This window comes from Streptomyces sp. NPDC048734, from assembly GCF_043198675.1.
Lineage (GTDB): Bacteria > Actinomycetota > Actinomycetes > Streptomycetales > Streptomycetaceae > Streptomyces.
The window spans coordinates 56,502-98,597 of record NZ_JBICUZ010000009.1 but is presented as its reverse complement, the minus strand read 5'-3'; the positions used below and the strand labels follow the sequence as shown (position 1 = coordinate 98,597).

The window sequence follows — 42,096 nt, the reverse complement described above, 5'->3', positions numbered from 1 at the left end:
CCTCCCCCCGCAGCACATACGAGTCGGGCAGATCCCACACCAGCCCCCCCCCCCGCCCCCCCCCCCCCCCCCGCCGGCCCCCCCCCCGCCCCGCCCCCCCCCCCCCCCCCCGCCCCCCCCCCCCCCCCCCCCCCCCCCGCCCCGGCACCCCCGCGCACGGCTCGTTCCGGGATGTTTTCGCGCGTTCCGGGTAGGGCTGCCCCAGGCAACCCGGAGGAGTCCATGTCCCCTGCGTCCCCCGCGACACGACGTGCGGCCCGCTGGGCGGCCACCGCCGCCGCACTCGTCCTCACCGGCGCCTGCGGCAGCGGCGGCGGCGAAGGCGACGAAGCGGCACGGACGACGCCGGCCCCGCCGCCCACCGGCTCCACGGCGGCACCGTCCTCCGCCGGCAACTACCCGCCGCCCACCGCCCGGTCCCCCACCCCCACGGGCACCGCCCCGGCGGACCCGGACGGCGCCGAGCGGGACATCCGGGCCGCGTGGGAGACCCTCTTCGCCCCGGGCTCCTCCGTCGACGACCGGAGCGGGGTGGTCGAGGACGGCCCCCAGAACGCCCTGATGATCGAGAACCTCTTCGCCGACCGCCTCGGCAGCCGCCTGCGCGCCACGGTGACCTCCGTGACGTACACGACGTCCCAGGACGCCGCCGTCGGCCACACCCTCACCCGCGACGGCCGGGCGCTGGACCCCGGCGGGCCGGGTGCGGCCGTCCGGCAGGGCGACACCTGGAAGGTCGCGCTGCGCACGGTCTGCGCCCTGACCCGGTACGCCGAGGACGCGCCCAGGGCGCCGAGGTGTGACGGGCTGGAATCGCCGTCGGACGGGCCGGGATCGCCGTCGGCCACTGCGGGGGCACGGCCGTAGCGCCGTCCGTTCAGCCCTTGCGGCTCACCGCCGCGTCGAGCAGCGGGCCGAGTTCGCGGGCCGCGCTCGTCAGCGCACGCACGTCCTGCTCGGCGCGGGCGATGAGGATCGCCCCCTCCAGGGCTCCGATCATGAGCGTGGCCAGCGACGCGGCCCGCCCCGGCGGAACACCCATGCCGGTCAGGGCGTCGGCCACGGCGCCGTTCCAGGCGGCGAACGCGTCGGACGCGGCCTTCCTCGTGCCCTCGACGGACTCGGCGCAGTCCACCGTGGCCGCGGCGACGGGGCAACCGCCCGCGAACCCGGCAGACTCGTACTCGTCGGTCCACTGCCGCACCATCTCGCCGAACAGGGCGCTCGGCGTCGGCTCGGGCAGCGCGGCCAGGAACCGGGTCACCCGGTCGGCCGCATAACGGCCGGCCCAGGCCAGCGCCTCGTTGACCAGTTGCTCCTTGCCTCCGGGGAAGTAGTGCTGGAGCGAGCCCCGGGGCGCCCGCGCGTGGGCGGCCACCTCGCGCATGCCGGTGGCGCCGACGCCGTCGCGCCGGATGAGCTGCGCCGCGCTGAAGACCATCCGCTCACGCGGCCCCCGTTCGGACGGCGCCATGGTCGACCTCCAGGATGTCGCGACTGACCGACGCCCACTCTATGACAGTCGTCATAGGAGCGCCTACCATGACGGCTGTCATAGCGGCCCGCCCAGGGCGACGGCAATGGCTCCGCCTCGGCACGGGCCAGGAAAGGCAGCGCATGACGTACGTCGGTTTCCTCGGCCTCGGGGTCATGGGGCAGCCCATGGCGCTCAACCTCGCCCGCGCCGCGACGCCCCTCCTCGTGTGGAACCGCACCCCCGGCCGCTGCGAGCCCCTGCGCGCCGCCGGGGCCGAGGTCGCGACGAGCCCCGTCGAGGTCTTCGAGCGGGCCGGCACGGTGATCCTCATGCTGGCCGACGAGACGGCCGTCGACGCGGTCCTCGGCCGCGGCACCCCGGACTTCGCCGCCCGCGTCGCCGGACACACCGTCGTGCACATGGGCACGACCGCGCCCGAGTACTCCGGCGGCCTGCGGGACGACGTCCTGGCCGCGGGCGGCCGTTACGTGGAGGCGCCGGTCTCCGGCTCGCGGGTCCCGGCGGAGCGGGGCGAGTTGGTCGCCATGCTGGCCGGGGACGACGACGCCGTGGCGGCCGTACGCCCGCTGCTCGCCCCGCTGTGCCGCGAGACCTTCGCGTGCGGTCCGGTCCCGGGCGCGCTGCTGATGAAGTTCTCGGTGAACCTCTTCCTCATCACCCTGGTCACCGGTCTGGCCGAGGCCTTCCACTTCGCCGACCGGCACGGACTGGACCGGGGCCTGCTGCGGGACGTCCTGGACGCGGGTCCGATGGCCAGCGCGGTCTCCCGGGGGAAGGCGCCCAAACTGCTGGCCCGCGACTTCACCGTCCAGGCGGCGGCCACGGACGTCCTGAAGAACAACCGCCTGATCGCACGGGCCGCCCGCGCGGCGGGCCTCGCCTCCCCGCTCCTCGACGTCTGCCACGCCCTCTACGGCGAGACCGTCGAACAGGGCCACGGCGACGAGGACATGGTGGCCGTCCTGCACGCGCTGGAGGCCCGCACCCGGGGCTGAGGGGACACCCGGTGCCGGACGGTCCTGGCCAGGGAGCCGTTCTCCTACCGTCTCGACGGCCGGCACAAGTTGGGCTACTACGATCCCCAGTCCAAGGTGTTCGTCGCCAGGGCCGTCGACGGGAACGTCAACACCGTGATGACCGTTGTGACGAAGGCCTGCGTCCAACGTCTCCAGGGAGGTTGAGCATGGCGGACATCGACATCACCTACGACGCGGTGGCGAACGCGGCCTACATCCGTCTCACCCGCGCGGGGGAGCACCCGCGGTCGGCGCGCATGCACCCCTGCGACCCGGTCGCGGTGAACGGGATGATCAACCTCGATTTCGATGCGGACGGCGTCCTGATCGGCGTCGAGGTGCTGGACGCCCGTTCCAAGCTGCCGCGGCACGCGCTCGACGCGGCCCGACGGCTGGACACCGGCGACGCGTGAGACGATCTTCGGCACGACGTCAACCGGTCCTCGCGGCGCAGCCGCCGCTGCGCCCCCCAGCGCCTGACCGGCCGCCTGACCGGCCGCGGCCTCCACCACCAGCTCGTAGCTCTCCCCCACCGGCCGGGCGAGGGTCACCAGGTCGGCCCGTGGTGATCGGTGGGATGCTCGCCGCAGTGGGCGATGCGGAGGAGCGGCCCCACCGTTCGTCAGCTGTCCGAGGCAGGCACGGTGCCGTCGAAACCCCGGACATCCCGTCCAGGCCCGGGAGTCTCACACCTTTCCCCTCGTCCGTGACGGCCGTACCGCCCGGACGGTGTCCTCGCCCCCCCCGGAAGCCGGACCGGACGGGCTTCACCGCGGCAGCAGCCGCAAGGTGTGCAGGGCGGTGCCCAGGTCGGCGAGAGCGGCCGGGTCGGATAGTGAGCGTCCCGTCAGCTCCTCGATGCGCCGCAGCCGGTAGCGCACCGTGTTGGGGTGGACGTACAGCCGTTTCGCCGCCTCTGCCGCGACGCCGCCCGCGCTGAACCACTGCCCCAGGGTCTCGAGCAGACGCGCACGCTCCGCGACGGGCACGGCCAGCACCGGACCCAGAACGACCTCCACCAGACGTCTCGCCTCCGCCGGCGCCGCCGCCACCAGCATCGCGAGCGGGCTGTCGTCGAAGCGGGCCACGCCGGGGCCGCCGCCCGGCACACGGTTGAGGGCGAGCCGGGCGAAGCGCAGGGCCTGCGGTGTGTCGCGCAGCGAGTCGAAGAGCGGGCTGACGCCCACCCGCGCGCCGTGACGGCGCAGCAGGCGCAGGCCCACCGCCTCGGCGCCGGAGTGCCCCAGCGAGAGCACTCCGATCTGCGCGTCGGGCAGCAGTCGCCAGGCCGACGGGACATGGGCCTCACGCAGCGTTCCCTCGATCCCCGGCAACGATTCCTGTCCGGGATCCGGTACGGCCGCAGCCACCACCGCATAGGGCCCACGCTCACTCAGGCCGAGCTGGCCGGCCGCCTCCCACAGCGTCGTACGATCTGCCAGAGCCCCGGTGAACAGCGCCTCGACCAGGGCCGAGCGGCGTGCTTCGCGGCGCAGCGCCAGGTCCGCGCTGGTCTCCCGGTAGGAGGCGGCCACGGCCTCGGCGTACCGGCCGGACAGCGCCCACACCTGCGACGAGCCCGCCACCAGTTGGGCGTCCGTGACCCCGGAATGCCGCCGGGCCTCGTCGATCATCGCCGACCAGAGGTACTCGAACCCCACCCGGAAGGCGTGCAGGGTGTCCGGCAGGGGAACGCCCTGCTCGGCACGCAGGTGGCCGGTCTCGTGCGCGGACCGTACGTCCGCCTCCGTGCCGGAGGCGAGGTGCCCGAGCACCATGTCGGCGTTGTCCGTACAGGAATCACGCAGTGAGGCGTAGGGGATCAGCGTCTCGTCGGTGTACGACTCGACGTCGGCGCGGATACGTCGCGCCATGGTCTCGCCCAGTTCCGGCAGGCGCACACGCAAGGCCGCAGCCACCTCCGAAAGTCCCATGAGCGCAGCCTACGGCCCATTTATTGTCCCCGGTGACAAATGAGCGGCACGGCTGCTGTCCCCCGTGCCATGGACCCGTCCGGCCCCGGGCGTGACCATTCCCGCAGCGACGGTGACGGGACCCGCGTGTCGCAAGCGGGATGCAAGGAGGCATCATGACCAACCTGGCGGAATTCCTGGTGGACACGGCACGTCGGCAGCCCGAGCGGCCGGCGCTGCGCCTGAACACGGCGACCACCACCTATGCCGAACTGGACCGGCTGAGCGCCCAGGCCGCGGCGCTGTTGCGCACCGAAGGTCTGCGCGCCGGAGACCGGGTCGCCCTCATGCTGCCGAACGTGCCCGAATTCGTCGTGCTCTACTACGGCATCCTGCGTGCCGGGGGCATCGTGGTGCCGATGAACCCGCTGCTCAAGGCTCGGGAGACCGAGTACCACCTGCGGGACTCCGGCGCCGTACTGCTCTTCGAGTGGTACGCGGCCCCCGGTGAGGGGGCACAGGGCGCGGCCGCCGCCGGGGTGCGGCACATCCCGGTCGAACCCGCCGCCTTCGCGGCGGAGCTGGCGCCGTTGGAGCCGCACCACGACACCGCCACGGTGGCCGGCGACGACATCGCCGTCCTGCTGTACACCTCCGGCACCACCGGGCGTCCCAAGGGAGCCGCGCTCACCCACGCGGGACTGCGCCACAACACGGAGGTCAACGTCACCGACGTGCAGCAGCTCACGCCCGAGGACGTCGTCGTGGGGTGTCTGCCGCTGTTCCACATCTTCGGCCAGACCTGCACGATGAACACGGCGGTCCTCAGCGGCGCCTCGCTCACCCTCATCCCGCGTTTCGACCCGGCCGTCGTGTTCGAAGCCATCGCCCGCGACGGGGCGACCGTGTTCGAGGGGGTGCCCACGATGTACGCGGCTCTCCTGCAGCACCCGGCCGGCGCCGAGGCCGAGGTCTCCTCCTTGCGCATGTGCATCTCGGGCGGCGCTTCCCTGCCGGTGGAACTGCTGCACGAATTCGAGCGCCGCTTCGGCTGCGCCGTGCTGGAGGGCTTCGGCATGTCCGAGACCAGCCCGGTCGTCTCCTTCAACCACGCCGACCGCCCGCGCAAGGCCGGATCCATCGGCACCCCCATCCGTGACGTCGAGGTCCGGCTGCTCGACGACGACGGTCGGGACGTGGCTCCCGGCGAGGTCGGCGAACTGGCCGTACGCGGGCCGAACGTGATGAAGGAGTACTGGAACCGCCCGGAGGAGACCGCGGCCACGGTGCCCGACGGCTGGCTGCGCACCGGCGACCTGGCCCGGCAGGACGAGGACGGCTACCTCTTCGTCGTCGACCGCAAGAAGGACCTCGTCATCCGGGGCGGGTACAACGTCTACCCGCGCGAGATCGAGGAGGTGCTGCACGAGCACCCGGCGGTCGCCCTCGCCGCCGTCGTCGGAGTTCCCGACGAGCGGCTCGGCGAGGAGGTCGCCGCCGCGGTCGTCCCGCGCGCGGGGGCCGAGGTGACGGCCGCGGAACTGCAGGAGTTCGTGCGGGAGCGGGTGGCCGCGTACAAGTACCCGCGCCGGATCTGGCTGACGGACTCGCTGCCGATGGGGCCCAGCGGCAAGATCCTCAAGCGGGAGATCACCGCCCCCCTCTCCTGAGAAGCGCATGGTCCTGCCTGCGGCACCACGGGGGAGGCTGGACCAGCGACACCTTCACGACGTGTTTCCGTCGAGCACGGCATCGGCGTACTGGCGCATCGTCCACGGCCGGCCGGTGTACATCGACGGGTACACGCCCCGCGTGCACGGGTAGGCCCCCGGATCGCCCAGCTTCTCCGCCGGACCTCAGCCCCGAAGGGTCTCCGGCCCGTGGACCGGTTCGACGGGGAGTCCGGACTCGGACTCGCGCGCCATGGTGAACCTTTCGCGGGGCGTCGGGTGGTGGAGGAGATGGGCGGCGCAGGGCGGCGATGGCGCCCGTTGCCGCAGGTCAGCCACGCCTGTGACGTGGCGGCCGTCCTACTCGGCCAGGTAGGTCCGGTAGATCCAGTCATATACGCGCAGGGAACGTCCGTCGACGTTCCGGACCTCGGCGGTTGCCTCGAAATGCTCGTAGCGGTTCTGGACGCCGAGCTTGACCCGATCCGTGAACTCCTCGACCCGGCGCACCCGCAGGTCCTCCGGGATGCCCTTTCCACCCGACAGGAAGATGTTGGGCTCCGCAGGACGGCCGTCGTCACTCCGCGGGATGTTGTCGGGGTGGGCCTGAGCAGTGCTGAGGACGGTGCCGGTCATGTGCGAGTCCTCTCACGCAGGGCGCTGTGAACAGGCGAACCGACAGGGGTGGGAAGGCGCGGCCGTGTGGGCGGCGCGTCGGTGATCGACGGTGCGGAGGTCGCTGCGCGTGGGTGCGCCACAAGACACAACGATCGTGGAAACGCCACAAGGGACCGCCACGACTTCGCTATATCGACTGTTGTCGAATCAAGGATCAGCTTGGCGTCGGCCCGTGGCGCCTGTCAGCCATTTCCCGGAACTCGAGGACGCCCATCCCCCCGGCCGGAGCGGGGCGAGCGGCGCCCGCGGGAACGCGAGGCATGCGGCAGGCGCGGCCGCAGACGGGGGTGCACGCAAAAAAGCACCCGGGAGGCGGAGCCGGCGGGAAGACCGAGGACTCCCACGGACCCGGCGGCGGACCACAGGACGTCCGGGCGCCGCACTCGCCCCCGCAGGGCCCGGTGGGGCTCGGCGGCCGGCGGCGGGGCACGACTCGGGCACACCCGGCACAGCGGGCGCAGTCACTCGCGGCAGGGCTCGGCAGGCGCGCCGGAACGCGGTTCAGTCGCGGGCGGTGAGGAATCCGGACAGGGCGGCGAGGACCGTGGGGGCGAGTCGGTAGTAGACCCAGGTTCCGCGCCGCTCGGACAGCAGCAGGCCTGCCTCGCGGAGCTTCTTCAGGTGATGGCTGACCGTGGGCTGGGAAACGCCGACATCGGCGATGTCGCACACACAGGCCTCACCGTCGGGGTGGGAAGCGACCTTGGAGAACAGGCGCAGCCGCACCGGGTCCCCCAGCGCCTTGAACATGGCGGCCGTGATCTCGGCCTCCTCCTCGGTGAGCTCCCGGTCCGTGAGGGACGGGCAGCACGGCGGAACGGAGGCGGTGGCCGCCAACTGCGCTAGCTTCGACATGCATCTATGTTGACACCGGTTGCACCTCCCGCCAAGATCGCTTGATTAGATGTTCATCTAATCATGAGCTGGGGAAGCATGACCGACGTGCGCACCGCCGATGCGAAAGGGCCTGCGAGGACGGCCGTCGTCTCGGGGGCCGGCAGTGGGATCGGTGCGGCCACCGCACGAGCACTGGCTCGCGACGGCTTCGAGGTCGTCCTGACCGCACGCCGGACCGACCGGCTGGAGGCCGTCGCCGAGGAGATCAGGGCCGAAGGCGGAACCGCCCGGGTGTTCCCACTGGATGTGACCGACCGGGAGGCGGTCCTCGCCTTCGCCGACCGACTGCCGACGTGTGACGTGCTGGTCAACAACGCGGGCGGAGCTTACGGGACGGAACACGTCGAGAACGCCGATCCCGGCGACTGGCGGTCCATGTTCGAGGTGAACGTGGTCGGTGCGCTGCACATGACCCAGGCGCTGCTGCCGAGTCTGAGAGCCTCCGGCGACGGAGTCGTGGTCGTCGTCTCCTCCACCGCCTCGTTCACCTGCCACGAGGGCGGCGGCGGTTACAGCGCCGCCAAGCACGGTGCCCATGTACTGGCCGAAACCCTGCGCCTGGAGGTCTGCGGGGAGCCGCTGCGGGTGGTCGAGACAGCTCCGGGCATGGTCCACACCGAGGAGTTCTCCCTCAACCGCTGCCGCGGGGACCTGAACAAGGCCGACGCCGTCTACGCCGGAGTCCCTGATCCGCTGGTCGCCGAGGACGTCGCCGACGTGGGCGGTGACCCGGCCGCCGCACGTGAACATCGACCTCCTGGTGGTGCGGCCCCGGGCACAGGCGGCGCAGCACAAGGTGCACCGCGCCTCCTGACACCGGGCCGTCGCCCGGTACCGGGCCGAAGCCGAGGTGGTTGCCTCTCCCCGGGCGGGAGGGGCGACCACCTCGGCGCCGTTCAGCAGCCGGGGGCGCCGGGTGCGTCGAACATGTCGGCGGCGTAGGCGGCCAGCTGCAGGGCGGCGGTGTGGTCGATGCCGAGTTCCGTGGCAGCGGTCAGCACGGCGTCCGAGGCGGTGGCCGATGTGCCCAGGTGCTTGGCGGTGGCGTGGAGAAGCTGCTCGTGCCGGTCCTTGGTCAGGCCGAGTCGCAGCGCGAGGGCCTCGCCCCCGGCGGTCGCCGAGCACACCCCGGAAAGCGCCATCTCCCTGGGGCTGACGCGGGTGCAGTACATCCGCTCCGTCGTCGTTCCGTACACCTGGCCGGCGACCGTCACCGGCCTGCTCCTCGGCCTGGCGCGAGCCGCGGGCGAAACCGCCCCGTTGCTTTTCACCGCGACGGTCTTCTTCGGCGCGCCCGCCGTGCCGAGCGGGATCGTGGAATCGCCGGTGCAGGCGTTGCCGACCCGCATCTTCACTCTTTCCCAGGAGTCCGGTGACCCCCAGGCGGTCACCCAGGCGTGGGGAAGCGCCATGGTGCTGGTCCTGATCACCGCAGTACTTCTCAGCGCGGCGGTCGCGCTGCGCAACCGTTTCGAGGGGGAGCGATGGACAACGTGATCGCCGTGCGCCAACTACGCGTGCTCAACCGCGACAAGACCCTGGTCGGCCCGGTCTCCTTCAGCCTCGAGCAGGGGTCCACCACCGGGCTGTGCGGGCCGTCGGGCGCCGGCAGGTCGACCCTCCTGCGCGCCCTGGTGGACCTGCTCCCCAACGGGCTCACCCGGGACGGCGAACTGCGGGTGCTGGACCGGACCATCGCACCCGGCAAGGGGGACGCCGACCTGAGGGCCAAGGTGGTTCTCGTGCCCCAGACGCCGGTCGTCTTCGGGGGCAGCATCCTCGACAACGCCCTTTTCGGTCTCCGCCACGTTCTGCGCGCCTCCCAGGAGGCCCTGAAGGAGCGTGCGGAGCAGGCACTGGAGGAGGCCGGGTTGTGGAAGGAGGTCGCCGACCGGCTCGATTCACCCGCGCAGAACCTCTCCGCCGGACAGCGCCAGCGGCTCTGTCTCGCCCGTGCCCTGGCCCTGGAGCCGGCCGGGTTGCTGCTCGACGAGCCCACCAGCGCACTCGACGAACGCAGCAGGGACAAGGTCGAACAGTCCATCGCGGCACTGCACGGCCGCCGGGCGGTGCTGCTCGTCTCCCACGACCCGGCACAGGTGGAGCGCCTGTGCGACACGACCGTCCACCTGGACCAGCCCGTGACAGCATCTGCCGCCGCCGTGGGCTGATCGCCGGCATCGCACCGAAGGCTTCGCGACGACCGGGGCTTTTCGGCTCGGTCTCCCGGCTGCGTACCGCGGCCCTGTGCTCGCAGCGGTACGCGGCCGGAGTCCGGGTCGGTCTCCAGCGCCCGCCAGACGTTGACCTGGCTGCGCTGACGCAGGATCTGCATCAGCGCGGAGCGCACCCCCGCGCCCAGCCTGTAGCAGACGAGGCGGCCATCACGCCTGCTCTCGATCAGACCGATGCACCGCAGCCGTTTCAGGTGATGGCTGACGGTCGCCGGAGACACTCCGACGTCCGCCAGTTCGTGCACCGCGGCCTCGGCTCCCGACCGTTCGGCCAGCTGCATCAGAAGCTGCAGACGGACCGGATCTCCGAGGGTCTTGAAGACGTTGGACCACCAGACCATGTCGGCCGCGCTCAGCTCCAGGCACGAACCGTCACGGGCGGCGCCGGCCCCTTTCCGACACATGGCATCTCCCTCCCAGCGTCCCTTCCGGGATCCGTCACCGGTGGGCATGTCCCTGCGCTCGGGGTTGCGCCCGGCCGATGCCCGCCTTGCGGACCGCCGGAGCCCACCGGTTCAGGTGGTCTGTGACAGCAGGCCGGCCATGGCCGACAACACCCCGGGCGCGACACGGTAGTAGACCCAGCTGGCACGGCGCTCCGACTCGAGGAGCCCGGCTTCCCGCAGCTTCCGCAAGTGGTGACTGACCGTGGGCTGGGAAACCCCGACGTCCTGGATGTCACAGACACAGGCCTCTCCGGTCGGCCGCGCGGCGATCTTCGAGAACAACCGCAGCCGGACGGGATCGGACAGCGCCTTGAACATGACGGCGATCTTCTCCGAGTCGGCGGCGGACAACTCTTCCTTCCCCAGCGGCTGGCAGCACCAGGTCACGGTGGCGTTCGGACGGGTGGAACCCGGAGCCAGATTAGACATACCTCTATGTTGACAGTCATCAAATCATTTGCCAAGCAGGAAGGGGAAACCCTCTGCGCCCGCCCGGGCACAAATTCGATGAACTTCTATGTTGACGTACATCGATCTCAGGAGCATGCTGGGCGGCATCGACAGACATCGAATCCGAGGAGTCGTCCCACCATGTCCGCTGCCCCTGTTCTGCCGGTAGTCGTCATCGGCGCCGGCCCCGTCGGCCTGGCGGCCGCGGCCCACCTGTCCGACCACGGCCTGCGTGCCCTCGTCCTCGAAGCCGGTCACGCCGCGGGCACCGCCGTGCGCGAATGGGCACACGTACGTCTCTTCTCCACGTGGGGCGAAGTCGTCGATCCCGCGGCCGAGAAGCTCCTCGCCCCCACGGGATGGAGCAAGCCCGACGCCGCCACCTACCCCAGCGGCGGCGACTGGGTCGAGCACTACCTGCAGCCGCTCGCCGACGCCCTCGGCGACCGGGTCCGCTACGGCGCCCGGGTCACCGGTGTCTCCAAGGCCGGCCGTGACCGCATCGTCGACACCGACCGTGCATCGCAGCCCTTCGTCGTCCACGTGCGGCACGCCGACGGCCGCGAAGAGCGGATCCTCGCCGCCGCCGTGATCGACGCCTCCGGCACCTGGACCCTGCCCTCCCCCGCCGGCGGCAGTGGTCTGCCCGCCCTCGGCGAGCGCGCGGCGGCCGACCGCGTCAGCTACCGGGTCCCCGACCTCACGGACCCGGCCGTACGTGCCCGTTACGCGGGCAAGCGGACCGCCGTCATCGGTTCGGGCGCCTCCGCGTTCACCGCGCTCTCCTCCCTGGCCGAGCTGTCGCGGTCGAAGGACGGCACGGGCACGAAGGCGGTGTGGGTGTTGCGCCGCGGCATCTCCGGCTCCACCTTCGGCGGCGGAGCCGCCGACCAGCTGCCCGCGCGCGGCGCTCTCGGTCTGGCGGCCGAGGCCGCCGTCGACGACGGCCACGCCGAGGCGGTCACCGGCTTCCGTACCGAGGCCGTCGAAAGCGACGCCGACGGCGGACTGGTGCTGGTCGCCGAGGACGGGCGGCGGCTGGAGACGGTGGACGAGATCATCGTCCTGACGGGACTCCGCCCGGATCTGTCCTTCCTCTCCGAGGTGCGCCTGCGCCTGGACGAGCGCCTGGAGGCACCGGTGGAACTCGCCCCGCTGATCGACCCCAACCAGCACTCCTGCGGCACCGTCTACCCGCACGGCCACCGGGAGCTGTCCCACCCGGACGCCGGTGTCTACCTCGTCGGCATGAAGAGCTACGGCCGCGCTCCCACCTTCCTGGCCATGACCGGCTACGAGCAGGTCCGTTCCGTGGCGGCCGCCCTGGCGGGCGATGCCGACGCGGCCGACCGCGTGGAACTGGTTCTGCCGGAAACCGGCGTGTGCGGCGGTTCCGGACTGTTCGACACGGCCGACACCTCCCCGGCCGCAGCAGACGGCTGCTGCGCACCCGTCGCTCCACAGCCGATCCGGCTCACCGCCGTCTCCCCCGGTCCGGCCACCGCGTCCGGCAACTGCTGCGGCGCCTGACCACCACCGCCCGGGGCCGTCACGGCCCCGGGCCGCGCACACCGTCGAACCGGCAGGAGAAAGGCCCCATGCCCCCAACGCAACCCGCCCTCAAAGCGGCCGACCTGCCGGCCACCCGGCTCGTCCGGGCAGGGCAGGCCCGCACCGAGGAGACGGACACCGCCTGTCGTCATGCCCGGCAGGACAAGCTCTGGGTGCGTGGCTCCGGCCCGGAACCGCGGGAGGTGTGCGCGGTCGAGGCAGACGCCGACGCGTCGGCCGAGCAGCCCGGTGGCACCCACACCCACCTGCCGCACCCCCGCCGGCGCCGTCCGGCCCGCACAACGGCCCGACACGGCCGGCTGCCACTGACCGGCTCATGAGCGATCTCTCCACGGCCGACGCGGCCGCCGTCGCCGACCGGCCGGCGCGGCCTCGAGCGGCCCTGCCCGCCCTGTGCCTGACCCAGATCACCAGCTGGGGCATCGTCTACTACGCCTTCCCCGTCCTCAACCCGCAGATCACCGCGGCCACCGGCTGGAGCGCGGCCACGACCACGGCCGCGTTCTCGGCCGCCCTGCTCGTCTCCGCCCTGGCCGGCATCCGCATCGGCCGCATCCTGGACGCCCGCGGCCCTCGCACGGTCATGACCGCCGGCTCCGTCATCGGCACGGCAAGCCTGGTCGTCATCGCCACGGCGCCCAACCTGATCATGTTCACCATCGGATGGCTGCTGGCCGGTCTCGCCATGGCCTCCACCTTCTACCAGCCCGCTTTCGCCGCACTCACCCGCTGGTGGTCCCCCCCACCACATCCGCGCCCTGACCACCGTCACTCTCGCCGGTGGTCTGGCCTCCACCTTCTTCGCTCCCCTGACCGCCCAGTTGGCCGAACACTTCACCTGGCGCCACACGTACCTGATCCTGGCCGCCGTCCTGGCCGCCGTGACCGTGCCCGCCCACGCCGTCGCCCTACGGGGCCCCTGGCCCCCCGCCCCGCCCTCGACCACGGCAGGCGCGACCTCCAGCACGGCCGCCATCACCCGCAGTCGTCCCTTCCTCCTCCTGGCCACCGCCCTGACCCTCTCGTCGTTCGCGATGTACGCCGTGGTCGTCACCCTCGTCCCTCTGTTGCTCGACCGCGGCTACACCGTGACCCAGGCAGCCTGGGCCCTGGGGCTGGGCGGGGCCGGGCAGACCCTCGGCCGCACGCTGTACGCGACCCTGGCCCGCCGGAGCTCACCCGCCTTACGTGCCGCTGTCCTTGTCGGCCTGGGGGGAGCGACCACCGCCGCCTTCGCACTCGTCCCCGGCCCCTACCCGCTGCTGGCGGTCCTGGCCGTCGTCGCCGGCACCGTCCGCGGCAACCTGACGCTGCTGCAGGCCACCGCCGTCACCGACCGATGGGGCGCCAACCGCTACGGCCGCCTGTCCGGGATCCTCGCCGCTCCCACGACGACCGCCTCCGCGCTCGCCCCGTTCGCCGGCACCGCCCTGGCCGTGCCACTCGGCGGCTACCCCCACCTCTTCGTCGTCCTCGCGCTGGTCTCGGCCACCGCCGCACTCATCGCCCGGCACACGACGCCGGCCGACCGGACGACCTGACAGCCGGACACGACAGCCACCACCGCGCCGACGGGCGATCCCCGCACGAACTGCTGCCGTCGCGTCGACACCCGCCCCAACAGTCGCCCGATCCCTGCCGAACGACCGTCCGATCCTCGCCGAACGCACAGTCCGACCATTTTCGATCGTGCCAAAGTGATCACACAGCGCTTATGGTCGATGCGCGGCTGTCATAGATCTGCAGATGTCGGAGGACGGGTTCCTCGAAGGCGGCTCGTGCGGGCCGGGGCCGAACTGCAAACCCCTGCAACGCTCCGAAGCCGAACAGTTGTCGGCGATGCTCCGGACCATCGCCGACCCCACCCGTCTGCAGTTGTTCCGGCTGCTGGAACAGGCCCCCGACGGCGAAGCCTGCGTATGCGACTTGGCCGACAGTCTGGAACTGCGCCAGTCCACCGTCAGCCACCACTTGAAGATCATGACCGAGGCCGGGCTCCTGGACCGCGAACGGCGCGGCACCTGGGCCTGGTTCTCGGTCAATCACGACGGACTGCAACGCATCCGGTCCATCCTGGACCCGGCGCCCCGGGCTTCGTGCGAGTGACCGCTTCCGGCCGCCCGCGTCGAGCGGCCGGGGCGGTCTGCGCACCGCGGGTCCGGTTTCCCGCGGATCCTCGCGGCGTCGCGGGGATCACCCTCCGGCGTCGAGGAGTGCGGCGATCTCGCGGACCGCGTCGCGAGCCGGCCGTCCGACACCGATGAGCGTGGCGGAGGCGGGCCCCGTCCAGTCGCCGTAGCCGAGAAGGTGCAGTCGGGGATCCTCCAGGCAGCGGGTGCCCCGGGTGGCGATGTGACCACGTGAGCCGCGCAGGCCCAGGGGTGACAGGTGCGAGAGGGCCGGCCGGAAGCCGGTGCACCAGATCACCGCGTCGGCGGGCGTCCTCGTACCGTCGGCCCGGACCACACCGTCGCGGTCGAGACGCACGAACATGGGGGACGCCTTCAGCAGCCCTGCGTCCCGGGCCTCGCGCACCGGCGGTACGGCGACGATGTCCCCCAGTGCGGCGACGCCTCCGGTGTCGGTGCGGCCCTCGTCGAGGGCGCGGCGGCGGGCGGTGGCCGCGTCGAACAGGGCGCGGCCGTCGATGTCGTCGGCGAGGAAGCGGGGCGGGCGCTGGGTCACCCAGGTGAGTTCGGTGTCGTGCACGAGGTCGGCGGCGATCTGTGCTCCCGAGTTGCCGCCGCCGACGACGATCACGCGCCGGCCCTCGAACTCCCGCGGCCTGCGGTAGGAGACGGTGTGCAGTTGCCTGCCCCCGAAGTCCTCGCGTCCCGGGACGGCGGGGAGGAAGGGACGCCACCAGGTACCGGTGGCGCTGATCACCGCGCGTGCGTGCCAGGTGCCGGAGTCGGTCTCCACCCTCAGCAGCCGCCCGTCGTCGTGCACGCCGAGCACCTTGACCGGCCGCAGCACGGGGAGGTCGTACCGCTTCTCGTAGTCGCTCAGGTACTCCACCACGTGCCCGGCCTCCGGATACTCCTCGCCCGGCTGTGCCGGCATGAGGCGGCCGGGAAGGGAGGAGAAGGCGGCCGGGGAGAACAGGTGCAGCGATTCCCAGGTGTGCTGCCAGGCCCCGCCGGGGGTGGCCTGGGCGTCGAGGACGACGAACTCCAGACCCTGGCGGCGCAGGTGGTAGCCGGCGGCGAGCCCTGCCTGGCCGCCGCCGATCACCACCACGTCGGTGTGCCGCGTCATGTCGCCCGCGCCGCCCCGCACGTCGTGCACCGGGCGGTGCGGGGCGCGGGCGTGCCGGTCGCTCCCTGTGCGCGGCCGTCGAAGCGGCGCATCAGCTCTCCTGCGGGGCCGGCGTCAGCTGCTGCGCGGCGTTGAACTTCCGCCGCCAGGCCAGCGAGACGTAGACGAGCGCCACCAGGACCGGGACCTCGATGAGCGGACCGACCACACCGGACAGGGCCTGGCCCGAGGTGACGCCGAAGGTGGCGATGGCGACCGCGATGGCCAGCTCGAAGTTGTTGCCCGCCGCGGTGAAGGCGAGGGTGGCGGTGCGGTCGTAGGCCAGGCCGATCATCTTGCCGAGCGCGAACGTGCCGAACCACATCACCGCGAAGTAGACCAGCAGCGGCAGCGCGATGCGGGCGACGTCGAGCGGCTGCGAGGTGATGGTCTTCCCCTGCAGGGCGAAGAGGATGACGATCGTGAACAGCAGCCCGTAGAGGGCCCAGGGGCCGATCTTCGGCAGGAAGTTGGACTCGTACCGCTCGCGGCCCAGCTTCTTCTCGCCGAGGCGGCGGGTGAGGAACCCGGCCAGCAGGGGGACTCCGAGGAAGATGACGACGTTCAGGGCGATCTTCCACATGGAGATGTCCAGGTGCTGACCGTCGCCCAGGCCCAGCCAGCCCGGCAGGAGGTCGAGGTAGAACCAGCCGAGCAGGCCGAACGCCAGGACCTGGAAGACCGAATTCAACGCGACGAGGACCGCGGCGGCTTCGCGGTCGCCGCAGGCCAGGTCGTTCCAGATGATGACCATGGCGATGCAGCGGGCGAGCCCGACGATGATCAGGCCGGTGCGGTACTCGGGCAGGTCCGGCAGGAACATCCACGCCAGCGCGAACATCACCGCCGGGCCGACGATCCAGTTGACGACCAGCGACGAGACCATGAGCGGCTTGTCGCCGGTGACGGCGTCGAGCTTGTCGTAGCGGACCTTGGCCAGCACCGGATACATCATGATCAGCAGGCCGACGGCGATCGGCAGGGAGATGCCGCCGATCTCGACCTTCGCCAGGGCGTCATTGAGGCCGGGGATGAGCCTGCCCAGGCCGAGGCCGAGGGCCATGGCGACAAGGATCCAGACGGCGAGGAAACGGTCGAGCGTCGACAGCTTCGCGACGACCGAGGACTCCTCGGCGGTCGCGGCTGCTTCGGTGCGGGTCACGGACAGGCCCTCTTGTTCTCGGCGGCATCACGAGCGGACTCGGCCAGGTCGGCGAACTGGCCGGCGAGCTGTGCGATGACGTCCGGGCGGACCTTGTAGTACGTGTAGCGGCCGCACGGCTCCGTCTCGACCACCCCCGCCTCGCGCAGCACTCTCAGGTGGTTGGAGAGGTTGGTCTGCCGGGCACCGGTCTCCTCCACGAGGTGGGTGGTGCACAGCGTCTCCTTGGCGAGCAGGGTCACGATCTGCAGCCTGAGCGGGTCCGCCAGAACCCGGATCAGGTCAGTGTCGACTGACGTCATCATGGACTGATACTGTCACATCAGTGGTGGCTGACACCACCTGGTGCTGAACTCATCCGCGCCTGATGCCGCCGTGAGACAAGAGAGACCCCGATGCCCGACAAGCCCTCCGTGCTCTTCGTCTGCGTCCACAACGCCGGCCGTTCCCAGATGGCCGCCGCGTGGCTGACCCACCTGGCCGGGGACCGCGTCGAGGTCCGCTCCGCCGGCTCCGACCCGGGCGAGCACGTCAACCCGGCCGCCGTCGAGGCCATGCGCGAGGTCGGCATCGACATCTCCGCCGAGGTCCCGAAGGTGCTCACCGTCGACGCCGTCAAGGAGTCCGACGTCTGCATCACCATGGGCTGCGGCGACACCTGCCCGGTCTTCCCGGGCAAGCGCTACCTGGACTGGCAACTGGAGGACCCGGCGGGCCAGGGCGTCGAGGCCGTCCGCCCGATCCGCGACGAGATCAAGGTGCTCATCGAGGGCCTGATCAAGGAGATCGCGCCGGAGCCCCAGGCATGAGCACGGCGACGGACATACGCAACGTCATCGTCGTCGGCTCCGGCCCCGCCGGATACACCGCCGCCCTCTACACCGCCCGCGCCTCGCTGAAACCGCTGGTCTTCGAAGGCGCGGTCACCGCCGGCGGCGCGCTGGTGCAGACGACCGAGGTGGAGAACTTCCCCGGCTTCCCGGGCGGCGTCATGGGCCCGGAGCTGATGGACGACATGCGGGCCCAGGCCGAACGCTTCGGCGCCGAACTCGTCCCCGACGACATCATCTCGGTCGACCTCACCGGCACGGTCAAGACCGTCACCGACAGCACGGGTACGGTCCACCGGGCCAAGGCCGTCATCGTGGCGACCGGCTCGCAGCACCGCAAGCTGAACCTGCCCGGCGAGGACGCGCTCTCCGGCCGTGGCGTGTCGTACTGCGCGACCTGCGACGGCTTCTTCTTCCGCGAGCACGACATCGTGGTGGTCGGCGGCGGCGACACCGCGATGGAGGAAGCCACCTTCCTCTCCCGCTTCGCCCGCTCCGTGACCGTCGTCCACCGCCGCGACACCCTGCGCGCCTCGAAGCCCATGCAGGACCGCGCCTTCGCCGACCCGAAGATCTCCTTCGCCTTCAACAGCGAGGTCGCCGAGATCCACGAGGACGGCGGCAGACTCGCCGGACTCACCCTGCGCGACACCGTCACCGGCGAGACCTCCCGCCTCCCGGCCACCGGACTCTTCGTCGCCATCGGCCACGACCCGCGCACCGACCTGGTCACCGGCCAACTGGACCTGGACGACGAGGGCTACCTCAGGGTCGCCTCCCCCTCCACACGGACGAACGTCCCCGGCGTCTTCGGCGCGGGCGACGTCGTCGACCACACCTACCGCCAGGCGATCACCGCCGCCGGCTCCGGCTGCGCGGCCGCACTGGACGCCGAGCGGTACCTCGCAGCCCTCACCGGCACACCTGAAACGGCCGCGGCCGTCACCGCCGTCTGACGGACCCGCCCCACCCCTGGCAATCGCCCTGCACATCGAGGCCCGCCGCCGGCGGCTCAACAACAGCGCCGGGATCGATCCCGCCCTGCCGCCGGCGTTCCGGTCACCGGGACCCGCGTGGCTCGAGCGCTGCCCGGCAGCAGCCCGCCAGGTGCCCGGGCCGACGGGCTGCACCACCTGGGGCCAGGCGGCCTCGGCAGCCGACGCCTTCCTCGCCCCGCTGCCGGCTCCCGGAGCGCCCGGCCACTGGAGCGCGGCGCAGGCCGCCTGGCGGCCCCGACCCGAGCACAACAGTCCCTGCCCCGGGACGGTGACGCACCGCAGGCTGTGCGATCGCCGAGCAGGCGCGGGCCGCACCCTAGCCCCCGGCACTTCCCCGGCATCCCGGGCGGGCCTCCCGGCAGCCTGTGCAGTCCGACGTTCCTCCCCCCCCTGCCGCAGGCCCGGGCGCGCCCCCGGAGCGTCTGGCCGAGGACGGCCGCGGTCACCCGGCGCGCTGGGTCGTCTCCCCTGCCTGGGCGGGCACGGCAGGCAGGGGGACGGTGCAGGAGGCGCAGCGTCGGGCCTGGGCGGGAACGGGGCTGAGGCATTCGGGGCAGTCCCGCTTGGGTGCCTGGACGTCGTGGTGCGGGGCGAGGCGTTCGTGCAGCTTGTTGATCGGCAGCACGACCAGGAAGTACAGGGCGGAGGCGAGGAGGAGGAAACTGATCGCCGCGTTGATGAAGGCGCCGTAGGGAAACTCGGTGGCGCCCACGGTGAAGGTCTTGCGGCTCATGTCGCCCGTGGCGCCGGTGGCCAGCCCGACCAGCGGAGTCAGGAAGGCACTCACGAAACCGTTGACCACGGCGGTGAACGCCGCCCCGATGACGATGCCTACAGCCAGGTCGACCACGTTGCCACGCAAAATGAAACTGCGGAAGCCCTTCACCTTCTCACTCCCTGAAGCCCTTCGACGTCGAGGGACGGGACCCGATGTACGGCCGGCCCGCCTCCTCCCCAGGTGCCCGGCCGCGCCTCACCAATGCCTGCGGGAAGCGGGCACCAGCACTCTGACGGCCGAAAGCGGCGAGGACGGCGGGGCTCGTCCGCGGACACCGGTATGTCGCGGGTGTTGTTCGACACGTAGTCGCGGCGGTCCTGGTGGAGGTCGGGGCAGGTGTCGCGGCCCCCGCCGGTGCCGGTGCGTGCCGTGGCGCGGCCGGGCGGTAGTGATCGAGGGTGCGGGTGCAGCCGTCCTCAAGGGGCCGGCCGTCGAGGACGCGGCCCAGGAGCGCTGCTGTGAGGGGAGGACGCTGCCGTTCAGACGCCGACAGCGGTGACACCGAACATCAGGGTCCGGCGGCTGACGTCGTAGTGCACGGTCGGTGTGCTGCGCAAGAGGTCCTGGAGCACGTCGGCGTCGTCGACGTCGACGGTCAGCACCTCTTCCCAAGCGCCTTCGTCGAGTACGAGTTGCAGGGTGAGGGTTCCTGGGGCAGCGGGCTCACCCGCGACCCAGCTGAACTGGTAGTGGCTGAGTTGGCGCACCTTGATGCTGTCGTCCGTCACGGGTTGCGTCACCTTGGTCGTGGCAGCTCTGGGCATGACGTCTCTCCTCGCGTGAGTAGCGGCGGGTGCACACAGCGGGCCGTGCCTACTGCCCGGCCGGGATGCACGACGTACGCGGCCCTGCGGGCGCAGGGCGTTGAAACCAGGCTCAGGGTGATGGGCGGCACCTGCCAGACGAAGCGCGCAATCGGTCGAATCCCACCCTGCGGGCCTGTGAGGACGTTCCCTGCGCCACCGGTGTCTTCGACCGGTCCGGCGGCGGCCGCGGCAACTGCTCGGGGCCGCACTCTTCGCCCCGGCCACCAAGGCGCAGGAGACATGGGAAGCGGAGGCCCGCTTCACGTCCGGTCCGAGGAACCGTACCGCCCAAGGTTCGGACCATTCCCGGACCAGCGATCCCGCAGAAGTCGCGACGTGGGCTGTTTGCGCTGGTCAGCGATGCGTCGCCGCTGTACCACCAGCAGACGAAGGATCTGCCGGCTCCACGAGTCGCCGACGGTCGTCGCTCACCGTGTCCGCGGCAGGCCGACCGGGCGGACATTCCGGGTCGCCCGCCTCCGGCGCGGGATGCCTACCGGGGATGCGGGGAGTACGGGCGGCGCCGGGAGCACATGGGGAGGATCGACTGCGTGAACGCCGTACGAGGCGCCCGCCCGGTCCTCCCCTGCCCGCTCGGAATGCCGCCCGCGTGACCTTCGCAGCCGCAAGGTCGATACTGCCTCTGTAGGGCTCCCGTCGGCATGCCGTCGATCCGCCGTAGGATCTGACACGGCGTCATCAAGTCTGCATCAGTAGCGCCACCGCCCGCTTGCGACCGCTGCGGACCGCCACGATCGAGAACCACCCGACCTCACTCCGACCAATGAGAAACAGGCCGAAGACCACCTTCCGAGCTCACCAGGAGATCCCATGAAGATGTTGATCAACGTCCCGGAGACCGTGGTCGCCGACGCGCTGCGGGGGATGGCCGCCGCGCATCCCGAACTGACCGTGGACGTGGAGAACCGGGTGATCGTGCGGCGGGACGCACCGGTGGCGGGGAAGGTGGGGCTGGTGTCCGGGGGCGGGTCCGGGCACGAGCCGTTGCACGGGGGGTTCGTCGGGCCGGGAATGCTGTCGGCGGCCTGTCCCGGTGAGGTGTTCACCTCTCCCGTGCCCGACCAGATGGTGCGGGCCGCCGCGGCCGTGGACAGCGGGGCGGGCGTGCTGTTCATCGTGAAGAACTACACGGGTGACGTGCTGAACTTCGACATGGCCGCCGAACTCGCCGAGGACGAGGGCATCCAGGTCGCGAAGGTACTGGTCAACGACGACGTCGCGGTGACCGACAGCCTCTACACGGCCGGGCGGCGCGGCACCGGCGCGACGCTGTTCGTGGAGAAGATCGCGGGCGCCGCCGCGGACGAGGGCCAGCCGCTGGAGCGGGTCGAGGTGATCGCCCGGCAGGTCAACGAGAACGCGCGCAGCTTCGGCGTCGCGCTCAGCGCCGTCACGACCCCGGCCAAGGGCAGCCCGACCTTCGACCTGCCCGAGGGTGAGCTGGAGCTGGGCATCGGCATCCACGGCGAACCGGGCCGGGAGCGGCGGGCCATGATGACGTCCGGCGAGATCGCCGACGTCGCGGTGCACGCGCTGCTGGAGGACATGCCGCCGCGCAACCCGGTCCTGGTGCTGGTCAACGGCATGGGGGCGACTCCCCTGCTGGAGCTGTACGGCTTCAACGCCGAGGTCCAGCGGGTGCTGGGCGAGCGCGGGGTCGCCGTCGCCCGTACGCTCGTCGGCAACTACGTGACGTCCCTCGACATGGCCGGCGTCTCGGTGACCCTGTGCCAGGTCGACGAGGAGACGCTGCGGCTGTGGGACGCGCCCGTACGGACGCCGGGGCTGCGCTGGGGCATGTGATCAGACGGACACGAGCGATCAACGTACCGACCAGGCAAGGAGATCCCGTGCTGGACGTCGACTTCTTCCGCCGCTGGATGACGGCGACCGCCGCGTCCGTCGACCGCGAGGCGGAACGGCTCACCGCTCTCGACTCGCCGATCGGCGACGCCGACCACGGCAGCAACCTCCAGCGGGGGTTCACCGCCGTCGTCACCGCCCTGGAGAAGGAGCCCCCCACGACTCCCGGAGCCGTCCTCGTCCTCGCCGGACGCCGGCTCATCTCGACGGTCGGCGGGGCGTCCGGACCGCTGTACGGCACGCTGCTGCGCGGCACCGGCAAGGCGCTCGGAGACGCGGCCGAGGTGAGCGAGGAGGAGTTCGCGCAGGCGTTCCGCGCCGGGGTCGACGCGGTCATGCGGCTGGGCGGGGCGGCGCCGGGTGACGCGACGATGATCGACGCGCTGGTGCCCGCCGTGGACGCCCTGGGTGACGGCTTCGGGGCGGCACGGGCCGCGGCCGAACAGGGTGCCCTCGACACCATCCCGCTCCAGGCCCGCAAGGGCCGGGCGAGTTACCTGGGCGAGCGCAGCATCGGACACCAGGACCCGGGCGCCACCTCGTCGGCACTGCTGGTCGCGGGTCTCGCGGAAGTGAACGGGGAGTGAGCGCGGCCATGACCGACGACAAGCTGGTGGGCATCGTGCTCGTGTCGCACAGCGCGCAGGTGGCGGCCTCGGTCGCCGAGCTGGCCCAGGGGCTCGCGGGCGGCGGCACCGCCGTGCCCGTCGCCCCGGCGGGCGGCACGGAGGCGGGTGGGCTGGGCACGAGCGCGGAGCTGATCGCCGCCGCCGCCGCCTCGGTCGACCGCGGTGCCGGGGTCGCCGTCCTCACCGACCTCGGGAGTGCCGTACTGACCGTGAAGACGCTGCTCGCCGAGGGCGACGAACTTCCCGACGGTACGCGTCTGGTGGACGCGCCGTTCGTGGAGGGCGCGGTGGCCGCCGTCGTCACGGCCTCCACGGGAGCCGACCTGGACGCGGTCGAGGCGGCCGCCTCGGAGGCGTACGGCTACCGCAAGGTCTGACAGGGGCGCGGGTCGGCACGGCCGCACGGGGTCCGCGCCGCCCCGGCGGCCCGTGGACGGGCCCCCGGCCGACGCTTCGGCTCAGCTCCTCCGCCCCGGCGGCGGCGCGGGCGGGCCGGACGGCCGCCGGACCGGCACCCGCCGGACCGGTCCCCCGTCGCCGTGTCCGCGCACAGGCCAGTGCCGGGTGTACGGCTCGACGGCGGCGCGCGGGGCCGCGCCGGTCGGCGCCCGCCCGGATCGTGAGCCGCGGGCCGCCGGGCGGCGGCCCGGCCCGCGCGCGACCCCGTCCGGGCGGACCGGGACCGCACCGCCGGGCCGGATCCCCGCCGGCGGGCCGGGGGTGTGACCGGCCGTCCGAGGTGCCGTCACGGGCAGCCCGGGATACGGTCACCCGCCGCCGCCCGCACCGCGGCGGGTGCCTGCGGCCGTCCGTGCCACGAACGTCCGGGCCAGCCGCTCCCCCGCTTCGGCGGCCGCCGCGGGGCTCTCGATCGGGGTGGCCCGGGAGTCCTCGAAGACGATGTAGGTGACGCCGGAGGCCACGCCTCCGACGCGCGGGTCGGGATCGACGCCCAGCGCCTCGGCGGCGGCGTACGAGGCCTCGCCGATGACCTCGGGCGGCCCCGCGTCGCCCACGACTGCGTAGAGGACCCGGTCGTCGTGGACGACGGCCGCGACGCTCCCGCCGCGCACGCCGTGGTCGCGGTGGTTCCAGAGGGCGCTCACGCCCGGCACGACGATGAACGGCAGGCTCTCCGCGCTCAGGTGGCGGCCGTCGGACTGCTGGAACGCGGTGGCGGGCGAGAACAGCGGGTCGGTCCCGCCGTTGCAGCGCGGGCCGGGCCGTCCGTCGCAGTCGATGTCCATGTCGGCCGTCCAGAAGACCGCGCCGTCGGTCCCGCAGACCGGGACCGTGGCGGGCGCGCCGGCATCCGTGCGGTAGTGGCCGCGGGAGACCGGGGCGCAGGCACTCACCCGGGCCGGCAGTGCCGAGGCGCTCACGGAACCATCCTGCCGCGCCGCACCCTCCTGCCACACCACCGGTCCGCGGGGGGCTTCGAGGGCCCGGATCGCGGCGGCGGGTGGGGGGACCGGGGCCAGCAGGGCGAGGCCGGCCACGGCCGGTGTCAGCGACTGGAGACGCACGTGGAGAGCCCTCTCGTCGGGGACAGGGACGGACACCCGGCCCCATCCGGGGCCGGCCGCGTCCGAGGTCCAGCGCCTCAGCGCCGTACGGAGCGGTGGTTGCGATGTTCCGACGATATGCGCGCACCGCGGATCTTCCGATGGCACAACGGGCAGCGGCGGCGACGGTACGACGGGGAGCGGCGGCCGGCGCCTTCCCGGCACCGGCCGCCCGGCAGCCCCGCCGGCGCGGGATCAGCGACGACAGCGGCCCGCGCCACCGGCATGAACTGCCTTGCGTGCAGGCGGGGTTCAGCCGCGAGGAGGCTCAGCATACGTAACTCCCCGGACTGCCCGCCAACCCCGTACCGCACCCCCTCTTGATGTGCTCACACTGACGCGCCATATTGGTCCGGACCATTGCCGCCGTGCCGGGCCGGGAGGCGAAGCCGTGCGACGCGTTGTGCTGTGCGGAGGGATCCTCGCCCTGTGCTGCGGCTGCGCCGCGCCGGACGGCGGTGAGGAGGGGCGGGCGCCGGGGGCGCCGACGGGGGTCACCGCCGAGGCGGGCAGCGCGACCAGCGTGCACGTGATGTGGAACGCGCTCCCGGCGGCGAGCGGTTACGAGGTGTACCGGGGCACCTCGAAGGTCGCGGACGTGCCCGGTGCCGAGCGCATGCTCGACGTCACCCGCCTCACGCCGTCCACCGCCTACGTCTTCACCGTCCGGGCCCGCGACGCCGAGGGCCGGCTCGGGCCGCGCAGCCGGGAGGCCCGGGCGACGACTCCGGCAGCGGTCGCGGCGGACCGCTCGGCGCCGACCCGGCCGGGCGGCGCCACGGGCCGGGCGGCGGGCAGCCGGGCCGTCCAGCTGTCCTGGACGGCGGCCACGGACGAGAGCGGGGTGGTGTCGTACGACGTCTTCCAGGGCGGGACGAAGATCCACAGCGTCGGCGGGAGTCAGACCGCGACCCTGGTGACGGGACTCCGGCCGGGCACCCGGTACTCCTTCACCGTCCGGGCGCGGGACGCGGCCGGCAACCTCTCCCCCGCCGGCGCGGCCGTGCGCCTGAGCACCGCGCCGGGCGGCGACGGGGCGGAGGGCACCGCACCGGCGGACTTCCGGGCGACGACCCACCGTGCCGACGGGGCGTACTACATCGACCTGTCCTGGTTGCCGCCGCGACTGGACGGGACGGTCACGGAGTACCAGATCCAGCTCGACGGGCAGCCGGCCACCTCGCTGGTCTGGGGCGGGGCACCGCCGCGGGGCAGGGCCGCCCACAGCTTCTACGCGGGGCGCGAGGCCGGTGCCCGGCACCGGGTGCGGCTGCGGGCACGGCTGCCGGACGGCACGTGGGGGGCGTTCTCCGCGGAGCGGGCGGTGACCACGGGGAGCACGAGCGCACGCTGACCCCAGCGGTCCGGCCGCGGGAGCGCAAGCGGGCGGGGTGCCGTTCTGCGCCGTCCGGTGGAATCCGTCACCTGCCCGGCGGCGGCCGGAGTGCGGGCCGGGACGGGCGGACGTTGGCTGCCCCTGAAGGCAGCACGGGCGTACCCGACCCTCGGCGGCGCAAGGTCGCCAACCGTGCCGCCGGAGGACATCCGATGCGCACTTCCCCCTTCCTCGCCCGCTGCGGTCTGACCATGGCGGCCGCCGCCGCGCTGCCCCTCGCCGTGACCGCCCAGCCCGCCGCCGCGCGGGCCTCGGGCATCTCCGTCAGCACGTCCGGCTCCACGGTGTCCGTGGTGACCAGCGCGTGCACCCAGATCAACGGCAGCTGGGGCACGGCGGCGCTGCTCGGCAGCAACCAGGCGAACTTCGCCCAGGGCCGCCAGGTGGCCCTGTCGGGCACCAGCGTCAGCCAGTCCGCGGCCTGGTCCAACGTCTCCCAGGGCACGCACACGGTCGTCGTGATGTGCTCCAGCGGCAGCACCGCCGGCACCCAGTCCGTGATCGTGTCCCCCGCCACCACGCCGACGATCTCCGCGACGGCCTCGCCGACCCGCGGCGTGCTGGGCGGCATGGGCGGCGCCACCCGCGACTACGGCACCGTCACGCTCGTGGCGGGCGGCGTCCTGGTCGGCACGGGTGTCATCGCGACGGCCTGGTTCCTGCGCCGCCGCACGAAGCCGTTCCGGCTCTGAACGCCTCCCCGTCGCCGCGACCGGCACGGGCCGGGTGGGCGGCGGGGACCCGCCGCCCACCCGGCCCGTGCCGTCCCGTCCCGCCGGCCCGCGTACAGCGCGCAGCGCGCGAGCCCGGTGGCCACCACCTGCCATCCGTGACCCGTCACCCACCGCGTGGCGCGGGCCGCTCGAGGCCGCGGCCACCGCGGCGGATCCGGCGCCGTGACCGTGAGCCCGCCCCCCGGCGCCTGGCCTACGGCGCCTGCCCGGCGGGGCGGGGCAGGCTTTCCAGCGCCTCGGCCAGCCACTGGGTCCAGAAGGTCTCCAGCTCGATACCGGCGCGCAGCACCAGGTGCTGGAGCCTGACCTGCGCGCTGTCGTCACCGGACGGGAAGTCCCGCTTCTCGATCTCCTCGTACTCGGCCAGCTGACGCCGGTGCAGCTCGAGATGGCGGCGCAGGTCGGCCTCCAGGCCCGCGGTGCCGACGACGGCGGCGGCCCGCAGCCGCAGCAGCAGCGCGTCGCGGTGCGGCTTGGGGTCCTGCGCCGCGGCCGTCCACCGCTGGAGTTCGGCGCGGCCCGCGGGCAGGACCTCGTAGCTCTTGCGCTGTCCGCGGGCCGGCTGCTCGGCGGGCAGCGCGCGGATGAGGCCCGCGGCCTCCAGCCGCCCCAGCTCGCGGTAGATCTGCTGGTGCGTCGCCGACCAGAAGTAGCCGATCGACTTGTCGAACCGGCGGGTCAGGTCCAGCCCCGACGACGGCTTCTCGAGCAGAGCGGTGAGGATCGCGTGCGGGAGTGACATGGGCTCATCCTAGGGACGGGCCGGGCTGCCCCTGTGGCCTGTCGTTCGGATCAGGTCGCAGGGCGGCGACGAGGGCTGTCCGGTGCCGGTGAGTGGGGTCTGGTGCGTGCAGCCGCAGGGCGGAGGAGGGCGTCGACGCGGTGGGGGCACCTCCCGGCCGAAGGCCGGGGGACGTCGGCAACCGACGACGCCGCTGGGGGCACCCCCTCCGGGGGAGCGCGCACCAGCCCCCGCGTCCGCGGCGTGATCCGAAGGACAGGCCCTACAGGGCCGCCGCCAGCTCCGTGCCCTGCTTGACGGCACGCTTGGCGTCCAGCTCGGCGGCCACGTCGGCACCGCCGATGAGGTGCGCGCTCACCCCGGCGGCGACCAGCTCCTCGTAGAGGTCGCGGCGCGGGTCCTGGCCCGTGCACAGCACGATGGTGTCGACCTCCAGGACGGTGCTCTGCTCGCCGACGGTGAAGTGCAGGCCGGCGTCGTCGATGCGGTCGTAGCGCACGCCGGGGACCATGCGCACGCCGCGGTGCTTGAGTTCGGTGCGGTGGATCCAGCCGGTGGTCTTGCCCAGGCCCGCGCCGACCTTGCCGGGCTTGCGCTGCAGCAGGTGGACGGTGCGCGGCGGGGCGCTCCGCTCGGGCGCGGCGAGGCCGCCGGGTGCCCGGTGGTCCATGTCGACGCCCCACTGCCGGAAGTACGTCGCCGGGTCCTCGCTCGCCCTGTCGCCGCCGTCGGTGAGGAACTCGGCGACGTCGAAGCCGATGCCGCCCGCGCCGAGGATCGCGACGCGGTCGCCGACGGGGGCGCCGTCGCGCAGGACGTCGAGGTAGCCGACCACGCTCGGGTGGTCGACGCCGGGGATGTCGGGGGTGCGCGGGCTGACGCCGGTGGCGACCACGACCTCGTCGTAGTCCGCCAGGTCGCCGGCGTTCACGAAGGTCTCGAGGCGTACGTCGACGCCGTGGGCGTCGAGCTGGTGGCGGAAGTAGCGCAGCGTCTCGTCGAACTCCTGCTTGCCGGGGACCTTGCGGGCCACGTTGAGCTGGCCGCCGATCTCGGCCGCCGCCTCGAACAGGGTGACGGCGTGGCCGCGTTCGGCCGCCGAGACCGCGCAGGCGAGTCCGGCGGGTCCGGCGCCGACGACCGCCACGCTCTTGCGGCGCCGGGTCGGGCTGAGCACCAGCTCGGTCTCGTGACAGGCGCGCGGGTTGACCAGGCAGGAGGTGATCCGGCCGCTGAAGGTGTGGTCGAGGCAGGCCTGGTTGCAGCCGATGCAGGTGTTGATGGCCTCCGGCGTGCCCGCCGCGGCCTTGCCGACGAAGTCGGGGTCGGCGAGCATCGGGCGGGCCATCGACACCATGTCCGCGCAGCCGTCGGCGAGCAACTGCTCGGCGAGTTCGGGGGTGTTGATGCGGTTGGTGGTGACGAGCGGGACCGAGACCTCGCCCATGAGCCTCTTGGTCACCCAGGTGTAGGCGCCGCGGGGCACGGAGGTGGCGATGGTGGGGATGCGGGCCTCGTGCCAGCCGATGCCGGTGTTGATGAGGGTGGCCCCGGCCGCCTCGACAGCCTTGGCGAGGGTGACGACCTCGTCCAGCGTGGAGCCGCCGGGGACCAGGTCGAGCATCGAGAGCCGGTAGATGACGATGAAGTCCTCGCCGACCGCCTCGCGCACGCGCCGCACGATCTCGAGGGGGAAGCGCGTCCGGTTCTCGTAGGAGCCGCCCCAGCGGTCGGTGCGGTGGTTGGTCTGGAGGGCGATGAACTCGTTGATGAGGTAACCCTCGGAGCCCATGATCTCGACGCCGTCGTAGCCTGCCTGCCGGGCGAGGCGGGCGGTGCGGGCGTAGTCGTCGATGGTCCGCTCGACCTCGGCGTCCGTCAGTTCGCGGGGCACGTGCGGGCTGATCGGCGCCTGCAGCGCGCTCGGCGCCACCAGGTCCTCGTGGTAGGCGTAGCGGCCGAAGTGCAGGATCTGCAGGGCGATGCGACCGCCTTCGCGGTGCACGGCCTCGGTGATCGTGCGGTGCTGCTCGGCCTCGGCGTCGGTGGTGAGCTTGGCGCCGCCCTCGTAGGGGCGCCCCTCGTCGTTGGGGGCGATGCCGCCGGTGACGATCAGGCCCACCCCGCCGCGCGCGCGGGCGGCGTAGAACTCCGCCATGCGCGCGAAGCCGTTCTCGGCCTCTTCCAGGCCCACGTGCATCGAGCCCATGAGGACGCGGTTGGGCAGGGTGGTGAAGCCCAGGTCGAGCGGGCTCAGCAGGTGCGGGTATCGGCTCATCGGGGCCCTCCGTGCGCGGTGTCGTGCCCCTGTAGTTGTAGAGGACCGCGCACGGGTTGTGCAACTAGTTGCACAATGGCCCCGGAGTCGCCTTTCTCACGTCACCCGTTCTTGTCGTCGTCACCGGTCTCGCACGTCACCGGCTCTCGAGCAGCAGGTGCAGCTCCGTCTCCTGGTCGCCGGAGGCGGAGGACAGGTCCTTGACCCGGAACATGGAGTCCAGCGTCGTACGGAACCGGTCGATCGCCCAGTAGCCGCCCTGGACGTCGGCCGTGACCGACGACGACAGCCGGGCCGGGCGGGCGCAGTCGCGCACGTCGCTGACCTCGAAGGTGCCGAGCCACACCATCGGACGGGTCTCGTCGAGCTGTTCGGGCACGTCGTCGGCACAGCGGTCGGACTCGAAGCAGGCGCACAGCGTGTCGAACACGATCCGCGCGTCCTCCTTGCTGCAGTCGCTGATCTCGAGGCTGACGGACTCCGGATGGGATCGTTCGCGGTCCATCGTGATCGCTCCTCTCGTGGCGGTGGCGCGATGTCACGGGTTCCCCGCGAACCGCGCCACATCCCAAGAAAAGCACCACTCCCCCGGGCGGGCACCACCTGGACGGCCCGCCCGGGGGCACGACGGCGCCCCGTGCCGGGGAGCCTGGCGACGCCCCGCGCCCGGGGCGGACGTCACCGTGTGAAGCGGTAGGTCCTGCTGTCCGTCAGCACGCAGAAGCCGGGCGAGACGACGATCACCCGCAGCGTGCCGGTGCGCCGGTCGTAGTCGATCCCCTCGGTCTCGAAGGAGCCCGGGCAGGAGCTGCGCAACGGCAGCTGACGCAGGGCGGTGACATGGCCGTTCACGTCGCCGGAGCCGCCCGGCTCGGCCGACAGGTCGATCTGGAGCAGCGGCTTGGTCATGCCGAAGAGGGTGCCCGCCGGGTCGTCGGAGGAGCACAGCAGCGTGGTCGGGCCGGTGAAGTCGCAGCCCTGGACGTCGCGCACCGCGTGGTCGAGGTGGACCGTGGCGGCCTGCGGCAGGTTCGCCGAGGGCGAGGTGCTCGGGTTGACGCCGGGGGTCGGCAGGACGATCAGCCGGGTCATGGTGCCCCACTCCCCGGTGAGCATCCACTGGCCGCCCGGCGCGACGGCCACCCAGGAGTTGTTCAGGGCCTCGCCGGGGCCGAGCGCGTGCACGTACTCCGACCAGGCGCCGCCCGGCCCCTGCACGCGGTACATCTTCGAGGTGCCGGAGTCCCGCTGGTAGGGCTCGATGTAGTGGCCGTCGTAGGAGGCGTCGGGGTCGCCGACGTGGTTCCAGCCGCGGGTGCTCACCCCGAACGGGATGGTCCCGATGCCGGTGTAGCGGTTGGCGCTGTTCGCGGGGACCTCGACCGAGGCCAGGCCCTGGCTCTCGGTCAGCGGGTCGGCACGGTCGGAGCCGACCTCGGTCCAGGTGTCGGCGGCCGCGGCGGGCGGGGCGGCGCCGAGGGCCGCGGCGGTGGCCGTGGCCAGGGCGATCAGGGCGGTGCGCAGGGGGTGACGGCGTCCACGGGCAAGGCGCAGGGGCATGGGTCTCCTCTGACGGGGGGTGGGGCGTGCGCTCGGCGGACAGTGTGGCCAACTTCGATGGTCATGTACAGACCAATCGGATGGACCGGTGTGGACCATGAGGAGAACGGCGCGCGCCGCCGTAGTGGAGGAGCATGGGAACGGTGCCCAAGGCGTGGGAGAAAACGGTTCAGCGCGGTAGAACCGGGGGAGTCGGCACGGGGGACGACGTGCCGCGTCGACGTACGGAGGCGGTGCGTGGCATGAGTCGGTGCGTGGCATGAGTGCAGCCGGATCGACCGCGGACGGGGCCGGTGGCCCGACAGGGCCCAGCGGCCTGCTGGACGTGCTCAACGTGGCCTCGGTCGTGCTGGACGCCGAGGGCCGCATCGTGCTGTGGAGCCCGCAGGCCGAGGAACTGTTCGGCTACCCGGCCGCGGAGGCGCTGGGACGCTACGCGGCCCACGTGATGGTCCACGAACAGCACGTCGAACTGGTGGTGAAGCTGTTCACCGACGTCATGGCGACCGGCCGCAGCTGGGAGGGCGCCTTCCCCGTCCGGCGCAAGGACGGCAGCACGCGCCTCGTGGAGTTCCGCAACATGCGGCTCGTCGACGACCACGGTGCCGTCTACGCCCTCGGTCTGGCCGCCGACCATTCCACGGTGCGCCGCCTGGAGCGGGACGTGGCCCTGTCGGCGCGCATGGTCGCCCAGTCCCCCATCGGCCTCGCCGTGCTCGACACCCGGCTGCGGTACGTGTCGGTCAACCCGGCGCTGGAGCGCATCGACGGCGTCCCCGCCGGGGAGCACCTCGGCCGGACCGTCCGCGACGTGCTCCCGCTGCTGGACACCGAGGCCCTGGAGGCGGCGGCCCGCGAGGTGCTGCGGACGGGGGTGCCGATCGTCGGCCGGCAGACGATCGGGCGCACCCCCGCGGCCCCGGACCAGGACCACGCCCTGTCCGTGTCGCTGTACCGGCTGGAGGACGCCCGCGACACCGTGCTGGGCGTCGCCCTCTCCGTCGTCGACGTCACCGACCGGTACCGCGCCGGCATCGAGACCGAGGCCGCGCGCCGCCGCCTCGCCCTGATCGCCGACGCCTCGGCCCGCATCGGCACCACCCTGGACCTGGAACGCACCGCCGACGAGCTGGCCGACGTCGCCGTGCCGGAGCTGGCCGACGTCGCCGCCGTGGACCTGCTCGACGCGGTCGTGGCGGGCCGGCGCACCATTCTGGGGCCTTCGGAGCCCGCCGTGATCCGCGCCCTGGCCGTCCGCGCCGCCGACGCGCCGGACGCCCTGAGCGCGGCCGATCCGCCCGGCCGGACCGCCCGTTACGCACCCGAGCGGCTGGTCACCGAGTGCGTGCGCACCGGCCGGCCGGTCATGGTGGCGCAGGTCAAGGACGAGGACCTGGTGCGCATCGCCCGTTCCCCGGAGGCCGCCGGACTCCTGGCACGGGCGGGCGTCCACTCCTATCTCGTGGTGCCGCTCATCGCGCGCGGCGAGGTACTGGGCGCCCTCGACCTGAAACGGGCCCGCAATCCGCTGCCGTTCGGCCGCGACGACGTGCTGCTCGCCCGGGAGCTGGCCGCCCGCGCGGCCGTGCAGATCGACAACGCCCGCTGGTACCAGAACGCCCGTGGCACCGCGCTCACCCTCCAGCGCAGCCTGCTGCCGAGCCATCCGCCGGTGACCGGCGGCCTGGAGGTGGCCTCGCGCTACCAGCCGGCCGGCGCGACCACCGAGGTGGGCGGCGACTGGTTCGACGTCATCCCGCTGGCGGACGACAAGACCGCCCTGGTCGTCGGCGACGTCATGGGCAGCGGCATCGACGCCGCCGCCACGATGGGCCGGCTGCGCACCGCCACGGCCACGCTCGCCGCCCTCGATCTCGATCCGGCGGTGCTCCTCGAGCACCTCGACCGGATCACCTCGGGCCTGGACCACTTCATAGCGACCTGCCTGTACGTCGTCCACGACCCACGCCTCGGGCGGTGCCGGATCGCCAACGCCGGGCACCTGCCGCCCGCCCGCGTACGAAAGGGACACCCGCCGGAACTGCTCGACCTGCCCACCGGGGCACCGCTCGGGGTGGGCGGGGTGGCCTTCTCCTCGACCGACGTCGACCTCGGCCCCGGCGACCAGCTCGTGCTGTACACCGACGGGCTGGTGGAGACGCGCACGCACTCCCTCGACGAGCGCCTGGAACTGCTGCTGACGCTCCTCGACGACCCGGCCCGCCCTTTGGAGGAGCTGTGCGACCTGCTGCTGCGGGAGCTGCACCACCCCGACAACCACGACGACGTGGCCCTGCTCGTGGCACGCGCACGGACGCTGTGACGCCGTACGCCCCGGTTCACAGGTGTTCGTCACTCCTTCCTCGCCGCCCCGCGGGGCACGGGCCTCGGGACCGCGACGGCCGCTCCCCCCGATCCTGAGGGCAGCGGCGCCGCGTCCCGGCCCGCTCCCTTACTCCCTGGTCGCGATCACCACGTGGGCGTACAGCTCCTCGTCGACGGCCAGGCGTGCCGTGAGACCGCCCCGCCGGAACGCCTCGACGGCGTCCGCCGCCTGGCGTTCGCTCGTCTCGACGAGGACGCAGCCCCCGGGCGCGAGCCAGTCGGCCGCCTCACCGGCGACCCGGCGCAGCACGTCGAGTCCGTCGGCGCCGCCGTCGAGGGCGGTGAGGGGCTCGTGGTCACGGGCCTCCGCCGGCAGCAGCGGGACGTCCCCGGTGGGGACGTACGGCACGTTCGCCGCCAGGATGTCGACGCGGCCGCGCAGCCCGGCGGGGAGCGCGTCGAACAGGTCACCGGCGTGGACGTGCCCGCCGAGGGCGGCGACATTGCGGTGGGCGCACCGCACGGCGGCCGGGTCGATGTCGGCGGCGTGCAGCTCGACCCCGCCGAGCGCCGAGGCGAGGGCGGCGCCGACCGCGCCCGAGCCGCAGCACAGGTCGACGACGACGGACGCGTGCGGGGCTCCGGCCAGGGCCTGGCCGACCAGGAACTCGGTGCGGCGGCGGGGAACGAAGACGCCCGGTTCGACGACGATACGCCGCCCGAGGAACTCGGCCCAGCCGACGACGACTTCGAGGGGCAGACCGGCCACGCGGCGCTCCACCATGGCGGTGAGTTCGCGGGGTGTGCGGGCGGTGGCGAGGATCAGCTCCGCCTCGTCCTCGGCGAAGACGCAGCCGGCGGCGCGCAGCGCCACGACGACGGCGTCACGGGACGGGGACGGCGAGGGGCCGGGAGAGGCGGGAGAGCTGGGAGAGGGGGACGAGGGAGCGGGAGAGGGAAGAGGGGGCATGGAAGCCGAGAGCCTTTCGGAAGCCGAAGGGCGCTCTCGCGGTCGCCCGGCGGCGGTCCGCGCCGTTCCGGGGGGAGAGCACCCGACCTGACACTGCGGTGATGGGTCCCACCTCCTCGGTCGCTCAGGGCCGGGGTCGTCCGCGGCCGACGGCCACCCTATCGGAACTGCCGCACGGGGGACGCCCGATCGCCCCGGGCCTGCGCGCCTCCGCCTCAAGTTGTACGGTACAACGAGGTGGCCGAGGGAGCGGTGAGGGAGATCAGGTGGACGCGGACGAGGCGGTGGAGACCATCCAGCGCGAGATGACGGTCTTCGCCCGGCGGGCCCGCGCCTCGGCCGGCCGGCTGCATCCCGAGCTGTCCCTGGTGTCGTACACGCTGCTCGGTCATCTGGAGGACAGCGGCGGCGGCCGCCGGGCCACCGACCTGGCCGCGCACTACGCCCTGGACAAGTCCACCGTCAGCCGCCAGGTCTCCGCACTGGAACGGGCCGGGCTGATCGAACGGCGCCGGGAGCCCGCGGACCATCGCGTGCACGTCCTGCACCTCACCGACGCGGGCCGCGACATCCTCGCCCAGGTCACCGAGAGCCGCCGCGCGGCCTTCCGCGAACGGCTCGCCGGGTGGCCGGAGGGCGATCTGGAGCGGTTCGCGGAGTACCTGGCGCGGTACAACGCGTGGGGGCGGTCCGGGGGCGGCGGCACGGCGCCGGACGGAGGCTGACTCCGCACCTGCCCGGCTCCCTGATCCGGCCCGGTCCGAACGAAAGACCCCAGGCCGGTGCCCATCCCGTTCGAGGGCCCGTGCCGCCAGGAACGGCGTCCTTGCGGCGCAGGCGGAACCCGGGGGACTCGTAGAGGCGGACGGCACCGGTGTCGGCGGCGCCGGTGCGGAGGAACGGGGTCCCGCCGCGTTCGCGGATGCCGTGGGCGACGGCCAGGATGTTCACACGCGCTTCACGATCGACGGCCGGACGGGGTCGGGGCACGGCTGGCTTGCCCTTACGGTTGAATGCGTAAGCAACCGCCGTCCCTCACGCTGGAACCCCATGAACGTCACCCGAGGCTTCACCGGACGCCCGCGCGTCGACGACCCGGGCCTGCCCCCGGGCCAGTACGACGCGCGCGACGAGTGGCCCGTACTGTCCGCCGAGGTCACTCCCGACATCGCGCCCGCCGACTGGAGCCTGCGCGTCGACGGGCTGGTGGAGGCGCCCCGCACCTGGGACTGGGAGCAGGCGCACGCGCTGCCCGCCTCCGCCTACGAGGGCGACATCCACTGCGTCACCGGCTGGTCGAAGTTCGGGGTGCGGTTCGGGGGCGTGTCGCTGGACGCCTTCCTGGACGCGGTCCGGCCGCGGGCGTCCGCGACCCACGCCGTCGCGTACTCGCACACCGGGTACACCGCCAACCTGCCCCTCGCCGATCTCACCGGCGGCCGGGCCTGGATCGCCTTCGAGTACGGCGGACAGCCGCTCCCCCCCGAGCACGGCGGCCCGGCGCGGCTGCTGGTGCCGCACCTGTACTTCTGGAAGAGCGCCAAGTGGATCGCCGGACTGCGGCTCCTCGACCACGACGAGCCGGGTTTCTGGGAGCGCAACGGCTATCACGCGCGGGGCAACCCCTGGGAGGAGCAGAGGTACTCCGGTGACTGAGACCTTCACCCCGCCGACCCGGTTCGCGGTGCCCGACCGCATCGCCGTCAGCGAGCGGGCCGCGTCGGTGTGGCAGACGGCCACCATCACAAAGATCCGCCGCGAGACGCCGTACGCGGCCACCTTCCGCCTCGCGGTGCCCGACTGGGAGGGGCACCTGCCGGGACAGCACCTGATGGTGCGGCTCCGGGCCGGGGACGGCTATCTCGCCCAGCGGCACTACTCGATCGCCTCGGCGCCCGACGACACCGGGCACATCGAGCTGACCCTGGACCACGTCGACGGCGGCGAGGTGTCCGGCTGGTTCCACACCGTGGCGGCGCCCGGCGACGCGATCGAGGTCCGGGGTCCGCTGAGCGGCTTCTTCGCCTGGCCCGGCGACCGGCCCGCGCTGCTGGTCGGCGCCGGCTCCGGGGTCGTACCGCTGATGTCGATGGTGCGCCACCACCGGGCCCGGCGGCTGGCGGTGCCGCTGCGGCTGCTGGTGTCCGCGCGCGGCCCCGGGGAACTGATCTACGCGCGCGAGTACGGCGCGGAGACGACGCCCGTGTTCACGCGGAGCGCGCCGGCGGGCACGCCCGTGGGCCGGCTCACGGCCGCCCATCTGGCGCCGCTGTTCGCGCAGCGGCCGGAGGGCGGCTGGGAGGCGTACGTCTGCGGGTCCAACGGGTTCGCCGAGCACGCGTCACGGCTGCTGGTGGCGGCGGGGCAGCCGGTGGACCGGATCCGGATCGAGCGGTTCGGCTGACGGTCCCCGGTGGCCGGCTCCCCGAGGAGGGGACGGGCGGCACCGGCCCCACCGCCCCCGGTCCCGGGCAGGTTGCCCGGGCCGGCTCCGGCATCTCCGTCCTGGACACCGCCGGCTTCGACATCTCCGGCGCGCCGCGAGGGTGAAACGATTCCTCCTGTAGGGGTGTCCGCTCCTCGTGGGCACTCGTCCGCGTGACGGCGAGGAGGTCGACATGCGAAGCGGGCTGCTCGGCAGGCGCCGCCGGCACAACCCCCTGCGGCGCCGGTCGGACGTCGTGGAGGCGTGGACGGTGCTGGTGGTCGCGGTACTCGTCCTGATCGGCGCGCCCCTCGCCGGGGCGCTCACCGGCCGGTGGGCCCATGAGGGCGCGCGGGCCGTGGCGGCCGAGCAGCGGGCCGAGCGGCACCGGGTGCGGGCCGAGGTCGTGGGCCGGCCGCCGGACACGCCGCCGACGGCGGAGGGCGTCCGGGAGCACCGCCCGCGGATCGCCGTGCGCTGGACGGAGCCCGGTGCGGGCCCGCGGACGGCCACCGCGCTCGTGCCCGCCGGGACCCACCGGGGAGACCGGGTCGACGTGTGGCTCGACGCCCGGGGCCGGAGCGTCCCGCCGCCGCCCGACGGCACGGCGGTGTGGCAGCACACGCTGACGCTGGGGGTCGCCACGGCGGGCGGCTCGGCCGCCGCGGTGCTCCTCGGGCACGCGGTCCTGCGCCGGGTGGCGCTGCGGCACCGGCTGGCGGAGTGGGACCGGGAGTGGGCGCGCACGGAGCCCGAGTGGAGCCGGCGCGGCGCCTGAGGGCGGCGGCCGGGACGGCATCGGGCCTGGTCCCGGGGGCTGGTAAGCGCTACCACCGCCCACGTACGGTGTGATCATCCGTACGGCCACTCATCACAAGGCGGTTGCTCATGGCCCTGTTCGACCTGTCCCTGGAGGAACTCCACGAGTACCGCAGCGGATCCGCCGAGCCGGAGGATTTCGACGCGTTCTGGTCCAAGACCCTCCAGGAGGCCCGCGAGCACGACCTGGACGCCCGCTTCGAGCCGGTCGACACGGGGCTGGCGACGGTGCGGGTGTTCGACGTGACGTTCGCCGGGTACGGCGGTCATCCGGTCAAGGGCTGGCTGACCCTGCCCGCCGCGACGGAGGAACCGGTGCCGCTGGTCGTGGAGTTCGTCGGCTACGGCGGGGGCCGCGGCCTGCCCCACGAGCACCTGCTGTGGGCGTCGACGGGCCGCGCGCACTTCATCATGGACACCCGCGGCCAGGGCAGCGCCTGGGGCGGCGGTGGCGGTACCGCAGATCCGGTGGGCGCCGGGCCCGCGTTCCCCGGTTTCATGACCCGGGGCATCGACGCCCCCGACGACTACTACTACCGCCGGGTGTTCACCGACGCGGTGCGGGCCGTGGAGGCGGCCCGTTCGCACCCGCTGACGGACGCGACGCGGACCGTGGCGCTCGGCGCGAGCCAGGGCGGCGGCATCACGATCGCCGTGGGCGGTCTGGTGCCGGACCTGGTGGCGGTCGCGCCGGACGTGCCGTTCCTGTGCGACTTCCCGCGCGCGGCGACACTGACGGACCGTCACCCGTACCGGGAGATCGGCCTGTTCCTCAAGACGCACCGCGGCCGCACGCAGGACGCGCTGCGCACCCTGTCCTACTTCGACGGCGTGCACTTCGCCGCCCGGGGCTCGGCGCCGGCCCTGTTCTCGGTGGCGCTGGAGGACCAGACGTGCCCGCCGTCGACGGTGTTCGCGGCCTTCAACGCGTGGGCGCACGAGGACCGGACGATCGAGGTGTACGACTTCAACGACCACGAGGGCGGGGGCCCGTACCACGAGGCCGCCAAGGTGCGCTGGCTGCGGTCGTACGCGTGAGGTCCTGATCGCCGCCTTTCTTCCCGTCCGACCAGTCGGTATGTTCAGGTGGTTCCCGGCCGCGGGACTGCGGTCCGGGGTCCCGGCGGATCAGGGAGGGCCCATGACCGAGCACGTGCCCGAGGTGCACGGCCACTGCGACGAGCGTTTCGCGGCGGTGCGCACCGCGTTCGAGGAGAACTTCCGGGAGCGGGGTGAACTGGGTGCCGCCGTGACCGTCACGGTCGGCGGCGAGACCGTGGCCGACCTGTGGGGCGGCTGGGCCGACCGGGCGCGCACGCGCGCGTGGGAGCGGGACACGCTGGTCAACGTGTGGTCGACGTCGAAGGGACCGACCGCGCTGTGCGCGCACCTCCTGGCCGACCGGGGGCTGATCGACCTCGACGCCCCGGTCGCCGCGTACTGGCCGGAGTTCGCCGCGGCGGGCAAGGAGGGCGTCCTCGTCCGGCACCTGCTGTCGCACCGCGCCGGTCTGCCGGGGCTGCGCGAGCCGCACACGCTGGAGCAGCTCTACGACTGGGAGCTGACCACCGCCCGCCTCGCGGCGATGCAGCCGTGGTGGGAGCCGGGCACCCGGTCCGGCTATCACGCGCTCACCTACGGCTTCCTGGTCGGCGAGGTCGTGCGGCGCGTCACGGGGCTGCTGCCGGGCGCCTTCCTGGAGCGCGAGGTGACGGGGCCGCTGGGGATCGACTTCACCATCGGGCTGCCGGAGAGGGAGGCCGGGCGGGCGGCGGAGCTGGTGCATCCGCCTGCCGCGTCGAGCGGCGGACAGGCCGCCCTCTTCAGCCGGCCGGCGCCCGCGGCCGTCGCCGCGCTGGCCAATCCCCCGGCGGGCGCCGAGGAGGCGAACACGCCCGCCTGGCGGGCCGCGGAGATCCCGGCCGCGAACGGCCACGGCACCGCGCGGGCGGTCGCCGCCCTGTACGGCGTGCTGGCGGGCGGCTCCCCGGGCGGTCGGCGCCTGCTGTCCCCCGAGGCGGCCGAGCGGGTGCGCGAGGGCCAGGGCAGCTGCCGGGACCTGGTGCTGGGCGCCGGCCTCGACCAGGACACGGAGATCGGGCTCGGCCTGTGGCTGAGCGGCCCGAACGGCTCCTACGGACCCAACCCGCGGGCTTTCGGACACGACGGCTTCGGCGGCTCGTGCGGTCTCGCCGACCCGGAGGCCGGGCTGTCGCTGGGCTACGTGATGAACCGCATGGGGCCTCACATCGTGGCCGACCCGCGGAAGACGGCGCTGGTGGAGGCCGTGTACAGCGCGCTGTGAGAGGGCGGCGGGCGGTCCGGTTTCGGCCGTTCGGACCACCCGCCCTTCCCTGGTGGTTTAGACCAATGCTAGATCTGTGGTGCACAAGCCCGCACGGCACGTCATCACCCGCACGGCACGTCACCACAGGAGGCGCGCGGCATGGCCCGCACCATCCCCCACGATCAGCCCCTCTACCGACGGATAGCGAAGGAGTTGCTCGGCGAGCTGCGCGACGGCACCATCCCGCCCGGTGAACGCCTGCCCGCCGAGCGGCAGTTGGCGGAGCACTTCGGGGTCAGCCGGGTCACCGTCCGGCAGGCCCTGGAGGTGCTGCGCCGGGACGGACAGGTCGCCACCGACCGGCGCGGCAGCCACGCCGTCCTGCCCGGAGCGCCGGTCGCCGACCCGGCCTGGCTCGCCTTTCCCGTCGGCTCCCGGTCCGCGGACGACCCCTGCGCGGTGGACCGCACGGCGCTGAGCTGGGAGCCGCCCCCGCCCGGGCACGCCGGCGCGCTGGACCTCGCCCCGCACCGGCCGACGCTGGTCCACCGCTACGAGTCGACGGACGCCGACGGACGCGCCCTGCGCACGGCCGTGACCTCCTTCTCGGCGGTGGCCCTCGCGGAGGTCGGGGAACTCGCCCGCTACCGCGACCGCACCGACACCACCGGCACCCGCGCCGGCACCACCGGCTCCCCACAACTGCGGCGCGTCTACGACTGGATGCGGCGGGCCGGGCTGACCCTGCACCACCGGGACGCCATCACCCGTCCGGACGACGCCGCGTCGATGCGGGTGACCCGGCACGTGCACGACCAGTACGCCCGGCCGCTGGAGATCACCGACCTGGTGGTGAGGACCCACCAGGAGGCACTGGTCTACGCGTTCACCCTGCCCGCGGCCCACTGACCCGGACCGCGTCAGCCCGCCTCAACGCGTCCGGCGCGCCTCGACCATCCGGACCCGCGGGCTCCCGTCGCCCCGCGTCCCGAACTCGGGCAGGGCGCGCAGGTCCACCCGGAACCCGGTGCGCTCCAGCTCCCGGCGGACCTCGCCCAGCCGGAAGGCGCGGTAGTACATCACGAACGGGGGGCGCCACACGGCGTTGCGGACCCGCATCACCGCGTCGAAGCCGAGGAGCGTCCAGAACGCGGGGGAGGACGACCGGGGCGGCGCGAGCACCGGGAACGCGAACCGGCCGCCCGGCCGCAGCGCACCGTGCACCTGGGCGAACAGGCCGGGCAGTTCCCCGGGCAGGAAGTGCCCGAACGCGCCGAAGCTGACGACGAGGTCGAAGGCCTCCGTGAACGGCAGGGCACGCGCGTCCGCCCGCACCCAGGACACCCGCGGCCCCGGCGGCCGGGCGCGCCCGCGGGCGACGTCGAGCATCCCGGCGCTGAAATCGACCCCGGTGACACTGCCGCGGCAGAGCGTGGCCAGCGCGTCGACGCCGGCGCCGGTGCCGCAGCACAGGTCGAGGCCGTCGTCGTAGGGGCCGGTGCGGCGCAGGGCCGACGTGACCGCGTCGAGGACGGGGGCGGGGGTGCGGAACGGCGTGTGGTCGAACTTCGGCGCGAGGAGGTCGTAGCCGTGCTCGACGGACGACAGCGCCTGGACGGCGAGTTCGCGCAGCGTGGGGCCTTCGGGGCTGAACATCGGCGTCAGCCTACGGCGGTACGACGCCGCAGGTGCACCAGGACCCGCTCGCACCAGCGCAGGTTCTCCTCCTCGAAGGCGATGCCGGCCATCAGCGTCAGGTAGGGGCCGATCCGGTCGGCCTCGCGCAGGAACTCCTCCTCGGTGCGGTCGGCGAGGAGCCGTTCGCGCACGCGCAGGTAGCGGTCGAGCTTGGCGCGCGCCCAGCTCATCCGTTCCTCGATCTGCGCGCGGGTCGTTTCGGGTTCGACGCCGACGCCGTCCATCGCCTGGACCTTGATGAGGAGTTCGTCCCGCACGGCGGTGGGCCGGCGCGGCGGTGCGGCGGCGAAGGCGCGCAGGTCCTCGCGACCGGCCTCGGTGAGGGTGAACATCCGCTTGTCGGGCCGGCGCTCCTGCCGCACGACGCGTGCCGCGACCAGGCCGTCCCGCGCGAGGCGCTCCAGCTCGCGGTAGAGCTGCTGCGGGGTCGCGGGCCAGAAGTTCGCGAGGGAGACGTCGAAGACCTTGGACAGTTCGTAGCCCGAGGCCTCGCCCTCCAGGAGGGCCGCCAGGACGGCGTACTTGAGCGACATGTGGAC

The 42,096-nt window shown here is 73.2% G+C and carries 43 protein-coding genes and 5 pseudogenes; 26 read left to right on the top strand and 22 right to left on the bottom strand.

Annotation, left to right across the window (positions count from 1 at the left end):
* The first annotated feature begins 222 nt into the window (after nucleotides 1-222).
* On the top strand, nucleotides 223-867 hold the full coding sequence (locus tag ACGFQC_RS23610; protein ID WP_363089485.1) for a hypothetical protein: 645 nt from the start codon (nucleotides 223-225) through the stop codon (nucleotides 865-867).
* Between the two features lie 10 nt (nucleotides 868-877).
* On the opposite strand, the gene ACGFQC_RS23605 is transcribed toward ACGFQC_RS23610, so the two are convergent.
* Nucleotides 878-1,474 (bottom strand): TetR/AcrR family transcriptional regulator, encoded by a 597-nt coding sequence (locus tag ACGFQC_RS23605; protein WP_363089486.1) that lies wholly within the window; start codon nucleotides 1,472-1,474, stop codon nucleotides 878-880.
* 143 nt (nucleotides 1,475-1,617) lie between these two features.
* Here ACGFQC_RS23605 and ACGFQC_RS23600 point away from each other — a divergent pair, with 143 nt between their 5' ends.
* A complete protein-coding gene (locus tag ACGFQC_RS23600; RefSeq protein ID WP_363089487.1) occupies nucleotides 1,618-2,493 on the top strand; it encodes an NAD(P)-dependent oxidoreductase in 876 nt (291 codons plus the stop codon).
* Between the two features lie 188 nt (nucleotides 2,494-2,681).
* On the top strand, nucleotides 2,682-2,927 hold the full coding sequence (locus ACGFQC_RS23595; protein WP_363089488.1) for a DUF2283 domain-containing protein: 246 nt from the start codon (nucleotides 2,682-2,684) through the stop codon (nucleotides 2,925-2,927).
* A gap of 354 nt (nucleotides 2,928-3,281) precedes the next feature.
* On the opposite strand, the gene ACGFQC_RS23590 is transcribed toward ACGFQC_RS23595, so the two are convergent.
* Nucleotides 3,282-4,448, bottom strand: coding sequence for a helix-turn-helix domain-containing protein (locus ACGFQC_RS23590; protein WP_363089489.1), 1,167 nt, complete (start codon nucleotides 4,446-4,448; stop codon nucleotides 3,282-3,284).
* Between the two features lie 155 nt (nucleotides 4,449-4,603).
* Here ACGFQC_RS23590 and ACGFQC_RS23585 point away from each other — a divergent pair, with 155 nt between their 5' ends.
* Complete coding sequence (locus ACGFQC_RS23585) at nucleotides 4,604-6,097, top strand: long-chain fatty acid--CoA ligase (protein ID WP_363089490.1); 1,494 nt, start codon at nucleotides 4,604-4,606, stop codon at nucleotides 6,095-6,097.
* A gap of 84 nt (nucleotides 6,098-6,181) precedes the next feature.
* Here ACGFQC_RS23585 and ACGFQC_RS23580 read toward each other — a convergent pair.
* The 3 genes and pseudogenes from ACGFQC_RS23580 to ACGFQC_RS23570 all read right to left on the bottom strand — a co-directional run.
* Nucleotides 6,182-6,352 (bottom strand): annotated as a pseudogene (locus ACGFQC_RS23580) (methylmalonyl-CoA mutase family protein); the annotation flags it as partial.
* 105 nt (nucleotides 6,353-6,457) lie between these two features.
* A complete protein-coding gene (locus ACGFQC_RS23575; RefSeq protein ID WP_363089491.1) occupies nucleotides 6,458-6,733 on the bottom strand; it encodes a DUF5988 family protein in 276 nt (91 codons plus the stop codon).
* Between the two features lie 543 nt (nucleotides 6,734-7,276).
* Nucleotides 7,277-7,630 carry a metalloregulator ArsR/SmtB family transcription factor gene (locus ACGFQC_RS23570; RefSeq protein WP_363089492.1) on the bottom strand — a complete coding sequence of 118 codons (354 nt, stop codon included), beginning with the start codon at nucleotides 7,628-7,630 and terminating at the stop codon, nucleotides 7,277-7,279.
* A gap of 78 nt (nucleotides 7,631-7,708) precedes the next feature.
* Between ACGFQC_RS23570 and ACGFQC_RS23565 the strand changes: the two are divergent.
* Nucleotides 7,709-8,486, top strand: a pseudogene (locus ACGFQC_RS23565) (SDR family NAD(P)-dependent oxidoreductase).
* An 82-nt stretch (nucleotides 8,487-8,568) separates the two neighbouring features.
* Here ACGFQC_RS23565 and ACGFQC_RS23560 read toward each other — a convergent pair.
* A complete protein-coding gene (locus tag ACGFQC_RS23560) occupies nucleotides 8,569-8,814 on the bottom strand; it encodes a hypothetical protein (protein WP_393288602.1) in 246 nt (81 codons plus the stop codon).
* 19 nt (nucleotides 8,815-8,833) lie between these two features.
* Here ACGFQC_RS23560 and ACGFQC_RS23555 point away from each other — a divergent pair, with 19 nt between their 5' ends.
* Both ACGFQC_RS23555 and ACGFQC_RS23550 read left to right on the top strand, forming a co-directional pair.
* Nucleotides 8,834-9,169, top strand: coding sequence for a hypothetical protein (locus ACGFQC_RS23555; protein ID WP_393288601.1), 336 nt, complete (start codon nucleotides 8,834-8,836; stop codon nucleotides 9,167-9,169).
* Nucleotides 9,157-9,843 (top strand): ATP-binding cassette domain-containing protein, encoded by a 687-nt coding sequence (locus ACGFQC_RS23550; protein ID WP_363089495.1) that lies wholly within the window; start codon nucleotides 9,157-9,159, stop codon nucleotides 9,841-9,843. Before ACGFQC_RS23555 ends, ACGFQC_RS23550 begins: the two co-directional genes overlap by 13 nt.
* A gap of 197 nt (nucleotides 9,844-10,040) precedes the next feature.
* Here ACGFQC_RS23550 and ACGFQC_RS23545 read toward each other — a convergent pair.
* Both ACGFQC_RS23545 and ACGFQC_RS23540 read right to left on the bottom strand, forming a co-directional pair.
* Nucleotides 10,041-10,247, bottom strand: a pseudogene (locus ACGFQC_RS23545) (ArsR/SmtB family transcription factor); the annotation flags it as partial.
* A gap of 174 nt (nucleotides 10,248-10,421) precedes the next feature.
* Nucleotides 10,422-10,781: a metalloregulator ArsR/SmtB family transcription factor gene (locus ACGFQC_RS23540; RefSeq protein WP_363089496.1), complete on the bottom strand. Its 360-nt coding sequence runs from the start codon at nucleotides 10,779-10,781 to the stop codon at nucleotides 10,422-10,424.
* Between the two features lie 162 nt (nucleotides 10,782-10,943).
* Here ACGFQC_RS23540 and ACGFQC_RS23535 point away from each other — a divergent pair, with 162 nt between their 5' ends.
* The 4 genes and pseudogenes from ACGFQC_RS23535 (at nucleotide 10,944) to ACGFQC_RS23520 (ending at nucleotide 14,480) form a co-directional block, all read left to right on the top strand.
* Entirely contained in the window at nucleotides 10,944-12,332 is a 1,389-nt protein-coding gene (locus ACGFQC_RS23535) for an NAD(P)-binding domain-containing protein (RefSeq protein ID WP_363089497.1), read from the top strand.
* 68 nt (nucleotides 12,333-12,400) lie between these two features.
* Complete coding sequence (locus ACGFQC_RS23530) at nucleotides 12,401-12,694, top strand: hypothetical protein (protein ID WP_363089498.1); 294 nt, start codon at nucleotides 12,401-12,403, stop codon at nucleotides 12,692-12,694.
* A pseudogene (locus ACGFQC_RS23525) lies at nucleotides 12,691-13,915 on the top strand (MFS transporter). The gene ACGFQC_RS23530 and the pseudogene ACGFQC_RS23525 overlap by 4 nt, the downstream one beginning before the upstream one ends.
* A gap of 205 nt (nucleotides 13,916-14,120) precedes the next feature.
* Nucleotides 14,121-14,480: a metalloregulator ArsR/SmtB family transcription factor gene (locus ACGFQC_RS23520; RefSeq protein WP_363089499.1), complete on the top strand. Its 360-nt coding sequence runs from the start codon at nucleotides 14,121-14,123 to the stop codon at nucleotides 14,478-14,480.
* An 87-nt stretch (nucleotides 14,481-14,567) separates the two neighbouring features.
* Here the strand turns inward: ACGFQC_RS23520 and ACGFQC_RS23515 are convergent, their stop codons facing one another.
* From ACGFQC_RS23515 to ACGFQC_RS23505, 3 genes are all read right to left on the bottom strand, one after another.
* A complete protein-coding gene (locus tag ACGFQC_RS23515; protein WP_363089500.1) occupies nucleotides 14,568-15,632 on the bottom strand; it encodes an ArsO family NAD(P)H-dependent flavin-containing monooxygenase in 1,065 nt (354 codons plus the stop codon).
* 91 nt (nucleotides 15,633-15,723) lie between these two features.
* A complete protein-coding gene (gene arsB, locus ACGFQC_RS23510) occupies nucleotides 15,724-16,833 on the bottom strand; it encodes an ACR3 family arsenite efflux transporter (protein WP_363089501.1) in 1,110 nt (369 codons plus the stop codon).
* Nucleotides 16,830-17,138: a metalloregulator ArsR/SmtB family transcription factor gene (locus ACGFQC_RS23505; RefSeq protein WP_363089502.1), complete on the bottom strand. Its 309-nt coding sequence runs from the start codon at nucleotides 17,136-17,138 to the stop codon at nucleotides 16,830-16,832. The genes arsB and ACGFQC_RS23505 overlap by 4 nt, the downstream gene beginning before the upstream one ends.
* 90 nt (nucleotides 17,139-17,228) lie before the next feature.
* On the opposite strand from ACGFQC_RS23505, the gene ACGFQC_RS23500 reads away from it, so the two are divergent.
* Nucleotides 17,229-17,642 (top strand): arsenate reductase ArsC, encoded by a 414-nt coding sequence (locus tag ACGFQC_RS23500; RefSeq protein WP_363089503.1) that lies wholly within the window; start codon nucleotides 17,229-17,231, stop codon nucleotides 17,640-17,642.
* Nucleotides 17,639-18,619, top strand: coding sequence for a thioredoxin-disulfide reductase (gene trxB, locus ACGFQC_RS23495; protein WP_363089504.1), 981 nt, complete (start codon nucleotides 17,639-17,641; stop codon nucleotides 18,617-18,619). The genes ACGFQC_RS23500 and trxB overlap by 4 nt, the downstream gene beginning before the upstream one ends.
* 484 nt (nucleotides 18,620-19,103) lie before the next feature.
* On the opposite strand, the gene mscL is transcribed toward trxB, so the two are convergent.
* Entirely contained in the window at nucleotides 19,104-19,547 is a 444-nt protein-coding gene (gene mscL / locus ACGFQC_RS23490; protein ID WP_363089505.1) for a large conductance mechanosensitive channel protein MscL, read from the bottom strand.
* A gap of 371 nt (nucleotides 19,548-19,918) precedes the next feature.
* Nucleotides 19,919-20,203, bottom strand: coding sequence for a hypothetical protein (locus ACGFQC_RS23485; protein ID WP_363089506.1), 285 nt, complete (start codon nucleotides 20,201-20,203; stop codon nucleotides 19,919-19,921).
* A gap of 873 nt (nucleotides 20,204-21,076) precedes the next feature.
* On the opposite strand from ACGFQC_RS23485, the gene dhaK reads away from it, so the two are divergent.
* The 3 genes from dhaK to ACGFQC_RS23470 are packed head-to-tail and all read left to right on the top strand — an operon-like array spanning nucleotide 21,077 to nucleotide 23,135.
* Nucleotides 21,077-22,069, top strand: a complete 993-nt coding sequence (gene dhaK, locus ACGFQC_RS23480; RefSeq protein ID WP_363089507.1) for a dihydroxyacetone kinase subunit DhaK — start codon at nucleotides 21,077-21,079, stop codon at nucleotides 22,067-22,069.
* A 47-nt stretch (nucleotides 22,070-22,116) separates the two neighbouring features.
* Entirely contained in the window at nucleotides 22,117-22,716 is a 600-nt protein-coding gene (gene dhaL, locus ACGFQC_RS23475) for a dihydroxyacetone kinase subunit DhaL (protein ID WP_363089508.1), read from the top strand.
* 8 nt (nucleotides 22,717-22,724) lie between these two features.
* Nucleotides 22,725-23,135, top strand: coding sequence for a PTS fructose transporter subunit IIA (locus ACGFQC_RS23470; RefSeq protein ID WP_363089509.1), 411 nt, complete (start codon nucleotides 22,725-22,727; stop codon nucleotides 23,133-23,135).
* A gap of 390 nt (nucleotides 23,136-23,525) precedes the next feature.
* Here the strand turns inward: ACGFQC_RS23470 and ACGFQC_RS23465 are convergent, their stop codons facing one another.
* Nucleotides 23,526-24,284, bottom strand: coding sequence for a glycoside hydrolase family 75 protein (locus ACGFQC_RS23465; RefSeq protein WP_363089510.1), 759 nt, complete (start codon nucleotides 24,282-24,284; stop codon nucleotides 23,526-23,528).
* Nucleotides 24,285-24,714: 430 nt separating this feature from the next.
* On the opposite strand from ACGFQC_RS23465, the gene ACGFQC_RS23460 reads away from it, so the two are divergent.
* Together ACGFQC_RS23460 and ACGFQC_RS23455 are read left to right on the top strand one after the other, a co-directional pair.
* A complete protein-coding gene (locus ACGFQC_RS23460) occupies nucleotides 24,715-25,677 on the top strand; it encodes a fibronectin type III domain-containing protein (protein WP_363089511.1) in 963 nt (320 codons plus the stop codon).
* A 194-nt stretch (nucleotides 25,678-25,871) separates the two neighbouring features.
* Nucleotides 25,872-26,411, top strand: coding sequence for a hypothetical protein (locus tag ACGFQC_RS23455; protein ID WP_363089512.1), 540 nt, complete (start codon nucleotides 25,872-25,874; stop codon nucleotides 26,409-26,411).
* Between the two features lie 235 nt (nucleotides 26,412-26,646).
* Here the strand turns inward: ACGFQC_RS23455 and ACGFQC_RS23450 are convergent, their stop codons facing one another.
* The 4 genes from ACGFQC_RS23450 to ACGFQC_RS23435 all read right to left on the bottom strand — a co-directional run bounded on the left by ACGFQC_RS23450 (nucleotide 26,647) and on the right by ACGFQC_RS23435 (nucleotide 31,033).
* Nucleotides 26,647-27,195: a PadR family transcriptional regulator gene (locus tag ACGFQC_RS23450; protein ID WP_363092646.1), complete on the bottom strand. Its 549-nt coding sequence runs from the start codon at nucleotides 27,193-27,195 to the stop codon at nucleotides 26,647-26,649.
* Nucleotides 27,196-27,457: 262 nt separating this feature from the next.
* The gene (locus ACGFQC_RS23445; RefSeq protein WP_363092647.1) at nucleotides 27,458-29,473 is read right to left on the bottom strand and encodes an NADPH-dependent 2,4-dienoyl-CoA reductase; all 2,016 of its coding nucleotides are present in this window, start codon (nucleotides 29,471-29,473) and stop codon (nucleotides 27,458-27,460) included.
* A 136-nt stretch (nucleotides 29,474-29,609) separates the two neighbouring features.
* Nucleotides 29,610-29,978 carry a hypothetical protein gene (locus tag ACGFQC_RS23440; protein WP_363092648.1) on the bottom strand — a complete coding sequence of 123 codons (369 nt, stop codon included), beginning with the start codon at nucleotides 29,976-29,978 and terminating at the stop codon, nucleotides 29,610-29,612.
* 173 nt (nucleotides 29,979-30,151) lie between these two features.
* Entirely contained in the window at nucleotides 30,152-31,033 is an 882-nt protein-coding gene (locus ACGFQC_RS23435; RefSeq protein WP_363092649.1) for a hypothetical protein, read from the bottom strand.
* 259 nt (nucleotides 31,034-31,292) lie between these two features.
* Here ACGFQC_RS23435 and ACGFQC_RS23430 point away from each other — a divergent pair, with 259 nt between their 5' ends.
* Nucleotides 31,293-33,356 carry a SpoIIE family protein phosphatase gene (locus tag ACGFQC_RS23430; protein WP_363092650.1) on the top strand — a complete coding sequence of 688 codons (2,064 nt, stop codon included), beginning with the start codon at nucleotides 31,293-31,295 and terminating at the stop codon, nucleotides 33,354-33,356.
* Nucleotides 33,357-33,485: 129 nt separating this feature from the next.
* Here the strand turns inward: ACGFQC_RS23430 and ACGFQC_RS23425 are convergent, their stop codons facing one another.
* On the bottom strand, nucleotides 33,486-34,328 hold the full coding sequence (locus tag ACGFQC_RS23425; protein WP_363092651.1) for a putative protein N(5)-glutamine methyltransferase: 843 nt from the start codon (nucleotides 34,326-34,328) through the stop codon (nucleotides 33,486-33,488).
* A 305-nt stretch (nucleotides 34,329-34,633) separates the two neighbouring features.
* On the opposite strand from ACGFQC_RS23425, the gene ACGFQC_RS23420 reads away from it, so the two are divergent.
* The gene (locus tag ACGFQC_RS23420) at nucleotides 34,634-35,053 is read left to right on the top strand and encodes a MarR family winged helix-turn-helix transcriptional regulator (protein WP_363092705.1); all 420 of its coding nucleotides are present in this window, start codon (nucleotides 34,634-34,636) and stop codon (nucleotides 35,051-35,053) included.
* Nucleotides 35,054-35,207: 154 nt separating this feature from the next.
* On the opposite strand, the pseudogene ACGFQC_RS23415 reads toward ACGFQC_RS23420, so the two are convergent.
* A pseudogene (locus ACGFQC_RS23415) lies at nucleotides 35,208-35,279 on the bottom strand (hypothetical protein); the annotation flags it as partial.
* 99 nt (nucleotides 35,280-35,378) lie between these two features.
* Here ACGFQC_RS23415 and ACGFQC_RS23410 point away from each other — a divergent pair.
* From ACGFQC_RS23410 to ACGFQC_RS23385, 6 genes are all read left to right on the top strand, one after another.
* A complete protein-coding gene (locus ACGFQC_RS23410) occupies nucleotides 35,379-35,984 on the top strand; it encodes a sulfite oxidase-like oxidoreductase (RefSeq protein WP_363092652.1) in 606 nt (201 codons plus the stop codon).
* Nucleotides 35,977-36,732 carry a ferredoxin reductase gene (locus ACGFQC_RS23405; protein WP_363092653.1) on the top strand — a complete coding sequence of 252 codons (756 nt, stop codon included), beginning with the start codon at nucleotides 35,977-35,979 and terminating at the stop codon, nucleotides 36,730-36,732. The genes ACGFQC_RS23410 and ACGFQC_RS23405 overlap by 8 nt, the downstream gene beginning before the upstream one ends.
* Before the next feature lie 214 nt (nucleotides 36,733-36,946).
* Nucleotides 36,947-37,531 (top strand): hypothetical protein, encoded by a 585-nt coding sequence (locus tag ACGFQC_RS23400; protein ID WP_363092654.1) that lies wholly within the window; start codon nucleotides 36,947-36,949, stop codon nucleotides 37,529-37,531.
* A gap of 110 nt (nucleotides 37,532-37,641) precedes the next feature.
* Complete coding sequence (locus ACGFQC_RS23395; RefSeq protein WP_363092655.1) at nucleotides 37,642-38,610, top strand: acetylxylan esterase; 969 nt, start codon at nucleotides 37,642-37,644, stop codon at nucleotides 38,608-38,610.
* A gap of 103 nt (nucleotides 38,611-38,713) precedes the next feature.
* Entirely contained in the window at nucleotides 38,714-39,877 is a 1,164-nt protein-coding gene (locus ACGFQC_RS23390; protein ID WP_363092656.1) for a serine hydrolase domain-containing protein, read from the top strand.
* A gap of 141 nt (nucleotides 39,878-40,018) precedes the next feature.
* Nucleotides 40,019-40,768 carry a GntR family transcriptional regulator gene (locus ACGFQC_RS23385; RefSeq protein ID WP_363092657.1) on the top strand — a complete coding sequence of 250 codons (750 nt, stop codon included), beginning with the start codon at nucleotides 40,019-40,021 and terminating at the stop codon, nucleotides 40,766-40,768.
* Between the two features lie 21 nt (nucleotides 40,769-40,789).
* On the opposite strand, the gene ACGFQC_RS23380 is transcribed toward ACGFQC_RS23385, so the two are convergent.
* Nucleotides 40,790-41,515: a class I SAM-dependent methyltransferase gene (locus ACGFQC_RS23380; protein WP_363092658.1), complete on the bottom strand. Its 726-nt coding sequence runs from the start codon at nucleotides 41,513-41,515 to the stop codon at nucleotides 40,790-40,792.
* A 5-nt stretch (nucleotides 41,516-41,520) separates the two neighbouring features.
* A complete protein-coding gene (locus ACGFQC_RS23375; protein WP_363092659.1) occupies nucleotides 41,521-42,090 on the bottom strand; it encodes a PadR family transcriptional regulator in 570 nt (189 codons plus the stop codon).
* Nucleotides 42,091-42,096 lie beyond the last annotated feature (6 nt).

What these genes read in the sequence shown, in the direction of transcription:
- ACGFQC_RS23610 (WP_363089485.1), top strand. Translation starts at nt 223, where the DNA reads ATGTCCCCTGCGTCCCCCGCGACACGACGTGCGGCCCGCTGGGCGGCC.
- ACGFQC_RS23605 (WP_363089486.1), bottom strand. Translation starts at nt 1,474, where the DNA reads ATGGCGCCGTCCGAACGGGGGCCGCGTGAGCGGATGGTCTTCAGCGCG.
- ACGFQC_RS23600 (WP_363089487.1), top strand. Translation starts at nt 1,618, where the DNA reads ATGACGTACGTCGGTTTCCTCGGCCTCGGGGTCATGGGGCAGCCCATG.
- ACGFQC_RS23595 (WP_363089488.1), top strand. Translation starts at nt 2,682, where the DNA reads ATGGCGGACATCGACATCACCTACGACGCGGTGGCGAACGCGGCCTAC.
- ACGFQC_RS23590 (WP_363089489.1), bottom strand. Translation starts at nt 4,448, where the DNA reads ATGGGACTTTCGGAGGTGGCTGCGGCCTTGCGTGTGCGCCTGCCGGAA.
- ACGFQC_RS23585 (WP_363089490.1), top strand. Translation starts at nt 4,604, where the DNA reads ATGACCAACCTGGCGGAATTCCTGGTGGACACGGCACGTCGGCAGCCC.
- ACGFQC_RS23575 (WP_363089491.1), bottom strand. Translation starts at nt 6,733, where the DNA reads ATGACCGGCACCGTCCTCAGCACTGCTCAGGCCCACCCCGACAACATC.
- ACGFQC_RS23570 (WP_363089492.1), bottom strand. Translation starts at nt 7,630, where the DNA reads ATGTCGAAGCTAGCGCAGTTGGCGGCCACCGCCTCCGTTCCGCCGTGC.
- ACGFQC_RS23560 (WP_393288602.1), bottom strand. Translation starts at nt 8,814, where the DNA reads ATGGCGCTTTCCGGGGTGTGCTCGGCGACCGCCGGGGGCGAGGCCCTC.
- ACGFQC_RS23550 (WP_363089495.1), top strand. Translation starts at nt 9,157, where the DNA reads ATGGACAACGTGATCGCCGTGCGCCAACTACGCGTGCTCAACCGCGAC.
- ACGFQC_RS23540 (WP_363089496.1), bottom strand. Translation starts at nt 10,781, where the DNA reads ATGTCTAATCTGGCTCCGGGTTCCACCCGTCCGAACGCCACCGTGACC.
- ACGFQC_RS23535 (WP_363089497.1), top strand. Translation starts at nt 10,944, where the DNA reads ATGTCCGCTGCCCCTGTTCTGCCGGTAGTCGTCATCGGCGCCGGCCCC.
- ACGFQC_RS23530 (WP_363089498.1), top strand. Translation starts at nt 12,401, where the DNA reads ATGCCCCCAACGCAACCCGCCCTCAAAGCGGCCGACCTGCCGGCCACC.
- ACGFQC_RS23520 (WP_363089499.1), top strand. Translation starts at nt 14,121, where the DNA reads ATGTCGGAGGACGGGTTCCTCGAAGGCGGCTCGTGCGGGCCGGGGCCG.
- ACGFQC_RS23515 (WP_363089500.1), bottom strand. Translation starts at nt 15,632, where the DNA reads ATGACGCGGCACACCGACGTGGTGGTGATCGGCGGCGGCCAGGCAGGG.
- ACGFQC_RS23505 (WP_363089502.1), bottom strand. Translation starts at nt 17,138, where the DNA reads ATGATGACGTCAGTCGACACTGACCTGATCCGGGTTCTGGCGGACCCG.
- ACGFQC_RS23500 (WP_363089503.1), top strand. Translation starts at nt 17,229, where the DNA reads ATGCCCGACAAGCCCTCCGTGCTCTTCGTCTGCGTCCACAACGCCGGC.
- trxB (WP_363089504.1), top strand. Translation starts at nt 17,639, where the DNA reads ATGAGCACGGCGACGGACATACGCAACGTCATCGTCGTCGGCTCCGGC.
- ACGFQC_RS23485 (WP_363089506.1), bottom strand. Translation starts at nt 20,203, where the DNA reads ATGCCCAGAGCTGCCACGACCAAGGTGACGCAACCCGTGACGGACGAC.
- dhaK (WP_363089507.1), top strand. Translation starts at nt 21,077, where the DNA reads ATGAAGATGTTGATCAACGTCCCGGAGACCGTGGTCGCCGACGCGCTG.
- ACGFQC_RS23470 (WP_363089509.1), top strand. Translation starts at nt 22,725, where the DNA reads ATGACCGACGACAAGCTGGTGGGCATCGTGCTCGTGTCGCACAGCGCG.
- ACGFQC_RS23455 (WP_363089512.1), top strand. Translation starts at nt 25,872, where the DNA reads ATGCGCACTTCCCCCTTCCTCGCCCGCTGCGGTCTGACCATGGCGGCC.
- ACGFQC_RS23450 (WP_363092646.1), bottom strand. Translation starts at nt 27,195, where the DNA reads ATGTCACTCCCGCACGCGATCCTCACCGCTCTGCTCGAGAAGCCGTCG.
- ACGFQC_RS23445 (WP_363092647.1), bottom strand. Translation starts at nt 29,473, where the DNA reads ATGAGCCGATACCCGCACCTGCTGAGCCCGCTCGACCTGGGCTTCACC.
- ACGFQC_RS23440 (WP_363092648.1), bottom strand. Translation starts at nt 29,978, where the DNA reads ATGGACCGCGAACGATCCCATCCGGAGTCCGTCAGCCTCGAGATCAGC.
- ACGFQC_RS23435 (WP_363092649.1), bottom strand. Translation starts at nt 31,033, where the DNA reads ATGCCCCTGCGCCTTGCCCGTGGACGCCGTCACCCCCTGCGCACCGCC.
- ACGFQC_RS23430 (WP_363092650.1), top strand. Translation starts at nt 31,293, where the DNA reads ATGAGTGCAGCCGGATCGACCGCGGACGGGGCCGGTGGCCCGACAGGG.
- ACGFQC_RS23425 (WP_363092651.1), bottom strand. Translation starts at nt 34,328, where the DNA reads ATGCCCCCTCTTCCCTCTCCCGCTCCCTCGTCCCCCTCTCCCAGCTCT.
- ACGFQC_RS23420 (WP_363092705.1), top strand. Translation starts at nt 34,634, where the DNA reads ATGACGGTCTTCGCCCGGCGGGCCCGCGCCTCGGCCGGCCGGCTGCAT.
- ACGFQC_RS23410 (WP_363092652.1), top strand. Translation starts at nt 35,379, where the DNA reads ATGAACGTCACCCGAGGCTTCACCGGACGCCCGCGCGTCGACGACCCG.
- ACGFQC_RS23400 (WP_363092654.1), top strand. Translation starts at nt 36,947, where the DNA reads ATGCGAAGCGGGCTGCTCGGCAGGCGCCGCCGGCACAACCCCCTGCGG.
- ACGFQC_RS23395 (WP_363092655.1), top strand. Translation starts at nt 37,642, where the DNA reads ATGGCCCTGTTCGACCTGTCCCTGGAGGAACTCCACGAGTACCGCAGC.
- ACGFQC_RS23390 (WP_363092656.1), top strand. Translation starts at nt 38,714, where the DNA reads ATGACCGAGCACGTGCCCGAGGTGCACGGCCACTGCGACGAGCGTTTC.
- ACGFQC_RS23385 (WP_363092657.1), top strand. Translation starts at nt 40,019, where the DNA reads ATGGCCCGCACCATCCCCCACGATCAGCCCCTCTACCGACGGATAGCG.
- ACGFQC_RS23380 (WP_363092658.1), bottom strand. Translation starts at nt 41,515, where the DNA reads ATGTTCAGCCCCGAAGGCCCCACGCTGCGCGAACTCGCCGTCCAGGCG.
- ACGFQC_RS23375 (WP_363092659.1), bottom strand. Translation starts at nt 42,090, where the DNA reads ATGTCGCTCAAGTACGCCGTCCTGGCGGCCCTCCTGGAGGGCGAGGCC.